Source organism: Alcaligenes sp. PF14 (assembly GCF_037150615.1).
In the GTDB taxonomy this organism is placed as follows: Bacteria; Pseudomonadota; Gammaproteobacteria; order Burkholderiales; family Burkholderiaceae_B; genus Alcaligenes; species Alcaligenes phenolicus.
The window spans coordinates 230,687-287,534 of record NZ_JBAGRS010000001.1; the positions used below are offsets into that span (position 1 = coordinate 230,687).

Annotated in this window: 53 protein-coding genes and 4 tRNA genes (2 of these 57 cut by a window edge); 44 read left to right on the forward strand and 13 right to left on the reverse strand. The window is 55.1% G+C overall.

The features are described from left to right. The 3 genes from WFM49_RS01025 to WFM49_RS01035 form a co-directional block, all read left to right on the forward strand. Positions 1-1,060: the 3' portion of a pilus assembly protein TadG-related protein gene (locus tag WFM49_RS01025; protein WP_021446901.1), read on the forward strand. Its footprint begins 1,013 nt before the window's first position; the window shows 1,060 of its 2,073 coding nt (coding positions 1,014-2,073); the start codon falls outside the window, past its left edge; the stop codon is at positions 1,058-1,060. 20 nt (positions 1,061-1,080) lie between these two features. Continuing rightward, positions 1,081-2,484, forward strand: a complete 1,404-nt coding sequence (locus tag WFM49_RS01030) for a sigma 54-interacting transcriptional regulator (protein ID WP_009456771.1) — start codon at positions 1,081-1,083, stop codon at positions 2,482-2,484. A gap of 61 nt (positions 2,485-2,545) precedes the next feature. Then, positions 2,546-3,259 carry a DUF2968 domain-containing protein gene (locus WFM49_RS01035; protein WP_031232639.1) on the forward strand — a complete coding sequence of 238 codons (714 nt, stop codon included), beginning with the start codon at positions 2,546-2,548 and terminating at the stop codon, positions 3,257-3,259. Positions 3,260-3,385: 126 nt separating this feature from the next. Here the strand turns inward: WFM49_RS01035 and WFM49_RS01040 are convergent, their stop codons facing one another. Genes WFM49_RS01040 through WFM49_RS01050 form a run of 3 tightly spaced genes read right to left on the reverse strand, consistent with a single transcriptional unit; the run spans position 3,386 to position 6,027 of the window. Next, positions 3,386-4,558, reverse strand: coding sequence for a vWA domain-containing protein (locus WFM49_RS01040; RefSeq protein WP_009456769.1), 1,173 nt, complete (start codon positions 4,556-4,558; stop codon positions 3,386-3,388). Continuing rightward, on the reverse strand, positions 4,548-5,168 hold the full coding sequence (locus tag WFM49_RS01045; protein WP_009456768.1) for a GNAT family N-acetyltransferase: 621 nt from the start codon (positions 5,166-5,168) through the stop codon (positions 4,548-4,550). The genes WFM49_RS01040 and WFM49_RS01045 overlap by 11 nt, the downstream gene beginning before the upstream one ends. A 1-nt stretch (position 5,169) precedes the next feature. Beyond that, positions 5,170-6,027, reverse strand: a complete 858-nt coding sequence (locus WFM49_RS01050) for an AAA family ATPase (protein ID WP_009456767.1) — start codon at positions 6,025-6,027, stop codon at positions 5,170-5,172. Positions 6,028-6,243: 216 nt separating this feature from the next. On the opposite strand from WFM49_RS01050, the gene WFM49_RS01055 reads away from it, so the two are divergent. Together WFM49_RS01055 and WFM49_RS01060 are read left to right on the forward strand one after the other, a co-directional pair. Continuing rightward, a complete protein-coding gene (locus WFM49_RS01055) occupies positions 6,244-6,600 on the forward strand; it encodes a c-type cytochrome (RefSeq protein WP_009456766.1) in 357 nt (118 codons plus the stop codon). A gap of 16 nt (positions 6,601-6,616) precedes the next feature. After that, positions 6,617-6,985 (forward strand): c-type cytochrome, encoded by a 369-nt coding sequence (locus tag WFM49_RS01060; protein ID WP_336971260.1) that lies wholly within the window; start codon positions 6,617-6,619, stop codon positions 6,983-6,985. Positions 6,986-6,999: 14 nt separating this feature from the next. Here WFM49_RS01060 and WFM49_RS01065 read toward each other — a convergent pair whose 3' ends face one another. Continuing rightward, positions 7,000-7,428 carry a DUF1841 family protein gene (locus tag WFM49_RS01065; protein WP_009456762.1) on the reverse strand — a complete coding sequence of 143 codons (429 nt, stop codon included), beginning with the start codon at positions 7,426-7,428 and terminating at the stop codon, positions 7,000-7,002. Positions 7,429-7,695: 267 nt separating this feature from the next. Between WFM49_RS01065 and icd the strand changes: the two genes are divergently transcribed. The 3 genes from icd (at position 7,696) to WFM49_RS01080 (ending at position 11,834) form a co-directional block, all read left to right on the forward strand. After that, positions 7,696-8,952, forward strand: a complete 1,257-nt coding sequence (icd, locus tag WFM49_RS01070) for an NADP-dependent isocitrate dehydrogenase (protein WP_026483219.1) — start codon at positions 7,696-7,698, stop codon at positions 8,950-8,952. A 308-nt stretch (positions 8,953-9,260) separates the two neighbouring features. Next, positions 9,261-10,496: an acyl-CoA dehydrogenase gene (locus WFM49_RS01075; protein ID WP_035274528.1), complete on the forward strand. Its 1,236-nt coding sequence runs from the start codon at positions 9,261-9,263 to the stop codon at positions 10,494-10,496. A gap of 3 nt (positions 10,497-10,499) precedes the next feature. After that, complete coding sequence (locus WFM49_RS01080; protein ID WP_336971263.1) at positions 10,500-11,834, forward strand: carboxylesterase family protein; 1,335 nt, start codon at positions 10,500-10,502, stop codon at positions 11,832-11,834. A 14-nt stretch (positions 11,835-11,848) separates the two neighbouring features. Here the strand turns inward: WFM49_RS01080 and WFM49_RS01085 are convergent, their stop codons facing one another. Further along, positions 11,849-12,745, reverse strand: coding sequence for a PaaX family transcriptional regulator (locus tag WFM49_RS01085; protein WP_250755934.1), 897 nt, complete (start codon positions 12,743-12,745; stop codon positions 11,849-11,851). Between the two features lie 147 nt (positions 12,746-12,892). After that, positions 12,893-13,198 carry a Dabb family protein gene (locus WFM49_RS01090; RefSeq protein ID WP_250755933.1) on the reverse strand — a complete coding sequence of 102 codons (306 nt, stop codon included), beginning with the start codon at positions 13,196-13,198 and terminating at the stop codon, positions 12,893-12,895. A gap of 291 nt (positions 13,199-13,489) precedes the next feature. Between WFM49_RS01090 and WFM49_RS01095 the strand changes: the two genes are divergently transcribed. From WFM49_RS01095 to WFM49_RS01110, 4 genes are all read left to right on the forward strand, one after another. Further along, entirely contained in the window at positions 13,490-13,987 is a 498-nt protein-coding gene (locus tag WFM49_RS01095; protein WP_009456753.1) for a flavin reductase family protein, read from the forward strand. Positions 13,988-14,046: 59 nt separating this feature from the next. Further along, entirely contained in the window at positions 14,047-15,378 is a 1,332-nt protein-coding gene (locus WFM49_RS01100; protein ID WP_336971266.1) for an MFS transporter, read from the forward strand. Positions 15,379-15,446: 68 nt separating this feature from the next. Continuing rightward, a complete protein-coding gene (locus WFM49_RS01105; protein ID WP_009456751.1) occupies positions 15,447-16,493 on the forward strand; it encodes a hypothetical protein in 1,047 nt (348 codons plus the stop codon). A gap of 215 nt (positions 16,494-16,708) precedes the next feature. After that, positions 16,709-17,035, forward strand: a complete 327-nt coding sequence (locus WFM49_RS01110) for a tetratricopeptide repeat protein (protein WP_009456744.1) — start codon at positions 16,709-16,711, stop codon at positions 17,033-17,035. A gap of 249 nt (positions 17,036-17,284) precedes the next feature. Here WFM49_RS01110 and WFM49_RS01115 read toward each other — a convergent pair whose 3' ends face one another. Next, the gene (locus WFM49_RS01115) at positions 17,285-18,052 is read right to left on the reverse strand and encodes a Smr/MutS family protein (protein ID WP_009456743.1); all 768 of its coding nucleotides are present in this window, start codon (positions 18,050-18,052) and stop codon (positions 17,285-17,287) included. Next, the gene (gene trxB, locus WFM49_RS01120; RefSeq protein ID WP_009456742.1) at positions 18,039-18,995 is read right to left on the reverse strand and encodes a thioredoxin-disulfide reductase; all 957 of its coding nucleotides are present in this window, start codon (positions 18,993-18,995) and stop codon (positions 18,039-18,041) included. The genes WFM49_RS01115 and trxB overlap by 14 nt, the downstream gene beginning before the upstream one ends. Before the next feature lie 43 nt (positions 18,996-19,038). Between trxB and WFM49_RS01125 the strand changes: the two genes are divergently transcribed. The 4 genes from WFM49_RS01125 (at position 19,039) to serS (ending at position 24,957) form a co-directional block, all read left to right on the forward strand. Then, positions 19,039-21,414 (forward strand): DNA translocase FtsK, encoded by a 2,376-nt coding sequence (locus WFM49_RS01125; RefSeq protein WP_031232634.1) that lies wholly within the window; start codon positions 19,039-19,041, stop codon positions 21,412-21,414. After that, positions 21,404-22,030, forward strand: coding sequence for an outer membrane lipoprotein chaperone LolA (gene lolA, locus WFM49_RS01130; RefSeq protein ID WP_009456740.1), 627 nt, complete (start codon positions 21,404-21,406; stop codon positions 22,028-22,030). The genes WFM49_RS01125 and lolA overlap by 11 nt, the downstream gene beginning before the upstream one ends. Positions 22,031-22,154: 124 nt before the next feature. Then, positions 22,155-23,468, forward strand: a complete 1,314-nt coding sequence (locus WFM49_RS01135; RefSeq protein ID WP_254498958.1) for a replication-associated recombination protein A — start codon at positions 22,155-22,157, stop codon at positions 23,466-23,468. 142 nt (positions 23,469-23,610) lie between these two features. Beyond that, positions 23,611-24,957: a serine--tRNA ligase gene (serS, locus tag WFM49_RS01140; protein WP_021446897.1), complete on the forward strand. Its 1,347-nt coding sequence runs from the start codon at positions 23,611-23,613 to the stop codon at positions 24,955-24,957. An 81-nt stretch (positions 24,958-25,038) separates the two neighbouring features. On the opposite strand, the gene WFM49_RS01145 is transcribed toward serS, so the two are convergent. Both WFM49_RS01145 and WFM49_RS01150 read right to left on the reverse strand, forming a co-directional pair. Continuing rightward, a complete protein-coding gene (locus tag WFM49_RS01145) occupies positions 25,039-25,347 on the reverse strand; it encodes a hypothetical protein (protein WP_026483206.1) in 309 nt (102 codons plus the stop codon). 184 nt (positions 25,348-25,531) lie between these two features. Then, positions 25,532-25,942: a hypothetical protein gene (locus tag WFM49_RS01150; RefSeq protein WP_009456725.1), complete on the reverse strand. Its 411-nt coding sequence runs from the start codon at positions 25,940-25,942 to the stop codon at positions 25,532-25,534. A 299-nt stretch (positions 25,943-26,241) separates the two neighbouring features. On the opposite strand from WFM49_RS01150, the gene WFM49_RS01155 reads away from it, so the two are divergent. The 3 genes from WFM49_RS01155 (at position 26,242) to yaaA (ending at position 28,339) form a co-directional block, all read left to right on the forward strand. Then, positions 26,242-26,331, forward strand: a tRNA-Ser gene (locus tag WFM49_RS01155). A 360-nt stretch (positions 26,332-26,691) separates the two neighbouring features. Next, positions 26,692-27,474, forward strand: coding sequence for a 3-hydroxybutyrate dehydrogenase (locus WFM49_RS01160; RefSeq protein WP_336971273.1), 783 nt, complete (start codon positions 26,692-26,694; stop codon positions 27,472-27,474). A gap of 79 nt (positions 27,475-27,553) precedes the next feature. Beyond that, positions 27,554-28,339: a peroxide stress protein YaaA gene (gene yaaA, locus WFM49_RS01165; RefSeq protein WP_257722831.1), complete on the forward strand. Its 786-nt coding sequence runs from the start codon at positions 27,554-27,556 to the stop codon at positions 28,337-28,339. A 275-nt stretch (positions 28,340-28,614) separates the two neighbouring features. On the opposite strand, the gene WFM49_RS01170 is transcribed toward yaaA, so the two are convergent. Then, entirely contained in the window at positions 28,615-30,900 is a 2,286-nt protein-coding gene (locus WFM49_RS01170) for an FUSC family protein (protein ID WP_021446894.1), read from the reverse strand. 440 nt (positions 30,901-31,340) lie between these two features. Here WFM49_RS01170 and ilvB point away from each other — a divergent pair, with 440 nt between their 5' ends. The 7 genes from ilvB (at position 31,341) to WFM49_RS01205 (ending at position 38,838) form a co-directional block, all read left to right on the forward strand. Beyond that, positions 31,341-33,062, forward strand: a complete 1,722-nt coding sequence (gene ilvB / locus WFM49_RS01175) for a biosynthetic-type acetolactate synthase large subunit (RefSeq protein ID WP_021446893.1) — start codon at positions 31,341-31,343, stop codon at positions 33,060-33,062. A gap of 10 nt (positions 33,063-33,072) precedes the next feature. Further along, complete coding sequence (ilvN, locus tag WFM49_RS01180) at positions 33,073-33,564, forward strand: acetolactate synthase small subunit (RefSeq protein ID WP_003801075.1); 492 nt, start codon at positions 33,073-33,075, stop codon at positions 33,562-33,564. A gap of 215 nt (positions 33,565-33,779) precedes the next feature. Beyond that, the gene (gene ilvC / locus WFM49_RS01185) at positions 33,780-34,796 is read left to right on the forward strand and encodes a ketol-acid reductoisomerase (RefSeq protein WP_009456705.1); all 1,017 of its coding nucleotides are present in this window, start codon (positions 33,780-33,782) and stop codon (positions 34,794-34,796) included. 407 nt (positions 34,797-35,203) lie between these two features. Further along, positions 35,204-35,971: a CDP-diacylglycerol--serine O-phosphatidyltransferase gene (pssA, locus tag WFM49_RS01190; protein WP_021446892.1), complete on the forward strand. Its 768-nt coding sequence runs from the start codon at positions 35,204-35,206 to the stop codon at positions 35,969-35,971. A 166-nt stretch (positions 35,972-36,137) separates the two neighbouring features. Continuing rightward, positions 36,138-36,407 (forward strand): 30S ribosomal protein S15, encoded by a 270-nt coding sequence (rpsO, locus tag WFM49_RS01195; RefSeq protein ID WP_003801068.1) that lies wholly within the window; start codon positions 36,138-36,140, stop codon positions 36,405-36,407. A gap of 89 nt (positions 36,408-36,496) precedes the next feature. Next, complete coding sequence (gene pnp / locus WFM49_RS01200) at positions 36,497-38,635, forward strand: polyribonucleotide nucleotidyltransferase (RefSeq protein ID WP_009456700.1); 2,139 nt, start codon at positions 36,497-36,499, stop codon at positions 38,633-38,635. Positions 38,636-38,652: 17 nt separating this feature from the next. Beyond that, complete coding sequence (locus WFM49_RS01205) at positions 38,653-38,838, forward strand: hypothetical protein (RefSeq protein WP_336971279.1); 186 nt, start codon at positions 38,653-38,655, stop codon at positions 38,836-38,838. Positions 38,839-39,202: 364 nt separating this feature from the next. Here WFM49_RS01205 and WFM49_RS01210 read toward each other — a convergent pair. Beyond that, positions 39,203-39,288 (reverse strand) — tRNA-Leu (locus WFM49_RS01210). A gap of 12 nt (positions 39,289-39,300) precedes the next feature. Beyond that, a tRNA-Ser gene (locus tag WFM49_RS01215) sits at positions 39,301-39,390 on the reverse strand. 233 nt (positions 39,391-39,623) lie between these two features. Here WFM49_RS01215 and WFM49_RS01220 point away from each other — a divergent pair. From WFM49_RS01220 to WFM49_RS01305, 18 genes are all read left to right on the forward strand, one after another. Next, entirely contained in the window at positions 39,624-40,598 is a 975-nt protein-coding gene (locus tag WFM49_RS01220) for an NAD(P)H-quinone oxidoreductase (protein WP_250755927.1), read from the forward strand. 158 nt (positions 40,599-40,756) lie between these two features. Next, positions 40,757-41,497, forward strand: a complete 741-nt coding sequence (gene tpiA, locus WFM49_RS01225; protein ID WP_254498962.1) for a triose-phosphate isomerase — start codon at positions 40,757-40,759, stop codon at positions 41,495-41,497. 18 nt (positions 41,498-41,515) lie between these two features. Then, positions 41,516-41,923 (forward strand): preprotein translocase subunit SecG, encoded by a 408-nt coding sequence (gene secG, locus WFM49_RS01230; protein WP_009456694.1) that lies wholly within the window; start codon positions 41,516-41,518, stop codon positions 41,921-41,923. Positions 41,924-42,149: 226 nt separating this feature from the next. Continuing rightward, positions 42,150-42,234 (forward strand) — tRNA-Leu (locus tag WFM49_RS01235). 621 nt (positions 42,235-42,855) lie between these two features. Further along, a complete protein-coding gene (locus WFM49_RS01240) occupies positions 42,856-44,049 on the forward strand; it encodes a porin (RefSeq protein ID WP_003801062.1) in 1,194 nt (397 codons plus the stop codon). Positions 44,050-44,655: 606 nt separating this feature from the next. Beyond that, positions 44,656-45,015, forward strand: coding sequence for an NADH-quinone oxidoreductase subunit A (locus tag WFM49_RS01245; protein ID WP_003801061.1), 360 nt, complete (start codon positions 44,656-44,658; stop codon positions 45,013-45,015). Positions 45,016-45,162: 147 nt separating this feature from the next. Beyond that, positions 45,163-45,639: a NuoB/complex I 20 kDa subunit family protein gene (locus WFM49_RS01250; RefSeq protein ID WP_003801059.1), complete on the forward strand. Its 477-nt coding sequence runs from the start codon at positions 45,163-45,165 to the stop codon at positions 45,637-45,639. 26 nt (positions 45,640-45,665) lie between these two features. Continuing rightward, on the forward strand, positions 45,666-46,277 hold the full coding sequence (locus WFM49_RS01255) for an NADH-quinone oxidoreductase subunit C (protein WP_254498963.1): 612 nt from the start codon (positions 45,666-45,668) through the stop codon (positions 46,275-46,277). 5 nt (positions 46,278-46,282) lie between these two features. Further along, positions 46,283-47,536, forward strand: coding sequence for an NADH-quinone oxidoreductase subunit D (locus tag WFM49_RS01260; protein ID WP_009456688.1), 1,254 nt, complete (start codon positions 46,283-46,285; stop codon positions 47,534-47,536). A 29-nt stretch (positions 47,537-47,565) separates the two neighbouring features. Next, positions 47,566-48,060, forward strand: coding sequence for an NADH-quinone oxidoreductase subunit NuoE (gene nuoE, locus WFM49_RS01265; protein WP_026483139.1), 495 nt, complete (start codon positions 47,566-47,568; stop codon positions 48,058-48,060). Next, positions 48,057-49,424 (forward strand): NADH-quinone oxidoreductase subunit NuoF, encoded by a 1,368-nt coding sequence (gene nuoF, locus WFM49_RS01270; RefSeq protein WP_336971286.1) that lies wholly within the window; start codon positions 48,057-48,059, stop codon positions 49,422-49,424. Before nuoE ends, nuoF begins: the two co-directional genes overlap by 4 nt. Positions 49,425-49,438: 14 nt before the next feature. After that, positions 49,439-51,769 carry an NADH-quinone oxidoreductase subunit NuoG gene (gene nuoG, locus WFM49_RS01275; protein ID WP_035272463.1) on the forward strand — a complete coding sequence of 777 codons (2,331 nt, stop codon included), beginning with the start codon at positions 49,439-49,441 and terminating at the stop codon, positions 51,767-51,769. Position 51,770: 1 nt separating this feature from the next. Further along, positions 51,771-52,844 carry an NADH-quinone oxidoreductase subunit NuoH gene (gene nuoH, locus WFM49_RS01280; protein WP_060186470.1) on the forward strand — a complete coding sequence of 358 codons (1,074 nt, stop codon included), beginning with the start codon at positions 51,771-51,773 and terminating at the stop codon, positions 52,842-52,844. A gap of 17 nt (positions 52,845-52,861) precedes the next feature. After that, a complete protein-coding gene (gene nuoI / locus WFM49_RS01285) occupies positions 52,862-53,350 on the forward strand; it encodes an NADH-quinone oxidoreductase subunit NuoI (protein ID WP_003801051.1) in 489 nt (162 codons plus the stop codon). Positions 53,351-53,368: 18 nt separating this feature from the next. Continuing rightward, on the forward strand, positions 53,369-54,010 hold the full coding sequence (locus WFM49_RS01290; protein ID WP_009456678.1) for an NADH-quinone oxidoreductase subunit J: 642 nt from the start codon (positions 53,369-53,371) through the stop codon (positions 54,008-54,010). A 2-nt stretch (positions 54,011-54,012) separates the two neighbouring features. After that, a complete protein-coding gene (nuoK, locus tag WFM49_RS01295) occupies positions 54,013-54,321 on the forward strand; it encodes an NADH-quinone oxidoreductase subunit NuoK (RefSeq protein WP_026483136.1) in 309 nt (102 codons plus the stop codon). Between the two features lie 15 nt (positions 54,322-54,336). After that, a complete protein-coding gene (gene nuoL / locus WFM49_RS01300) occupies positions 54,337-56,340 on the forward strand; it encodes an NADH-quinone oxidoreductase subunit L (RefSeq protein ID WP_336971292.1) in 2,004 nt (667 codons plus the stop codon). A 12-nt stretch (positions 56,341-56,352) separates the two neighbouring features. Further along, positions 56,353-56,848, forward strand: the beginning of a protein-coding gene (locus WFM49_RS01305) for an NADH-quinone oxidoreductase subunit M (protein WP_026483134.1). The gene runs 992 nt beyond the window's last position; only the first 496 of its 1,488 coding nucleotides appear in the window; the start codon lies at positions 56,353-56,355; its stop codon lies beyond the right edge, outside the window.

A 56,848-nucleotide genomic window follows, 5' to 3' on the forward strand; every position in this document is an offset into this window, starting at 1 on the left:
TAACGCCCTGGATTTGCGAGTGCGGGTTGTGGAGCCGCCCAGCATCGCCATGGGCGGGATAGGCACTAAAGCGAACTCGGCAGGTGTGCGAGTCTATCTGAATCTGGATACTTCCAAGATTCCGCTGGTGGGTCTTGTTCTGAATGCGCTGGGAACGCGGGTTAGTCTGCCTGTCATTATTGAGCTATCCCAAGCCTCCGGCGAGTTGGTTAATGTCTGCCGCGCACCGATTGCCGAGAATCAGGCCACGATTGCGGTCAAATCCTCGCTGGTGAACGTGTGTCTGGGCAAGTTCCCACATTCGGATTTTTTCTCGACTAGCAATAGTTGCAAGGATGAATCGTTTGGGGGAATTCAGCGTCATCAGGTGATTAATGTGTTGGGTATCCTGCCTTTGACCGCTAAAGTCACCTTACCCTTAATTGATACAAAAAATCCGGTTCATGTAACGTTGACCGCGCCTCCGGGCGAGCCTTCAGAAGCAACTGTCAACGCCACTCAGCTGGATTTGTCTCGCAGTGTGAGTCTGCTCTCCGATGCTGTTCTGTCGGGTATCCTGGGTGATTTGCTGAACACCCCCTGGAGTGGCGCGTCCGGCAAGCGTCAGATGGCGGAAAGTCTGGTGGGCGGTGGGGCCGGCCGCTCAGTTTCTGAGGTCGTGAACGAGATGAACTGGTCCAAGGAGCGTATGGATCAACTGGCCCGCACCATGAGCCAGAATGGCTTGATCGGTGTGCTGGGCGGAACCCTGGGCTTTGTCGATAATTTGCTGACAACCCTGCTGGGTGCGCCCTTGAGTGATCTGGCCTGCGTGATTGGTGGGATTGGTGGTCAGCAAGCGATGCGCGAATGCCGGACAGGGGCGGTAGAGGTGCTGGTCTTTAAAGACTCCAACCTGGTCGGTGCCGTATTAAGTCTGGTTGTCGCGTTGTTGGATCCGGTATTGCAAGGCTTGAGTGCTCTGCTGGAGGGGCTGCTGAAGCTGCTGGGCCTGAGTCTGGTCGAGGCCGACGTGAAACTTCATGATGTGCAGTGCGGTACTGCCTATCTGGTGCAATAGCGCGGGAGGCGAATACAGCAATGAGCGTCAGCTTTATGGGTAATGAACCCGTTTTATACGTCTGGGAGGGTAGTTCCGATCTGGTGACGCGTGCCGAGCGCGCCATGGAGCCCAGTTCGGTAGCGGTCATGCGCGTAGAGCCTTCCCTGGTGCTGGACGCCGAGCGTCATCCCACGCGCCATGCGGTTGCATTGGTGTCCGTCAGTGTGATGGCCCAGGGACGTTTTGAACAGCACCAGTGGCTGGTCGAGCACGCCATTCCAGTGATCTGGGTGGCCTCGGAGGACCGAGGCTACGACCCGCGTTTTTACCCCTCGGCCTACTCCTATACCTTGCCGCTGTCTTTCAGTCAGGCCGAGCTGCGTACCCTGGTGGCCAAGCTGGCCGGGCTGACCGCACAGGTCGAGCGAGAAGGGCAAGGTGGTCCTCAACCATTAGTAGCCGTATCGCCTGTGATGCGGGCCTTGATTGCTGAAGCCGATATGTACGCCGATAGCGGGGCCAGTGTACTGATTCATGGTGAAACAGGTGTGGGCAAAGAACGTATCGCTCAATTGCTGCACGAGCGTTCTTCACGAGCGCAAGGGCCCTTTGTTCCGGTGAATTGCGGGGCGGTGCCCGAGGGCCTGTTTGAAGCCCACTTCTTCGGCCACGCAAAAGGGGCTTTTACAGGCGCGATAGGTGCTCATAAAGGCTATTTCGAGCAGGCGGATCAAGGCACCTTGTTCCTGGATGAAATCGGGGATTTGCCCCTGCATCAACAGGTCAAATTGCTGCGAGTACTGGAACAGCGCTCCGTGACGCGTCTGGGGTCAACGCAACAGATTCCGGTTGATTTTCGTATGGTGGCCGCTACGAATAAAAACCTCTTGGGACTGGTGCAACAAGGCCAGTTCCGTGCGGACTTGTATTACCGTTTGGCCGTGGTTGAGCTACTGATTCCGAATCTGGAACAGCGAGGCTCCCAGGAAAAAATCGCCATTTTCTGCGCCTTGCTGGAACAGGCCCTGGAGTGCGACGTCGAGGACATCCCTCAATGGGTTCTGGATGCGGTGGGTAGCATGCGCTTTAACGGCAATGTGCGCGAGCTGGCTAATCTGGTGGAGCGCGTTGCTGTCATGAGCAAGCAGTTTGGGGCCTGGGAGTCGGTGCAGTTGCGGCAAGTGCTGGAACGTTTCAACGCCCCCGTTATGGCCCCGGCTCTGGCTTTGCCTGAAGGTGCGCCCATTCTGGAGCGGCCCGAGCCCGTCATCAGCCTGAGCGCACAGGAGCAGGAAGAGCGTGCACGTATTATTTCGGTTCTGGATACCCAGAACTGGCGACGGCAGGATACCGCCGCCGTCTTAGGGATTTCTCGTAAAGTTTTGTGGGAAAAGATGCGCAAATTCAACATAAAGGCACAAGATGCGACAAGCCGCGTTTAGAATACGGGCTGATTCTGTGTATCAAGCTAAACACAAAAAAATTGTTTATCAAGGGATGGGTATGGTGAACCTTAGTCAGAAGACGGCGGTGTTGCTGTCCTTGGGGGGACTTCTTTTATTGTCAGCGTGTAGCTCGGTGTCTTTGGTGCAGGAGCCAGAGCGGCCCGTGGTCGCGCAAACCCAGGAACAAGAGGTTGAAGAGGTAGCCCCGGTTGCGGCTCCAGCCGCTGCTCCAGCGCCCGCAGCGGCCCCGGCTTATCAAAACACCACTGTGGCTCAGTTGCAGCAGCTGATTCAGGCCCGTGCCGTGCAAGAGCTGCGTACCGCCTATAACGGCCGCTTCGGTGCCAGTCTGTTGTTCTCTGCCGAAAGCATGACCTACTACGTGGCCCTGTTCCAGCAGCGCGAGTTCTGGCGCGTCTTCAAGACCACCGACGAATCCCTGGCCGAGCGCATGTACACCCAGTACCGTCAGGACACGGTGGACTATGCCGCCGCCGATCTGGAGCGCATCAAGCTGCAGGCTGAAGTTGCCAAGGCTGAAAAGCAATTGAATGAAAGCGCCGATCAACTGACCGTGCTGCAGAACGACTTGGCGTTGCAGCGTCAGCAAGAGGCCTTGGCCATTGCTCAGCGCGAGGAGTCCCGTCGCGAAGCCCAGGCGCTGGCCGAACAAGAGCGTGAAGCCCGAGAGCAGTTGCGTGAATTGCAGAGTCAGATCAAGGATCTGGAGCGACAGCGTGCCGGGATGTTGCAGCGTCAACGAGGTCGCTGATCGCTGCAATAGCAAAGCCTGATTGAAAGCCCGCACAGTCGCAAGACTCTGCGGGTTTTTTAATCGTAAATAAAAAAAGACCCGAAATTCGGGTCTTTTAACTTGCTGCTTGATAGAGGTCTGATGCTACCGCGACAAGTACCGCATTGCCTCCTCCAGCCCTGCGCTGGTGACGGGGTACATATGGTCGGACATCAGATTCTGAATGATGGCAATGGACTGGCGGTACGGCCAGTAAGCCTGCGGCTCGGGGTTGAGCCAGGCAATACGTGGCCAGTGGTCGTTCAGTCTTTGCAGCCAGGCTGCGCCGGTTTCCTTGTTGTAGTGCTCGACAGAACCACCTGGGGCCATGATCTCGTAAGGACTCATGGTGGCATCGCCCACGATAATGACGCGCCAGTCCTCGTTGTACTTGCGCAGCAAATCCCAGGTTTCCAGTCGTTCGCTTTGGCGGCGTGAGTTGTTCCGCCATACCGACTCATACACGCAGTTATGGAAGTAGTAGGCCTCCAGGTGTTTGAATTCGGAACGTGCGGCCGAGAACAGGGATTCAACCTGGGCGATGTGGTCATCCATGCTGCCGCCTATATCCAGCAACATCAGTACATTGACGCGGTTTTGTCGCTCGGCCTGCATTTGCAAATCCAGCATGCCCGCATTGCGAGCCGTCTCGCGTATGGTGCTGTCCAGGTCCAGCTCAGTGGGGGCGCCCTGACGTGCAAAGCGTCGCAGGCGTCGTAGCGCCATCTTGAAGTTGCGTGTGCCCAGCTCTTGCTGGTCGTCGTAGTCCACGAACTCGCGCTTTTCCCAGACCTTGATGGCGGTACGGTTCCCTGCCGAAGGGCCACCAATGCGGATACCTTCGGGATGATAGCCACCATGTCCAAACGGCGAGGAGCCGCCGGTTCCAATCCACTTGTTGCCGCCTGCATGACGCCCTTGCTGCTCTTTCAGACGTTCCTTGAACATCTCCAGCAGCTTTTCCAAGCCATGCTTTTCCAGTGCAGCTTTCTGTTCCGGAGTCAGGTTGCGCGTCAGGGTTTTGCGCAGCCAGTCCTCGGGCAGGGTTTTATCTTTGGCCAGCGCTTCCAGCTGCGGCTGATAGAACTCCCCAAAGGCCAGATCAAAGCGGTCGTAAAGCGTTTCGTCTTTGATAAGAACCAGTCTGGATAGATGATAGAAATCGTCCAGCGTGGGCGGCATGATGCCTTTGCACAAGGCGTCCAGCAGCGTCAGGTGTTCCTGAATGGAGACCGGCAGGCCGCGTTCGCGCAGGTGGTAGAAGAAATCAAGCAACATGGCTGTGCTGCCTTAGTTTGTCCAGCAAGTGGGCGCGGGTATCGGGCCACTCGCCTGCCATCAAGCTGTAGAACATGGTGTCGCGTATCGTGCCATCGCGGCGGATGGCATGGTGGCGGACACGACCATCGAAACGCGCTCCCAGCCGGGTGATGGCTTGCTGGGATTTGAAATTCAGGTGGTCGGTACGCCAGCCCACGACTCCGGCTCCCAAGGTCTCGAACGCATATTGCAGCAGGAGCAGTTTGGCCGCGGTATTGACGTGGCTGCGCTGGGCGCTGCGGGCGTACCAGGTGTAGCCGATTTCCAGGCGGGCCACTGGCGCAATAATGTCGTGATAGCGCGTAGTGCCGACAGCCCGGTCTGTTCTCAGGTCACGCACCAGAAAGGGCAGCATATGGCCTTGCTCCAGGCCGTCCAGCGCCTTTTTTACATAGTCCTGGGCCTGGCCGGGGGCGGGCACGCTGGTTACACGTACATTCCAAAGTTCGCCATCGGCAGCCGCGGCATCCAGTAACTCCACGTGCGCCAGTTGCAAAGGTTCCAGACGCACGTCCCATCCTTCCAGTGTCACGGGGGCCAATGGCTGGGAAAAAGCGCTTGTTTGCATATCAGCTCCGGCGCTGGCTGCGTTGGCTCATAGCGGCCAGACGCTGCATCAAGGACAAGTCCTGTTCGTTTTTCAGCAAGGCACCGGCCATAGGGGGCAAGCCTTCATCCAGCTCGTGCAGGGCATCGGCAGGAATGTCGTTGGCCAGCAGCAGACGCAGCCAGTCCAGGAATTCCGAGGTAGACGGCTTTTTCTTCAGGCCGGGAACATCTCGCAGGGCAAAGAAGGTATCCAGGGCGCTGGATAGAATGTCACTGCGCAGATTGGGGTAATGCACCGCCACAATCTGCTCCATGGTTTCGCGCTCGGGGAAGCGAATGTAATGGAAGAAACAGCGGCGCAGGAAGGCGTCGGGCAGATCTTTTTCATTATTGGAGGTAATGATGATCAAGGGACGATGGCGCGCCTTGACGGTCTGGCGAGTCTCATAAACATGAAACTCCATGCGGTCCAGTTCCTGCAGCAAGTCGTTGGGGAACTCGATGTCGGCCTTGTCGATTTCGTCGATCAGAACAACCGTGGGTTCCTCGGACTCAAACGCTTGCCACAATGTGCCCTGCACAATGTAGTTGCCAATGTCGCGGACTTTTTCATCGCCCAACTGGGAGTCACGCAGACGCGACACCGCATCGTATTCATACAGGCCCTGGTGGGCCTTGGTGGTGGACTTGATGTGCCATTGCAGCAGGGGGCGTCCCAGGGCACGGGCCACTTCCAGGGCCAGCAGTGTTTTGCCGGTACCGGGTTCACCTTTGATCAACAAAGGGCGTTGTAGCGTCAAAGCGGCGTTGACGGCCAGCTTCAAATCATCAGTGGCAACGTACTGATCGGTGCCTTCAAAACGGGTCGTAGTAGTCATAAATCGGCTCAAACTTGTACTTAAAATGTTGATCTGTCAAGAATAGAAACTCGGGTATAAATACTAGTATCAGTCATCCTTGGCAATTATCATACAATCGACTCAGTACTCGTCGGTCAGCATCACAGAGCCAGGTGTCGCGTTGATTCCTTTTTGCTGCAATAGACGCAGAGCCTGACCCGGACCGTTTTCAACTCCACGACAAAGCGAATAGCGATGATGAAGTTGCAAATGAAGCGGTATGTCTCTTTCTTTCTTCTGGCCTCAAGCTCCTGTCTGCCCTGGGCAGCCCAGGCGCAGGATTCCGAGCCGATCAAGGCCAATCCCGAGGCGGCGCGCGACAAGATCTCCATGTGTATAGGCTGTCATGGCTTGCCCGGTTACAAGGCCAGCTTTCCCGAGGTCTATCACGTCCCCATGATTGCCGGGCAGGGGGCTGCTTATATAGAAGCAGCGCTCAAGGAGTATGCCAGCGGCGCTCGAACCTTCCCCACCATGCAAGCCATTGCGCTGAGCTTGTCCGAACAGGACATGGCGGATATTGCCGCGTACTACGCGGGCAACAAACCTTGAGGACGGGGAGGCACCTATGAGAAAAACAGTCTTGCTGGTGGCAATCGGGCTGATGGCCGGGGTGGCCGGTCAGGCAATGGCCGCTGAGGATCTGGTCAAGGCAGGCGGGGAAGCCTGGAAGAATCTGAATTGCGCATCCTGTCATGGTGACGATGCGAAAACGCCCTTGAACCCGGAATATCCCATTCTGGCCGGTCAGCATGCCGATTATTTGCGGCAGGCCTTGATGGCTTACAAGCGTGGGCAGGCCGGGGCACCGGCAACGTCCAATATCCGCAAGAATGCCGTCATGGGGGCTATGGCCAATACCATGAGCCAGGCGGATATCGACAGTATCTCCGTGTGGCTGTCGCGTCAGCCCGGCCCCTTGAGCAATAGAAAGTAAGGCAGCCTGCGGCTTTAGTCGCGCGTGCTGTGGCGCAAAATCAATTCGATATAGCGCTCGTTGTTCAGCGGTGTGCCCAGACGTTGTGCTTCCCAGATCACCTCGCCCAGCGCTTCCATAATGATGTGCGCTGCGGCGTGCTGATCGTGCCGGGTCAATAAGCGCTGATACGCCGCCTTGATGCCTGGAGGCTGGTCAATGGACAGTTGTTCATTGATAGCCAGGTGCATGGACAGATGCAGGAAGGGATTGCTGCGTCCTTGCTCCACGGAATAGTCCTGGTTGACGGCGTCGGCGTTGCGCAAGTCGTCGTGGTATTCAGGGTGCTGTTGCACCAGGTCCACCGCCATGGTTTCCAGAGCGGTCAGCAGATGACCACTTTGGTGCTTGTCCCAAGCTTCAATGAAAAATTGGCGAACCTGCTCGCGAGAGGGGTTGAACATGGTGGAATCGAGATAAAAATAGTCAGAAAATGCGAATCTTCGGCGCGTGTTTTGCGTGAAATGGTGGGGGCGCAAGGCCGGCACAAGCTGCAATCGGGGCCGTGTAGAATGGATAAGTTGCCAAGAATGCAAGCATTTTTGGCAAGCTTTGAGTTTACAGGTGCCTGAATACGCGCGAATTAAGTTAAACTCTTATATAAGACTTCGGAAACGCGAAAGCGTTCCGTGTTTAGCTATCCCTAATATTGGAGCACAACTGGAGCATCCATGTCCTATCAGCATATCAAGATCCCCGCGTCGGGGCAGAAAATTACAGTTAACGCGGATTTTTCCCTGAATGTTCCCGATCAACCCATTATTCCTTACATCGAGGGTGATGGTACGGGCGTGGATATTTCGCCAGTCATGATCAAAGTGGTCGACGCTGCTGTTGCCAAGGCTTATGGCGGCAAGCGCAAGATCGAGTGGATGGAAGTGTTCGCCGGTGAAAAATCCACCAAGGTGTACGGTTCCGACGTCTGGCTGCCAGAAGAAACTCTGGATGCCGTTAAAGACTACGTCGTGTCCATCAAAGGCCCTCTTACCACTCCCGTTGGCGGCGGCATCCGTTCCCTGAACGTGGCCCTGCGTCAGCAACTGGACCTGTACGTCTGCCTGCGCCCAGTGCGCTACTTCAAGGGTGTTCCTTCGCCTGTGCGTGAGCCAGAAAAGACCGAAATGGTCATTTTCCGCGAGAACTCCGAAGACATTTACGCTGGTATCGAATTTGCTGCCGAGTCCGAAAGCGCCAAGAAGCTGATCGACTTCCTGCAAAACACCCTGGGCGTGAACAAGATCCGCTTCCCCAATACCTCCGGTATCGGTGTCAAGCCTGTGTCCCGCGAAGGTACCGAGCGCCTGGTGCGCAAGGCCATCCAGTACGCCATCGACAACGATCGCTCTTCCGTGACCATCGTTCACAAGGGCAACATCATGAAGTTCACCGAAGGTGGCTTCCGTGATTGGGCTTACGAACTGGCTCAAAAAGAATTTGGCGCTGAATTGATCGACGGCGGCCCATGGTGCAAATTCAAGAATCCCAAGACTGGTCGCGAGATCATCGTCAAGGATTCGATTGCTGACGCCTTCCTGCAACAGATTCTGCTGCGTCCTGCCGAGTACGACGTTATTGCCACACTGAACCTGAACGGCGACTACATCTCCGACGCTCTGGCTGCTCAAGTGGGTGGTATCGGTATCGCTCCCGGTGCCAACCTGTCCGACTCCGTGGCCATGTTTGAAGCCACCCACGGTACTGCTCCCAAGTACGCTGGCAAAGACTACGTGAACCCCGGTTCGCTGATCCTGTCTGCCGAAATGATGCTGCGTCACATGGGCTGGACCGAAGCTGCTGACCTGATCATCTCCAGCATGGAAAAATCCATCACCTCGCGTAAAGTGACTTATGACTTTGCCCGTCTGATGGAAGGCGCGACTCAAGTGTCCTGCTCCGGCTTTGGCGATGTCATGATCGAAAACATGTAATGAATACAGGCTGTTAAAGCCGGTTTTCTGCATGAGAAACCGCCGACCTTCGGGTCGGCGGTTTTTTTTCGTCTCATGCTGGCGCAGGCCATTTTCTCTCTCTTTTTTCTGCTTTGCTTATGCTTAAAATATTTTTGATCGTTACTTTTATGCAATTAAAAATAAGCTTGGTTGATGATATTTACTAGGTGAAAACCCGAATAAACTCAATAAAACAAGCGGGTTTAGCGTTTTCCATGATTATTAATATTGCGATTAACTGACGATAGCTATAAATTTGCCATATTAAATAATTCTAAGGAGCTGTTATGACTATCACAGGAGCTACATTGGTCGCCGAGCGCGAGCGGATCACCGTTACCCAGGCGCCATCCCGTCAGGAGACAGAGGAGATTTTGGAGCGTATCCACGAGATCGGCCCGCTGCTACGTGAGTTGGCCCCGCAGGCTGACCGTAATCGCATGTTGTCAGACGAGGCGGTTCAGGCTTTGGAGTCAACCGGGGCCTGGCGCATTTCGGCCTTGAAGCGCTACGGCGGTTATGAGGGTGGGGCGGAGATGCTCTTGCAATGTGCCAGCGCCGTGGGCTATTACGATCCGGCAGCAGCCTGGTGTGTGGTGATCTCTAATGGTTCGGTCATGCTGGCCAACCGCTTTAGCGATGCCATGCTCGATGAGGTGTTTGCAGACGGTCCAATCCGTGCAGCGTCCATTTTTGCCCAACCCCAAGGCACGGCAACGCCGGATGGCGATGGCTGGCGCATTACGGGCAAGTGGCCTTTTGCCTCGAACAGCAATCACTCGGACTGGGCACTGGGGATTTTGTTCATCAAGGAAAACGAGCAGGTCGAGCCCACCGTGGGCTTTGTGCTGATGCGTCGTGATGAGTTTGAAATTCAGGATACCTGGTACACCATCGGTATGCGCGGCTCGGGCTCCAACACCATGGTGGCAGAAAACCTGTGGGTGCCCAAAGAGCGCCTGATTACGTTTCAGCAACTGATGGGTGATGTGCAGGAGCAAGATCCCTTGGCTACATTTGGTCGTCGTTTGACGCCGCACCTGACCATGTCCACCTGCATTCAAGCGCCATCTTTAGGGGCCGCGCAAGCTGCCGTGGATTTCACTACTGGTGTCAGTGGCAAGCGCGGCATTACCTATACCCATTACAAGAAGCAGTCGGATTCGGGGGCATTTGTGCAGAACCTGGGAACGGCCAGTATTCAGATTGATGGTGCCCGCTTATTGCTGGAACGCGCTGCGGCTCAAATTGATGCTGCTGCCTCTGGCACCGTGCCCATGCCTTTGGAGCTACGTGCTCGTCACCGCGCCGGAATCGGCCATGCCGGACACGAACTGGTGGATGCGGTGAACAATCTGTGCTGGTTACATGGCACGGCCTCTTTTGCGGAAAATAGTTTGCTGGGCCGCATGTGGCGGGATATTAATACAGGTACTCGCCATGCTTCGATTACCGCCCCTATGGGTTATGAGCTACACGGTAACGGCATGACCGGTACGCCTTACATTTCCAACAAGCTCTAAACCATGACGGCGACATTGCTGGTCAATGCTCCCTCGCGACGTTGTCATGCCGATAGCGTAGAGGTGCAGGCCTGGTATGGCCTGCGTTACGCCCAGGGGGCGCGTCGTTTTGAAGCGGCGCAGGCGGCGACGGGGCGAGTGGCAGCGACCTCTCTGGATCAGGTGCCCGTATTCCCGCAGCGCCCCAGCCGTCTTGCGGCGGTCATGGGAGCAGGCAGTGCCAATCCTCAATCTGAAGACGCTTATTTTTTGAATGTGTGGGCACCTGCGCAAGCACAAGGTCTGCCCGTACTGTTCTTTATCCACGGTGGAGCCTGGGTGAGCGGTGGCGCTTCTTTGGATTGGTATGACGGCACCCGCCTGGCAGCGCAGGGCATGGTGGTGGTCAATGTGAATTACCGTCTGGGTGCCTTGGGGCACCTGGGCGATGCACAAGCTGACGATTTGCCTTTGCCGGCAGCCGACCTGCTCTTGGCACTGCAATGGGTGAAGGATCGTATCCATGCCTTTGGCGGAGACCCGGACAAGATTACCTTGATAGGGCAATCGGCGGGTGGCTGGTATGCGCATTTGCTCAGCGTGCTGGAGTCCACGCGAGGTTGGATTGATCGTGTGGCTTTGCTCAGCATGGGAACGCGCATGCCTTGGTCACCCGAGCAACAAAAAATAACCACAGAGCGCCTGCGACAAAGCCTGGGTGATCAGTGGCTGACGGTGAACGTGGATATCTTGATGCAGCACGGCATGATGGCCTTGGACAAAGAGCCGCCACGTTTGGCTCATGCTCCTTCGGCATTCTTGCCTGTGGCCAGCGCCGGGATGCCGCCCGACTTCTTGAATCCTGACTGGGCGGCACAAGCCTGCCATGCGCAGGCGGTGTATCTGCGTTGTACTGCCCAAGAGTCCTCGGTGTTCTTTTTTGACGTGCCTTTTCATCGGCAGGCGACGCAAGAGCAGGTCGATCAGGCTTTGGGTGTATGGCCTGTGGGAGATTTGCCAGACAGCCTGCTGCGAAATGGGGTGTATCAGGGAGCAGGATCGGGTCTGACGCCGTATCAGCAAGTGGTGGCCGCGTCGTCCTGGTTGCAGTTTCAGCGTTTTCCCACGCAGTATGCGGCTAGTCTGAAGGCAGCGGGGCGCTCGGTGGTTTGGCGTCACTTCATGGAACAAAGCCCGCTTGAAGCGGTGTTCAGCGGGCATTGTTTTGATTTGCCTTTCCAGTTTGGCAACTTCCGGGCCTGGCAGGATGCACCCATGATGCAGGGGGTGACGCCAGAGCGGTTTGAGCGCATCGCCCAGGATTTGATGGGCGACATCGCACGCTTTGCAGGGGCCTGACTAAAGGAGCAGGTTTACTCCGTGCCGCGGGCCTTCCAGTTTGGAATGGCCTGCTGCACGTGTTGCGAGCTCAAGGGACTAAGCAGTCGATGCAAGTCACCGAACAATTTGCGGGCCGTATTGCCTACCCAGTTGTCTGGCAATAGCTCGGGTGCAAGGCCTGGGTCCAGAAAGGGCAGTCTGCGCCAGCGTGTCACCATAGGCATATAGAGTCGGAAGGCTTCCAAAGGGTCGGCCGTGCCTTGGCGTAAAGCGGTTTGCCACGCTTCAACTTCGTGTTGATACGAGTTCAAGAAGGCCTGGTACTCATTGGCCAGCTTGTCCCAATTCCACCAGCGGGAGATCTTTTCCTGAATATCGCTCAGGCCACTGGGTTCGCAGGTGAACAGCTCAATATAGGGCCAGAGTTGGTGCTCGCGTATGTACTCGACAGCCTCTGCCTGCAAGCGCGCCGGACCTATATACAGCCCCGCATTTACCGTGCCAAACCCCATGCGAGCCAAGCCTGTACGAATCTTGTGACGGTTCTGGCGTTCGCTTTCAGGAACGGAGAAGGAGACCAGCAGCCAGGGGTCCCGAATATTCATGGAGGGGGAGGAAAAAATCCGCTCGTCACCGGCCTGCATATGCGGCTCCAGTTCGGCCGCCAAGGCATAGCCTTTGCCCGAGGCGGCTTGTCGGCTAACTAGTACGCCTTTTTTCTTGAGCCGGGAAATGGCAGAGCGCACGCTGGATGGTTCAGCGCCCAGGTCGGCCAGAAGTTGAACCACGCTGGCCACGGGAATGATGACGCCGGTGGGGCGGGCGAACAGACCGTAGAGCGTCAGAATGTAGTGGTGCGGGGCAAGTTGCTCGTGCTCGCCATGGTCTCGGCTAGCGATGAACTCATCAATCGCGACGCTTGCTTTCATTCTGTCTTCCGGTGGTGGGGCTGATTGCTACCCATTTTTGATAGTAGGTTTGTAGCGGGCCATTTTACCGTGCGTGCCCCGGCGGCGCTAGCGTAGCCGCACTGGGGCTGCTTGCGTCCTGTTTGCCAGGGCGCCAGCTTGAGCTTCTTAGGGCAGGCTTTTCTCCAGCACGCTGTCCAGCACGACGATGTCCTGAATGTGCGGGGCGATGGCATCCAGCATGGCCTGGTGAGCATCACTCTGTCTGTAGGCGTCCAGTGCCTCTTGAGTGCGGAATACAGACAGCAGGGCATGGCTGTAGCGCGCCGAACTGCGTGACAGGTTCGGCACCCATTCAAAGCGTTCTATGTCTGAGCATTCCTGATGTATGCGGATAAAGGCCTGGTCCAGCTTGGGTTCCAATTCCGGGCTGACAGGGGTGTGGGGTGCCATCAAAACGATATGTAGATACATGCTGTCCTTGTGGAGTCCGAGAGGTTTTAAGCTTATAGATTATTGCAAATAAATAATGACGAAACATAATACGCAATAATATTCAGATGGATTGTATAGGCCTATAGCTTTTAAAACGACGAATTTTCATAGGGTTAATACCTAAATTCAACAAAAACCATCCTCGTTTACCTATTTTGTTATTGCAAATAAATGACGATCGAAACAGAATTAAGGCCAAGCGAGTGTGTTGTCGCAGAGCTCGCCTCATTTTGGGTTTTGGGTCTTTAACGCCTGAGCAGAGTCATCGTCATGAAAGAAAACATAAGTGGGTTGGGAGCCAGGGTGGTGCGCGAAGCCTTCGGACATTTTCCATCCGGGGTAGCGGCCATTGCCGCCGTACTCGATGGCAAGCCGCAAGTCATTGTTGCGTCCAGTTTTTCCGTAGGGGTTTCGCTGGATCCGCCTTTGGCCGCCTTTTTTGTGCAGAAAAGTTCCTCGACCTGGGCGCTGCTGTCTCGCGCCTCGCGTCTGGGGGTGTCAATTTTGAGTGCTGAACATGCGGCTATTTGCCGTCAGCTGGCCGGACCGGACAAGGACAGCCGCTTCAGCGATATCGAGGTCGAGCTGACCGAGGAGGGGGCCGTCCATATACAAGGGGCATCAGTCTGGTTTGACTGCAGTGTTTTTCAAGTGCATCCCGCCGGGGACCACGATGCCGTGCAATTGCTTATCCACGATGTGCAGATCGAGCGCGAAATTTCGCCACTGATCTTTCATCGTTCTCGTTTCACGCAGTTGGTGGCCTGAGCCACCGGATCAAAAACAATAAACAAGAAGCATAACTATCACAGTGAAGGGGACATCTCTTGGACGCACATACACCATCTTTGCGCGAGCAGCCCATGACTGCCGCGCAGCGTCGACGCGTTATTTTGGGGGTTGGGGCGGGTAACGCCCTGGAGTGGTACGACTGGACGGCTTATTCGATTTTTGCCGCCTATTTTGCCAAGCAGTTTTTCCATAGTGAGGACCCGCTGGCGGCTTTGCTGGGCACACTGGCAGTATTTGCTGTGGGTTTTTTCATGCGCCCGCTGGGAGGCATCTTTTTTGGCTGGTTGGCCGATCGCAAGGGGCGGCGTTTCACCATGACCCTGTCCATGCTGGTGACAGCCTTGGGCAGTTTGGTGATTGGTATTGCTCCTACGTATGACATGGTGGGGCCGATTGCCGCCTTGTTTTTGTTGATGGGCCGTTTGTTGCAAGGGATTGGCCACGGTGGGGAGGTGGTTTCTTCCTTCACCTATGTCACCGAAATGGCACCTGCTCATAAACGTGGGCTGTGGTCTTCCTCCGTGTTTGTGTTTGTCACGATCGGGGTATTGGCGGCTGTGTTGCTCAGTGCCTGCCTGACCAGTCTGCTGGGTGAGGATGTTGTTCGGGCCTGGGCATGGCGTGTGCCTTTTGTCTTGGGTGGGGCCTTGGGGGTATATGCGCTGTATCTGCGTAGAAAGCTGGATGAAACTCCCATGTTCAAAGCCCGTCAGGCCGCAGCGCAAGCGGCAGGCAAAACGGCGCGCCCGGGCGCACGCGTGTTCTGGTCGGAGGTCTGGAAGTATCGCAGTGCCTGCTTGCGCGTATTTGCCTTGTCGGCCGGCGGCACCGTGCTGTATTACGTCTGGGCCATCATGGCGCCCACCTTTGCCATTACCTCCCTGGGCATGCCTGCCGCCAAAGTGCTGTGGGTGGGGGTGGGGGCCAATCTTTTTCTGATTCTGTGCCTGATTTTCTGGGGCGCATTTTCGGATCGGTTTGGTCGCAAGGCGAACTGGTATTTCTTCTCCATCGGTTCAATCATCAGCATCATCCCGCTGACCATGGTGCTGACTGGCGGCCAGGGCGAGATCTGGCGTCTGGTGGTGTTCATGGCGGGCGGCATGCTGTTGATCTCGGCACCCACCGCCATCATGCCGGCCTTTTTCCCCGAGCAGTTTCCGACCCGCATTCGTGCGGTTGCCATGGGCTTGCCCTATTCGGTTGCTGGTGCCCTGACGGGCGGGACCGCTCCCTATTTGCAAGCCTGGCTGCATTCCATCAATCAAAAGCAGGTTTTTGACTGGTACCTGATCGGCCTGTGCGTTCTGGCCCTGTGGGCCACCATTGCCTCGCCCGAGACCAAGGGCAAGGATTTGCACGACTGATGTGTACAGGCGCTGCCCGGCTGAAAGAGCCGCGCAGCGCCTTTTTTGAATTTTCTAGGAGTAGTGAGATGTTGCGTGAGCATATTGAAGGCAAATGGATTGCTGATTTTGTAGAAGTGTTTGGACTGTGCAAAGTACAACCCGGCGAAATGGCAGTCGTGCTGTCCGAGACGCAATCGCGCTCCGTGCTGGCCGAGCTGGCTGAGTTGGCCCTGACGCAAATGGGGGCACGGGTTTGCCATGTGAAACTGGTCTCGCCACGTCTGAAAAGCAATATTGCCCTGCGCTCGACCGGGACGTCTTTGGCGCTGGAAGGTATGGACCCGATTGTCCAGGCTTTGGCAGGCAGCCAGTTCATTGTGGACTGCACCGTAGAAGGGCTGCTGCATTCGCCCGAGCGTGCCGCACTGCTGGCCAAAGGTGCCCGCATCATGATGATCAGCGACGAGCATCCCGAGATTCTGGAACGGGTCAAACCCAGTCCTGATTTGCAAAGCAAGTGCGATATTGGCGGCAAGCTGATTACCGATGCCAGTGTCATGCACATTAGCTCCGAAGCCGGCACGGACCTGACGGTCAGCCTGGCGGGTGTGATCGGGCGCGGCAGTGCCGGGATAGCCGACAAGCCGGGCAGCTTTGGGTATTGGCCTGCTGGCCTGTGCATTTGCTACCCCAGCAATGGCAGTGTGAATGGCACGCTGGTGCTGGATAGTGGAGATGTGAACCTGACCTTCAAGCGCTATCTGGAATCGGCGGTGACCCTGCGTATCGAAAACGATTATGTCGTGGCTATTGAGGGCAAGGGCGTGGATGCCGATTTGATCCGCTCCTATTACGCCAGTTGGAATGACAAGGATGCCTATGCGGTCAGTCATGTGGGCTGGGGCATGGCACCGGCGGCTCGCTGGGACTCCATGGCCATGTATGACAAGCGCGATACCAACGGAACCGAGTTGCGCGCCTTTGCCGGTAACTTTCTTTTCTCTACGGGCGCAAATCCAGCGGCGGGTCGTTTCTCCGATTGCCACTTCGACTACCCAATGCGCAATTGCACGGTTAGCCTGGATGGCCGTGAAGTCGTCAGCAAGGGGGTGTTGCAAGGCGATCTGGCCTAAAGCGCTAGCCAGGGCGGTACCAGCAGGAGAATGGGTCTACAGAGCCCGGCCGGCTGAGGCCGCCCTTTGATATTCCGTGGTACAAAACCAAGCTCAATGGTTTATGGCTAGATGGTTCAATAGTCATCAAGCTGTGCAGGCGTGTCGTTGCTGCTATTTTGTTTTGTGTGAAGGCAGCGCGACCCAGCCTTGCTTTGTTTTCAAGGGTACGGATTATGCGCGAAGGATTGGAGAAGCTACTGGCGGCAGGCAAGGATAATGCTTTGTTGCGCTTTGGCCTGGGCAATGCATGTATGGGCGAGGGCGATTTGGAAGCGGCTCGCGAACATTTGTCCAAAGCCGTGGAAATGAATCCGCGTTACACCGCAGCCTGGAAGCTGTTGGGCCGGGTGCTGGTGAACCTGGAGCAATTCAAACAGGCCAGGGAAATTCTGGAGCAGGGCTTGGTGATTGCCCAAGAGCAGGGCGACAAGCAGGCTGAGAAAGAAATGCAGGTGTTTTTGAAGCGGGCCGTGAAGGCTTTGGACCAGGCAGCAGAATAAAGACTGCGAATGGGCGACTGATATTTTCTTATCATGCGGGTATCAGTGCATTCCCTAAGTGTGACAGCTTTATAAATGGGGCACAATACGTTCCATGCAGGTGAGGAGACATAGCCCCGCAACGCTGGGCAACAAAGACCGAAATAAAACGGTCACTATTATAAAAGCAATAGGCAGTACAACATAACAACAATAAAAAAAAGGCCAGCGAAAGCTGGCCTTTTTTACGTCTGTACCTAATGGAAAAAATCAAACACCGGGTTCGGACATGGCTTGCAGCACCAGTTTGACGGCACCTTGCCCACCTTCGTTGGGCGCGCACTCCATATAAGCCAGAACGCTGGGCAGCTGGGTTAACCAGCGACGCACGGCATGACGCAAAACGGGTTCGCCATTGCGCGAGCCGTAGCCCGTGCCGTGGACAATTCGTACACAGCGCACGCCGTGCTCCAGACAGGAGCGCAGAAAGTTGTCCAGTCGCTCGCGGGCCTGTTCCAGATCCGAGCCATGCAAATCCAGGCTGGACTCAATCGGCCAACGGTTGCGTTCCAGATCGCGCAAGACATCGGTGCCACAGCCAGCACGCAAATGTCGTAGATCGTTGCTTTCACCTTGCACGCTGACATATTGGTCAGAGGCCTGGGGCAGGGCGGGCGTACTGGTGGGCGCACCTACCGCGTGGCGACGACGTTGCTCCAACTGTTCCGGGCTAGCCGCAGGACGGCTCATGACTACGCTTTGACCACGTTTTTTCAAGGGGGCGACGTCCCGCATGGACTGGCGTAGCCAGGCCCTGTCGCTGGGGTCCAATAAGGAAACGGGGTCTTGGGCCGCTGTAGCATTACTGGCAGGAGCCAGTTTGGCTGGCTTGCCACCGGGATCCGGTGGGCGGGGGCGCTTGCGAGCCTGGGGACGGGCGGGGGCCGGGGGCGGATTGAGATCCTGGCGGACCTGACCTTGTAACTTCTTCAGGTCTGCCAGACTACGCCCTACGGCTTTGGGCTTATTTGTTTTCATCCAACCAGCGCTGTGCGTCCAGGGCGGCCATGCAACCGCTGGCTGCACTGGTAATGGCCTGACGATAGATATTGTCTTGCACATCGCCCGCGGCAAAGACGCCAGGAACGGAAGTCATGGTTGCCATGCCTTTCAGACCGCTGCGAGTCGTGATGTAGCCGTCGTGCATCTCCAGCTTGCCTTCAAAGATCCCGGTGTTGGGCTTGTGGCCGATGGCGATAAAGGCACCAGTCACAGCCAGGTCTTCAGTGGCCTGGGTCTGGTTATTGATGATGCGCACACCTGTCACGCCCGAAGCGTCACCCAGCACTTCTTGCAGTTCGCTGTGCAGTTTCAGCTGGATATTGCCATTCTGGACGCGGTCCATCAGCTTGTCGGTCAGGATGGGTTCGGAACGGAAGGTATCGCGACGGTGAATCAAGGTCACGGTCTTGCAAATATTGGACAGGTACAGGGCTTCTTCCACGGCGGTATTGCCACCACCGACTACGACCACGTCCTGGTTCTTGTAGAAGAAACCATCACATGTTGCGCAACCGGACACGCCACGGCCCATGAATTCCTGCTCGGTTGGCAGGCCCAGGTATTGGGCAGAGGCGCCTGTCGCAATAATCAGCGAATCGCAGGTGTAGACTGTGCCACTATCACCATTCAGGGTCAGGGGACGGGTGGACAGATCAACCGAGGACACCATGTCAAAGATTAATTCTGTTTCGAATCGTTCCGCATGAGCCTGGAAACGTGCCATAAGATCAGGTCCCTGGACGCCTTGGGCATCGGCTGGCCAGTTATCTACATCTGTGGTGGTCATCAGTTGGCCACCTTGCTCCATGCCGGTGACCAAGACGGGGTTGAGGTTGGCGCGGGCTGCGTAGATCGCTGCGGTATAGCCGGCCGGGCCTGAGCCCAGAATGAGTACTTTTGCGTGCTTAGTAGTCGACATCACAGAAAATCCGAAAAAGACGATCTCCAATTATAATGAGTCCATGGCAAGAATACCTGCAACATCCCCTCGTTCGTCCCGGTCATCCAAAAATGTGCGTAATGGGCCTTCAGCCCTGCAACAGCGCCTGACAGGACTGCTGCGCGAAGCACGGTGGATTATCTTCGCTGCTCTGGCAGCCTGGCTGGGCCTGGTACTGGCAACCTGGGATCCGGGCGATCCCGGCTGGTCGCATTCCGTGCACTCGGGTCTGACCCAAAACGGCGGGGGCATCTTTGGTGCCCACATCGCCGATTTCCTCTTGTTTCTGTTTGGTCTGACGGCCTGGCTTTGGGTGGTGCTGCTGGTGCAGCGCGTGGCCGTGGGCTTTTACCGTCTGACCGCTTTGCTTTTGCCCAGCACTAAAAACGAGGATGTTCTGCCTCGGGTGCGCTGGGAAATTGGCATAGGCTTTTTCTTTTTGTTTCTGGGCAGCATGGGCCTGGAATCGCTGTTTTTTAAAGATCTGGGCCAGCAATGGCAGCTCCCTGCGGGGGCTGGTGGGCAGTTAGGCCAATTATTATCGCAACTATTAGTAACTTCGATAGGCTTTGGTGGAGCCTCTCTGGTGCTGATGGGCCTGCTCGCTGGCGGAGCCAGTTTGTTCTTCGGTTTTTCCTGGCTGACGTTGGCAGAACGTCTGGGCGGCTTCATTGAGGGGACGATTCGCCGTTTGATGACTTTCTGGTCAGCCCGTCAGGATCGTCGCGTGGGCGAGGTCAAACGTGCCGAGCGCACGGAAAGCGTGGTCGCCAAGCAGGAGCAACTGGTCCACGAACAGCCTGTGCGTATCGAACCTGCTTTTGTGGCTGTGCCCAAATCCGAGCGCGTCGAGAAAGAGAAGCAGCAGACCTTGTTCAAGGCGCCTCGTCAGGCTGGCGAAGCGGGCGATTTGCCTCCGCTGTCCCTGCTGGACCCCGCCTCTGACAATGTAGAAACGGTGTCGCCGGAAACCATTGAGTTCACCTCGCGCCTGATTGAAAAGAAATTGTCGGACTTCGGTGTTGCTGTGACGGTGGTGACCGCCCAGGCGGGGCCGGTCATTACGCGCTACGAGATTGAACCTGCCACCGGCGTGAAGGGTAGCCAGATCGTGAATCTGGCCAAAGACCTGGCCCGTGCCTTGAGTCTGGTCAGCATCCGGGTGGTGGAAACTATTCCCGGGAAAAACCTGATGGGCCTGGAACTGCCCAACCCCCGCCGCCAAATGGTGCGTCTGGAGGAAATCGTAGGCTCGCAGACCTATCACAGCAGTGCTTCCTTGCTGACCATGGCTTTGGGCAAGGATATTGCCGGTAAACCCGTGGTGGCGGATCTGGCCAAGATGCCTCATTTGCTGGTGGCCGGTACAACCGGCTCCGGTAAGTCCGTGGGGATTAACGCCATGATTCTGTCGCTGCTGTACAAGGCAGACCCGGCAGACGTGCGCCTGATCCTGATCGACCCCAAGATGCTGGAAATGAGTGTCTATGAAGGCATTCCTCATTTGCTGGCTCCGGTGGTCACGGATATGCGTCTGGCGTCCAACGCCTTGAACTGGTGTGTGGCCGAAATGGAAAAACGCTACCGCTTGATGAGCAAGCTGGGCGTGCGTAATTTGGCCGGTTACAACGCCAAGATACGCGAAGCGCAAAAGCGTGAAGAGCCTATCCCCAATCCTTTCTCTTTGACGCCGGACGCTCCCGAGCCGTTGTCTGTTCTGCCCATGATTGTCGTCATTATTGACGAGTTGGCAGACTTGATGATGGTGCAGGGCAAGAAGATCGAAGAGTTGATTGCTCGTTTGGCCCAGAAAGCCCGTGCGGCTGGTATCCACCTGATCCTGGCTACTCAGCGCCCTAGCGTGGACGTGATTACAGGTCTGATCAAGGCGAACATTCCTACCCGTATTGCTTTTCAGGTGTCCTCCAAGATTGACTCGCGCACCATTCTGGATCAGATGGGGGCGGAAACCTTGCTGGGCATGGGCGATATGCTCTATCTGCCTCCCGGTACAGGCTTGCCTAAACGAGTGCACGGCGCTTTTGTCAGCGATGAGGAAGTTCACCGCGTGGTTGAACACTTGAAAGAACACGGCGAACCCGATTACATCGAAGGCCTGCTGGAAGGTGCTGTCGAAGGCGAATCGGGTGAGGGGGTCAACCCCGCTACTGGCATGGTCGATGCTGAAGCGGACCCGCTGTACGACCAGGCTGTTCAAGTCATTATCAAGAATCGTCGCGCTTCGATTTCGTCGGTGCAGCGTCATTTGCGTATTGGTTACAACCGGGCAGCCCGACTGCTGGAACAAATGGAACAAGCCGGTCTGGTATCGGCTATGCAGCCTAACGGTAACCGTGAAATTCTGGTCCCCGCAGGAGGTGCCAAAGATGAAGATTAAGACACTGCTGGTCAGCATGTTGCTGGCCACTACACCTGCCTTGACCATGGCCGCTTCGGCCAGCGAGCAATTGCGCTCTTTTGTGCAAGATGTGCGTGCTGCGAAAGGCGAGTTTTCCCAGCGTACGGTCGATAGCAACGGCCAGTCCAAAGGTGCGCCGCAATCCGGGCAATTCGTGTTTCAGCGCCCTGGCCAGTTCAAATGGCATGTGCAACGCCCTTATGAACAGTTGATCGTGTCTGACGGCAAGCTGCTTTATCAATACGACCCGGATCTGGCTCAGGTCACCGAGCGTGGTGTGGACCAGTCCATCGGCGCTTCGCCTGCTGCGATCTTGTTTGGTACTGGCAATCTGGAAGACTCCTTCCGTCTGGTTGAGCAAGATGCACGGGATGGATTGGAGTGGATCCGAGCCACACCGTTGCAAAGCGATGCCGGCTTTTCCTACGTAGACATCGGCTTCAAGGATCGTGAGCCACGTCGTCTGGAGTTGCAGGACTCGTTCGGGCAAACCACGTATATCGACTTCACCGGCTTGGAACCGAACCCTCGGATTACCTTGGGTACTTTCACGTTCAAGGCTCCTGCCGGAGTGGATGTCGTCTCCATGCCTTGATGCACATTCTGTTTTTGTGCCGCTATCGTCAGGGTCAGCACTTAGCTGGCTCTGACAAAACAAGTTTTCAATACAGACCTGGTCCGCTTGGCCAGGTCTTGCCATTTTAGGAAGGGCGATCGCCATGCGTGATTTGTTCGCTCAGGAACCCGCTGCACCCTTAGCCGAAGCACTACGCCCCAAAACTCTGGATCAGGTGGTAGGGCAGTCTCACCTGCTGGGCGAGGGCAAGCCACTACGTTTGGCTTTTCAGTCCGGCAAACCACACTCCATGATTTTCTGGGGGCCTCCCGGCGTGGGTAAAACCACGCTGGCACGTTTGACGGCCAGTGCATTCGAATGCGAGTTCATCGCCTTGTCCGCCGTCTTTTCAGGCGTGAAAGATATCCGAGCCGCCATGGAGCAGGCCCAGCAGAATCTGGCCATGGGCAAGCACACCATCCTGTTTGTGGACGAGATACACCGCTTCAACAAGTCTCAGCAAGACGCGCTTCTACCCTATGCTGAAAGCGGCTTGGTGACCTTTATTGGTGCCACCACGGAAAACCCGTCCTTCGAGGTTAATTCGGCCTTGCTGTCGCGGGCGCAAGTCTATGTGCTCAAATCCCTGACGGATGATGAGCTCAAACTCCTGCTACGCCGTGTACAGGAACAAAATACCCTGGATGGCCTGGAGTTTGAGGATCAAGCCGTCGACACCTTGATCGGTTATGCCGACGGCGATGCCCGACGCTTTTTGAACCTGCTGGAGCAGACCAATACGGCCGCCAAGACTTCCGGCACCGAGCTGGTCACGACAGACTTCCTGCAAAATGCGCTGACCCTGAACTCCCGGCGTTTTGACAAGGGGGGCGACAATTTCTACGACCAGATTTCTGCTTTGCATAAATCGGTGCGCGGCTCCAACCCGGATGCCGCCTTGTATTGGCTGACCCGGATGCTGGACGGCGGGGCTGATGCCCGCTATTTGTCGCGCCGCATCATACGCATGGCTTGGGAGGATATCGGTCTGGCCGATCCGCGCGCCATGCAAATTGCCAACGATGCAGCCTTGACCTTCGAGCGCCTGGGCAGCCCCGAGGGGGAGCTGGCGTTAGGGCAGGCCGTGATTTATCTGGCTATCGCAGCCAAGAGCAATGCCGGTTATATGGCATACAACCAGGCCCGCGCCTTTGTGAAGCAGGATAAAAGCCGCGAAGTGCCAGTGCATTTGCGCAACGCGCCCACCAAGCTGATGAAAGAGCTGGGCCACGGTCATGCGTATCGCTATGCGCATGACGAGCCCAATGCCTACGCGGCGGGTGAGACCTACTTGCCAGATGGTATTCCCGATCCGCATTGGTATCAGCCCGTGCCTCGTGGTCTGGAAATCAAGATTGCTGAAAAAATGGAGCGCCTGCGTCAGCTGGATGAGCAGGCCGGTAAAAAAGACACCTAAGACAGGACAGGCGCTTGCCTGACCTGTCACCCCCGTATTTCCCGATATCTCCGTACTGCTTGCGCTGTGCTGCGCTTGTGGTGGCTTGTGGTTAAAATCACCAGATCAATCGGGATTGAACCATCACCTATATGGCTATTAAATGTTAGATCTGAACCAATTACGCAAAGACTTGGAGCCGCTGGTACAGGGCCTGGCGAAACGTGGCGTGCAATTTGACACCGAGCGTTTCCAGCAGCTGGAAGCCCGCCGCAAAGCGGTACAGGTGGAAACCGAAACCTTGCAGGCCGAGCGCAATGCACTGGCCAAACGCATCGGCCAGCTCAAGTCCAAGGGCGAAGACGCCAGCGAAGCATTGGCTCAATCCCAGCAAATTCCGGTGCGCCTGAAGCAGCTGGAGCAGGACTTGTCCCAAGTGCAGGCCGAGCTGTCCTCCTGGTTCGCCACGATTCCTAACCTGCCGCACGAAAGCGTGCCGGTAGGCGAGTCCGAAGAAGACAACGTTGAAGTACGTCGCTGGATCCCCGGTCCTAAAGATGATCAGGGCAATCCTGCGCACATCACCTTTGAGCCGCGTGATCACGTGGATCTGGGTGAGCAGTTTGGTCTGGATTTTGAAGCCGCTCGCAAGCTGGCTGGCGCCCGTTTCATGGTTCTGCGTGGTCCTCTGGCTCGCTTGCACCGTGCTCTGGCCCAGTTCATGCTGGATACCCAAGTGGAAGAGCACGGCTATACCGAGTGCTACACCCCATACATCGTGAACGCGTCCACGCTGTATGGTACCGGCCAATTGCCCAAGTTCAAGGACGATATGTTCTGGGTCACCAAAGGTGGTCAGGACAACGAGCCAGCCGATCCGACCGAATCCAAGCCTGAAGACCTGTACCTGATCTCGACCTCCGAAATCAGCCTGACCGGTACTGTGCGTGACGAGATTCTGGCCGGTGACGATCTGCCTATCCGCCTGACTGCTCACTCGCCTTGTTTCCGTTCGGAAGCCGGTAGCGGTGGCCGAGACACCCGTGGCGTGATCCGTCAGCACCAGTTCGACAAAGTTGAAATGGTGCAGATCGTTCATCCTGAAAAATCCTATGAGGCGCTGGAGTCCATGGTCGGTCATGCCGAGCATGTTCTGCAGGCTCTTGAACTGCCATACCGTGTAGTGCAACTGTGCACTGGCGATATGGGCTTTTCTGCCGCCAAAACCTACGATCTGGAAGTGTGGTTGCCTGCCCAGGACACGTTCCGCGAGATCTCGTCGGTGTCGAACTGCGAGGCTTTCCAGGCTCGTCGTCTGCAGGCGCGTTTCCGCGCCGACAGCAAGGCACGTCCGGAGTTTGTGCATACGCTGAACGGCTCTGGCCTGGCCGTAGGCCGCGCCTTGGTGGCTGTGTTGGAAAACCACCAGCAAGAAGATGGCAGCGTGATTGTGCCCAAGGTTCTGCGTCCTTATATGGGCGGACTGGAACGTCTGGTGCCGGCTAAATAAAGTCACTGTCCGGAATGGAAAAAGGGCTGATGACCTTTGTGGTCCTCAGCCCTTTTTCATTCATGGTTCCGTAGTGATGGATTAGTCATCATCCCAGTAACGCTCCTGCTGTTTGCGCCAGCGCTTGTGAGCGCGTCGCTGCTCCTTGCGCCATTCCTTGTTGGAGCGACCATATTCCACGTAGCCGGGACGATAGACGTAACGTGGCGGGTGGTAAACCACTGGGGGTGGGGCGACATAAACCGGGCGTTCCACAACATGAGCGGGTGGGTAGTAGATCGGCCCGTAACCGATACCCGGAATACCGACATTGATATCGACATTTACACCGCCCGCAGAGGCGGCGCTGGTGCTCAAGGCCATTAAACCGGCTAATAGTAGTTTTTTCATAAGCTGCACCTCTAATGACACTAGCTGCAGCGATTGTTGCCTAAAACCTGTAGTCCAAACGTTAGGTAATCCTGGCAAAGCACTTCCAAACGCAACACGGTTCGTATGCGCTATGCCAGGGGTTTACCTTTCTTAACACATGTTTCTCCTTTTGCGGCAGGAGGGCATGAGTGCATGAGTGCATCTAGAAGGTATGGCGTTCAACCTGACGATGGCGGACAGGGCGCCGGTTGTAGTTCGCGTGCAGCTGCCGACCGTGCACAGAATCCAGTTGCTTGCTCAAGTGTGGCGCATGGCGTACGTTGCGTTGCGCAGGCTCTGCACGTGGCTTGGAGTTGACTTCCAGAAACCAGAGACAGAGTGCGGCCCAGAAGAATAACGACAGGATATTGACCAATCCGCCTCGCAAAGAAGCGTAGCCTGTCGCTTCTGAAGCCTGGATACGCAGTAGATCAGACAGAACCGGGATGGAACCCAAGGTTTCAACTACCAGGCTGCCTGGTATCCGAAAAGCCCAGCGCAGAGTCTGGAGAACCTCATTCAGGCTGTATATGCCGTCGCCGTTGGCGTCGATAATCCATTGGAAGGTTTGCATGACAATTCCTTTTATCAAGTCCAGCAAGTTGTGCCGGAATTACAAGGACTGCCTTGGAAAGGCAGGGCTGCGATGCATCAATGTGTGTTTCCAATATAGGCCTGCGGCTCAGGGTGAACAAGTGAATTAGGCCAAAATAGAGGGTAAACCCTTGATTGAAAAGAGCTCTTTGGTTTGAGTGGCTGGTCTTATCAAGAAACTCCGCTCTTTGACGCAAGTGCTATGTCTCTTTAGTGCTTGTCAAAGAGTGTTCTTTGATCTATATTTATGGGCTTGCTTGTAACCATATAAGCAATCGCGGACAGGTGGCAGAGTGGTCGAATGTACCTGACTCGAAATCAGGCGTACGTGCAAGCGTACCGTGGGTTCGAATCCCACCCTGTCCGCCATCTGAAATTTTGAAAGCCCTTGATTATTCAAGGGCTTTTTTATTTTCTGCTGGTTTGATCGTCCTGCTCTCTCAGCATGGTTTATTGGCTGTTTTGTCACATAAGAACGTTAAGGTAAAAGTGTCAGTCGCGGCCGATGTTCGGAAAACTCATCCGCAACATTGTGTATGGCCGACTTTTCCCCGCGCAGGCCGAAGTTCTAGGGGGTAATGCGCTAGTACTTGGTCCGATGGCGTTTGGCCTTGTTTTGCAAGCCTTGATGATTCCGGACAAAACGAGCCCATTGCATTTCCCGGCAATGCAGACCGCCGAGTACACTTGGGGTTTCAGTTCCCTGTTGTCCATACTCACGAGGTATCTATGCTGAAAGGTAAAAAAGCGGTCGTAACAGGATCGACCAGTGGTATCGGTCTGGCCATGGCCACCGAGTTGGCAAAAGCCGGTGCAGATGTGGTGATCAATGGTTTTGGTCAGCCTGAAGATATCGAGCGCGAGCGCAGCACGCTGGCGTCCAAGTTTGGTGTCAAAGCCTATTATCTGAATGCTGATTTGAGCGACGCACAGGCCACGCGCGATTTTGTTGCCAAGGCGGCAGAAGTCTTGGGCGGGCTGGATATTCTGGTCAATAACGCTGGTATTCAGTACACCGCGCCTATCGAAGAGTTCCCTCTCGACAAATGGAACGCCATCATTGCCTTGAACCTGTCAGCCGTCTTTCACGGCACAGCGGCTGCCTTGCCTATCATGCAAAAGCAGGGTTGGGGGCGCATTATCAATATCGCCTCGGCTCATGGTCTGGTGGCATCGGTAAATAAATCGGCTTATGTGGCTGCCAAGCATGGTGTCGTGGGTCTGACCAAAGTGACCGCACTGGAAAATGCTGGCAAGGGTATTACGTGCAACGCAATCTGCCCGGGCTGGGTACGCACTCCCTTGGTGGAAAAGCAGATCGAAGCTATCAGCCAGCAAAAAGGGATTGATATTGAAGCTGCCGCACGCGAGCTGCTGGCTGAGAAACAACCTTCCCTGCAGTTTGTGACTCCTGAACAATTGGGCGGTGCTGCTGTGTTCCTGTCGTCTGCCGCCGCAGACCAAATGACGGGTACGACGCTAAGTCTGGATGGTGGCTGGACGGCTCGCTAATTGCTGTCAAAGCGTGTTTTGTAGATGGCAGATAAAGGGCATGGCCCTTTATCTGTTTGGATAGAAAGGATATAGGCGCATGTTGTTATTGCTCTCGCCAGCGAAAAAGCTGGATTACGATTCCCCTGTACGCACGCAGCTGGAAACCCAGCCTCTGTTTGTGGAGCAGGCGCAAGGCTTGATTGATATTTTGCGCACTCAGTCCGAAGAGGATATTGCCGGCTTGATGAAGCTGAGCGACGACCTGGCGCGCTTGAATGTCCAGCGTTACCAGGAGTGGGAGCCCAAGTTTGACCGCTCCAATGCCCGTCAGGCCATTCTGGCTTTTAATGGTGATGTATATGAGGGCATGGCTGCAACGGATTTGTCGGACAAGGAGCTGAAGTGGGCCCAGGACCACATTGTGATTCTTAGCGGTTTGTACGGTGCTTTACGTCCTTTGGATTTGATGCGTCCTTACCGTCTGGAAATGGGCACTCGCTTGAAGAATCCCGAAGGTGCCAATTTGTACGCTTACTGGGGCAGCCGGATTGCCAATTATTTGAACGAGCGTCAGGAAGGCGACGCCAAGCCCATCGTCTTGAACTTGGCCTCCGAAGAGTATTTCAAGGCGGTCGATCAAAAAGCCTTGCGTGCCCGTGTAGTTCAGTGCGTTTTCCAGGACGAGAAAAACGGTGCCTGGAAGATTATCAGCTTCTACGCCAAGAAAGCCCGTGGTTTGATGGCCCGCTTTGTCATCGACAAGCGTGTGCAAACAGTGGAAGGCTTGAAGGCGTTTGATCGCGAGGGGTATGTATTCCAGCCTGAGCTCTCCAGCGAGGACAAGCTGGTGTTCCGTCGCTCCGAGCAGGATGCCAAGGCTTGATAAGTATGTAGCTTTATTGCTTGCGCCGTAGGAGTAGCTCTTTAGCTGATCTGCGGTCTTGCAGGTAAAAAAAAAGAAAGGCAAGGCCATGTATTTGCGCCTTGCCTTTTTATTCTTGGTCCTGCGAATTGAAGAGGGCTGGACACCCTATGCTCTTTTGCCTTTTGCCTTTTGCCTTTTGCCTTTTGCCTTTTGCCTTTTGCCTTTTGCCTTGAGTTCTTGTTTATTTGGTCCCGACAGCGAGCTCCACATGTATACGGGACATGGCATGGCCATCAGGCCCCTTGCTGTTTCAGTTCCTGCTTGCGCTCAGGCGGCAGTTGCGGGCCAGCGCTGTATTCCAGGCCTCTCATATCCTGACGTATCAGTTGGGCGGCCTTGACCATCTGACGGATAGGGTAGGCCAGCATGGCCAGCTCACCTTCGGTTTCGATGGAAGCAGGCGGGTCAGCATCCTGGTCGTTAATCAGCGCGCCAATGGCATCCAGGGAGTTCTGGATGCCTGGCGGAATCTGACTCAAATTAGCCAGAAGCGGGGTAGCGGCGCTGATTTGCGAGGCCAGCACGTGGTTCTGAATCAGCAGGTTGTTCAGCAGGGATACATTGGCTTGTCGGCTGACAGGCTCATCCATCATGCGATAAAAGGCCGAGGCAAAGTTGCTGAAGGCAATGTGTACGTTCTTGTTTGCCACTTGCCAGGCGGTGTCGGCTTCCATCAAGTCCAGATCCACCTGGTTTTTTTGGGCCTCTGTCATGGTGGGTTCGCCTTCCTGACCGTTTTTAAGGATCTGGTTATGCAGGCGGCTCAAGCGAGCGAATTCCAGCCCTGCACGCCAGAACTCTTTGTTGGCGGCCAAGGCTGCTCGGGCCAGGCCTGTCATGGCGCTGGACTCCCAGTTGGGCAGCAGGTAACTGGCGGCCATGGCGATGCCGCAACCAATCAGCGTATCCACCAGACGTTCTCCAATGATGAAGGAGCCGCCCGTGGACAGGAATTGGAAGGACAAAATCACAAAGATTGTGTTGAACAGGGCCGATAGCAGGAAGTTCAACTGAACCAGGCTGTTACCCAGTAGGTAGGCCAGCAACATGGCGATCAGATACAGCTCGCGGTTGTCCGTTAGCTTCAGGAGCAGGAAGGCCGCCCCGCAGCCCAGTACCGTGCCAAAAAGGCGCCAGCCATTGCGTTGGCGCGTGATGGCAAAACCCGGTTTCATAATGACCAGAATGGTCAGGATGATCCAGTAACTGTGCGCTGTCAGGGCGCTGACCAGGCCCAGTTCGCTTTGGAAATGAGCGCTGAGTGCACCCACTCCCAGGGCCACCATGGACGCAATGCTGACACGTGCCGCGTAGCGGAAGTGCGAGGACTTCAGCTTCATATTGCTGCTGAGCATGCCCAAACGCAGTTCTTCACGCGAGAGCATGCGGCTTAGCGATTTATTCAGGTATTGATCGACTGGCATATTCTGGCTGGCACGATGCGACAGGCTTGCCATGCTGTCCACAATGCGGTTCAGGTTACGCAGTCGGCGCAAGACCTGGACTAGCAGGGCGTAGGTCTCAGGGTCGGATTGAGACATGCCCTGACGTTTGTACTTCTCCAGCTCGTATTCCATGGCGCGGATTTCCGCTTTGACGCTGGAGCGACGGGTGGTGCGAGCGCTGCGCGAAACATTCATGGCAATGCGGCCGATATCCAACGAAAGCTTGTGCAAGCCATCACGCGCAAAAACCATGAAATCGCTGTCAGAAAGCTGACGGCGCAGGACGGTGTAGTCGGTATAGGTCGCGACCAGCGAGTCCAGAATGCTGACCATATTCAAGAAGATGGTCAGCAGTGCCTTGCGATGGTGATCGCCTCGTCCATAACCGCGCGGCAATTCACGCAGTACCACGTCGCGAGCAGCCTGGTGCTTTTCGGTCATATTGGATTGAAGATTGATCAGCCGTCTATAGCAGGCGTCCAGATCCGAGGTGGAGTCATAGAATTGCGAGCGCGCTTCCATGTATTCAGCCGTGGCAAACAGGGCTACCGCCAGTGTCTGGCGCTCTTCCCGATACCAGAACAAGCGTCGGAACAGGGTGCTGAACAAGTAATAGGACAGACCGCCGGCAAAGGAATACAGCGTGTGCGCCAGTACCTCGTGAGGCTGCATGGGAAAGCGCATCGTCAAGGTCATCAGCAGCAGGGCGGCAAATCCGATCAGCCCGCCGCGACGACCAAACACGGAGAACATGCTGTACAGAAAGCACAGAAACGGTACGCACAGCACCAGCAGCAGGGGAGAGCTGGAGGCCAGACCTGTCAGGCCAACGGTGACCGTGCCCAGCGCAATACCGCCCAGCATTTCATTGTTGCGATAGCGGCGTGGGCCGCCGGGCTGGTCAATGATGGCAACGCAGGTGGCACCCATGGACGCAATGACGCCAATGTCATAGTGACCAAAGAAGCGGCCCAAAATAATGACCGGCAACAGCACACCGATGGACTGGCGCAGTCCGCCGAAAAAATAGTGGCTATACAGGAATTGTTTTAATTGTGGGATGGGCGATGCCATAAAATACCCGGACAGCTCGTCATAGGTAGACAGTATATCGTTTTACGTATGCAAGCTTTAAGCCTGTTTTTTTGCACTTTACCAACAATCACAGTTGCTCGCTTTGTGCAGTCAAGGTAAAGTAACCAGGTGTTTTTGCTCCTTATCCGAGCAAATTGTAGCGAGGCACTGTTAACCGGGCCATCCGCCCGGTTTTTTGCGCCTAAAAACTTTGTTGCTGGCCGCGTCACAAGCGTGGGATGCCAGGACTTCCGTTTCAAGCTAACGCATACGTTTGTGTATGCACGCACTGGGTGTCGAAGAGTGCAGGCCGGACGGTAATGTGTCTGGGTGGTGTGGTCCTGTGGGCCATGAAGCGCCAGATCATGTTGCTGACATCGGTTCAAGCTCGGACCGTCGTGGTCAGTCGATATTGCAGAGCAAGACTGAAAGGAAAACTCATGTCTGAATTAAATGGCGCAGATATTGTTGTGCGCACGCTCGCGGACGAAGGCGTGGAACACGTTTTCGGTTATCCGGGTGGTGCCGTTCTCTATATCTACGACGCAATCTTCAAGCAGGACCGCTTCCAGCACATTCTTGTGCGTCATGAACAGGCTGCTGTTCATGCTGCGGATGCCTATTCCCGTTCGTCCCAAAAAGTTGGCGTGGCACTGGTAACCAGTGGCCCGGGCGTCACCAATGCCGTCACCGGTATTGCGACCGCTTACCTGGACTCCATTCCGATGGTCATCATCAGTGGGCAGGTCAGCACCCAGGCAATTGGTGAAGATGCTTTCCAGGAATGTGATGCCATCGGTATCACCCGTCCTTGCGTCAAGCACAACTTCCTGGTGCGCGATGTTCGTGATTTGGCCGATACCATTCGCAAGGCATTTTTTATTGCCACGACAGGCCGTCCTGGTCCTGTGCTGATTGATATCCCCAAAGATATTACGACTGCAACGTGCAAATACACGCCCAAGCGTGGCGAGGTCAAGATGCGTTCCTACGCACCTGTGATCAAAGGCCATCAGGGGCAGATCAAGAAAGCTGTCCAGATTCTCAATAGCGCCGAGCGCCCGCTGATTTACGTTGGTGGTGGTGTGGTGCTGGGTAATGCTGACAGCGAACTCAATGAGCTGGTCAAGTTAAGCGGTGCTCCTTGCACGACTACCTTGATGGGTCTGGGTGCCTATCCAGGTACGGCGGATCAGTACATCGGCATGCCCGGCATGCATGGTACTTACGAAGCCAATATGACCATGCAGCATTGCGACGTTCTGATCGCAGTGGGTGCACGGTTTGATGATCGAGTGATTGGTAATACCCGCCACTTCGGTCAGAACCCACGCAAGATCATTCATATTGATATTGATCCTTCGGTAATTTCCAAGCGCGTGAAAGTTGATGTGCCTATCGTGGGCTGTGTCAAAGACGTGCTGACAGAGTTCAATGAGCTGTATGCGCAAAGCCGTCAGGAATCGCAGAACCAGCCCTCCCTGAATGATTGGTGGAAACAGATCAATGTCTGGCGTGGCAAGAACTCCTTGGCCTACGCCAAGTCGGACGAGCTGATCAAGCCGCAATACGTGGTGGAATCCCTGTGGGAAGTGACGGGCGGCAACGCTTTCGTGACTTCTGATGTGGGTCAGCACCAGATGTGGGCGGCTCAGTACTACAAATTCAATAAGCCTCGTCGCTGGATCAATTCCGGTGGCCTGGGCACGATGGGCGTGGGCTTGCCTTACGCAATGGGTGTGCAAATGGCCAACCCTGGCCAGGATGTTGCCGTCATCACTGGTGAGGGCTCCATTCAGATGAACATCCAGGAACTGTCTACGTGTAAACAGTACCGCTTGAGCCCCAAGGTTCTTTGCCTGAACAATCGTTATTTGGGCATGGTGCGCCAGTGGCAGCAAATCGACTACGGCTCGCGCTATTCCGAGTCTTACGTGGATGCACTGCCTGACTTTGTCAAACTGGTGGAAAGCTATGGTCACGTGGGTCTGGAGATCGACAAGCCAGCCGATGTGGTCCCCGCTATTCGCGAAGCCTTCACCACGCACAAAGACCGCCTGGTATTTCTGAACTTCATCACGGACCAAACCGAAAACGTGTTCCCGATGGTGAAAGCAGGCCGCGGCCTGACAGAAATGCTCTTGGGCCCGGACGATCTGTAAGGAGAGAATCATGAAACACGTCATTTCTATCCTTCTGGAAAACGAGCCCGGCGCACTGTCCCGTGTGGTCGGCCTGTTTTCGGCCCGTGGCTATAACATCGAGACCTTGACGGTTGCTCCAACCGAGGACGACACCCTGTCTCGCATGACTATCGTTACCCGAGGGGCGGACGACGTCATCGAGCAGATCACCAAACACTTGAACCGTCTGGTTGACGTGGTCAAGGTGGTGGATCTGTCCGAAGGCCCACACATCGAGCGTGAACTCATGCTGATCAAAGTGCGGGCGGTGGGCAAGGAACGTGAAGAGATGAAGCGCATGGCGGATATTTTCCGCGGTCGCATCATTGATGTTACGGACAAGACATACACCATCGAATTGACCGGTGTTCAAGACAAAATTGCTGCTTTCATCAATGCGCTGGATCGTACGGCCATTCTTGAAACAGTGCGCACCGGGGTCTCTGGTGTCAGCCGTGGCGAACGAGTCTTAAAGCTGTAAGCCAAGGCTTTTTCAGGACATAATTACCGCTTTTATTCAAGGAGCTGCTTTTCAAGGCAGCTCCTTATAAAGGGTAAACACGGCCTGACGCTGTGTAGACCGCGGTGGCCCTGTTCTGAAAGTAATGAGTCAAGGTCCTTTTTGTGCCGCTGCTGCATGAGCGGCCATTCTCGAATTGCTGTTTAAGCGAAATTATTAAATTTGGAGCACCTGAAATGAAAGTTTTCTACGACAAGGATTGTGATCTTTCCCTGATCAAAGGCAAGACCGTTGCCATCATCGGTTACGGCTCGCAAGGCCACGCTCACGCCCTGAATCTGCACGAGTCCGGCGTTAACGTGGTTGTTGGTCTGCGCAAAGGCGGCGCTTCCTGGAGCAAAGCCGAGAACGCTGGCCTGAAAGTTCAGGAAGTGGCTGAAGCCGTCAAGAGCGCTGATGTCGTCATGATCTTGTTGCCTGACGAAAACATTGCTGAGGTTTACCGCAACCAGGTTGCTGAAAACATCAAGCCCGGCGCCGCTCTGGCATTTGCTCACGGCTTTAACGTTCACTACGGCCAAGTTGTGCCACGTGACGATATCGACGTCATCATGATTGCTCCCAAGGCTCCTGGTCACACTGTGCGTGGCACCTACAGCCAAGGCGGCGGCGTTCCTCACCTGATCGCTGTTTACCAGGACAAGACCGGCGCTGCTCGCGACGTGGCTCTGTCTTACGCATCGGCTAACGGCGGTGGCCGTGCCGGTATCATCGAAACTAACTTCCGCGAAGAAACCGAAACCGACTTGTTCGGTGAACAGGCTGTTCTGTGCGGTGGTGCGGTTGAGCTGATCAAGGCTGGTTTCGACACGCTGGTTGAGGCTGGTTACGCTCCTGAAATGGCTTACTTCGAGTGCTTGCACGAACTGAAGTTGATCGTGGACCTGATCTACGAAGGCGGTATCGCCAACATGAACTACTCGATCTCCAACAACGCCGAATACGGCGAATACGAGACCGGTCCGAAGATTGTTACCGACGAAACCCGCAAAGCCATGCGCCAGTGCCTGGAAGACATCCAGACCGGCGTGTACGCCAAGAACTTCATCCTGGAAAACGCCGCAGGCGCTCCTACCCTGATCTCGCGTCGTCGTATCAACGCCGAATCGCAGATCGAGCAAGTGGGTAGCAAGCTGCGCTCCATGATGCCTTGGATCGCCGCTAACAAGCTGGTCGACAAGTCCAAGAACTAAGTTTGATATCGGGGCAACCTCATAAGCTGCCCTGGTCTTGAGCCTGAACCGGCTGACGTCTTGCGGCGTTAGCCGGTTTTTTTATTGCTGCAAGAATTTGGCTTTCAGCGGCGCCTCTGCTGGGGCTAAAAAAAGGATGGAAGCGCCTTGTTTTCGTCTTATAGCCGTATCGGTGAGGGCGCGATAAAATGCAGTGCTTGGTTTGACCATCGTGCCCCTGTTGGGGTGGTGCGCAAGCGAGTTCGATAAAATCTACTGTTTATCCATGAACTCCCTGGCCGCAGGCCTCTTGGTCATTTCTGTTCGCTCTGGCTTATATATGCTGGAATTATTTGCACTCTGTAGCCTTGGGGACAATGCTACATTCGAGTGTTCAGTCCTTAGCAACAACTCTTAAAGCATAAATTATGCCCAATTTGCTCAATGATGAAACCCGTCGTCGGCGTAGCATCTATCTTCTGCCCAACGCATTTACGACCGCCAATCTGTTCGCGGGTTTTTATGCCGTTGTGCAGGCCATGAATGGCCGCTTTGAGGCGGCAGCCATCGCCATTTTCCTGGCGCTGGTGTTTGATGGTATGGACGGGCGGGTTGCTCGTTTGACCAATACTCAGTCCGCCTTTGGCGAGCAGTACGACTCCATGGCCGACATGATCTCCTTTGGTGCAGCGCCCGCGCTGGTCATGTACGTCTGGGCCATGCAGGGATTGGGCCGCTGGGGCTGGTTGGCTTCCTTTATTTACGTAGCTGGTGGTGCGCTGCGCCTGGCCCGCTTCAATACCAATATTGAAGTGGTCGACAAGCGCTTTTTCCAAGGCTTGCCCAGCCCGGCAGCCGCTGCGCTGGTCGCTGGCTTTGTCTGGCTGGCGGTGGACAACAAGCTGTCTCTGCAAGTGAATGTGATTCCCTGGGTTGCCTTTGGTTTGACCATTTATGCCGGCCTGGCCATGGTCTCCAACGCGCCGTTCTACAGCGGCAAGTCCTTTGCGATCAGACGTAGCGTGCCATTTTGGGTCATGCTGCTTTTTGTGCTGGTCTTCGTGTTTGTCTCTACGGATCCGCCGGTCTTCCTGTTTGGCCTGTTCTGCCTGTATGGCTTGTCGGGCTGGTTTGTGATGGCCTGGCGCTGGCGTCGAGCCCGTGCTTTGGCACGACTTCGGCGTGGAAACAACTAAAATCCCCGGCTTTGGCAGGCGAGCAGGCCGAAATGCTTAACGCCTTGTCCGGTTTTTCGTTATAATCGTTTGCTTGCACTTGGCCTGATGGGCCCGGTGCACTCAATCTCATTTTCAACACGTTAGGGCACCTCGGTCCTAACGCAAGTCTTAGAGGCTAAATAAAATGGCAGTTGCAGATATCAAAAAAGTCGATATCGTTTCCGAGTTTCAGCGTAAACAAGGCGATACAGGCTCCCCAGAAGTGCAAGTGGCTTTGCTGACCGCTCGCATCAACGAATTGACCGGCCACTTCAAGGCTCACAACAAAGATCACCACTCCCGTCGTGGTCTGTTGCGCATGGTTAGCCGTCGTCGCAAATTGCTGGATTACCTGAAAGGTCGTAATCCAGACGCTTACCGTGCTTTGATCGAAAAACTCGGTCTGCGTAAGTGATACCGGGGCTGGCTCCCCGCTAAACAACCGTGCATTCGGCGAACTGGTTTCGCTGTGTGCACGGTTTTTTTATTGTAAGGATTCTCCTAATGTTCAATAAAGTCACCAAGTCTTTCCAGTACGGCGAACATACCGTCGTTCTGGAAACCGGCGAAATCGCACGTCAGGCGTCAGGTGCCGTGCTGGTTTCGATTGAAGACACTGTTGTGTTGGCCACTGTTGTTGGCAAAAGCGAAGCGAAAGCAGGTCAGGACTTCTTCCCGCTGACCGTTGATTACGTCGAAAAAACCTACTCCGCTGGCAAGATCCCTGGTGGTTTCTTCAAGCGTGAAGGCCGCCAATCCGAGCGCGAGATCCTGATCTCCCGCCTGATCGACCGTCCACTGCGTCCTCTGTTTCCTGAAGGCTTCTACAACGAAGTTCAGGTCATCATTCACACGGTATCGGTCAACCCTGAAATTGATCCTGATATCGCTGCCATGATCGGCGCCTCGGCTGCCCTGGCTATTTCCGGCATTCCTTTCAACGGTCCTGTGGGCGCTGCCCGTGTGGGTTACATTGATGGTCAGTACGTGCTGAACCCATCCGCTACTCAGCTGAAATCTTCGGCTCTGGATCTGGTTGTGGCTGGTACCGAGCAGGCTGTGCTGATGGTTGAGTCTGAAGCCAAGCAATTGTCCGAAGAAGTCATGCTGGGTGGTGTGGTGTTTGCTCACGAGCAAATGCAAGCAGCCATCAACTGCATTCATGAACTGGTTGAAGAAGCTGGCAAGCCGGAGTGGGATTGGCAGCCTGCTGCTGTTAATGAAAGCCTGTTGGCTGCGGTAACCGCTGCTGCCGAAGAGGGTCTGACACAGGCCTACCAGACTCGCGAAAAACAAGCTCGTACCGAGCAAGTGCGCGCTGTTTACGCTCAGGTTAAAGAAACGGTCAAGGCTCAGGCTGAAGCCGCCGGTCAGGATCAGCCTGATATGGTTGCCGTCGAAAACATGATGTTCGACCTGGAAAGCAAGATCGTGCGTTCGCGTATCTTGAGCGGCGAGTCCCGTATTGATGGTCGTGACACCCGTACCGTTCGTCCTATCAGCATCCGTCTGGGCGTTCTGCCCCGTGCTCACGGTAGCGCCTTGTTCACGCGTGGCGAAACTCAGGCATTGGTGGTCACCACTCTGGGTACCAAGCAAGACGAGCAGATCATTGATTCGATTATGGGCGAGTACCGCGATCGCTTCATGATGCACTACAACATGCCTCCATTCGCCACTGGTGAAGCTGGCCGTTTCGGCGCTCCCAAGCGTCGTGAAATCGGTCACGGTCGTCTGGCCAAGCGTGCTTTGACTCCCTTGCTGCCAGCCGCTGAAGATTTCCAGTACTCCATCCGCGTGGTGTCCGAGATTACTGAATCCAACGGTTCCTCCTCCATGGCATCGGTGTGTGGTGGCTCCCTGTCCATGATGGACGCTGGTGTGCCTGTGCAGGATCACGTGGCTGGTGTGGCCATGGGTCTGATCAAGGAAGGCAACAAGTTTGCTGTGCTGACCGACATTCTGGGTGACGAAGATCACCTGGGCGATATGGATTTCAAGGTTGCCGGTACCGAGAAAGGTATTACTGCTTTGCAGATGGACATCAAGATCCAGGGCATCACCAAGGAAATCATGCAGGTTGCATTGGCTCAGGCTCACGAAGGCCGTATGCACATCCTGGGCAAGATGAAAGAGTCCATCGACGGTTCCCGTACCGAGATGTCCGAATTCGCGCCTCGCATGCTGACCGTGAAGATCAATCCCGAGAAGATTCGTGACGTGATTGGTAAGGGTGGTGCAACCATCCGTGCCCTGACCGAAGAAACCGGTACACAGATCGATATTTCGGATGACGGCACCATCACGATCGCCAGCGCCGATCTGGACAAGGCCCGCGAAGCCGAGCGCCGTATTAAAGAGCTGACCGCTGAAGTGGAAGTGGGTCAGGAATACGAAGGTCCTGTGATGCGTTTGCTGGACTTTGGCGCGATTGTGCAAGTGCTGCCAGGCCGTGACGGCTTGCTGCATATCTCCGAGATTGCCAACTACCGTATCGCCAACATCAATGACGTGCTGAAAGTGGGTCAGGTTGTTAAGGTCAAGGTCATCGAGGCTGACGAGAAAGGTCGTCTGCGTCTGTCGATCAAGGCTATTGGCGGTATCGAGGCTCAAGGCGGTCCAGCTGCTCCTGCTGCTTCCTGATAGCGTTTGCAGTCTGCTTGAAGAAAAACCCGCCGAAAGGCGGGTTTTTTGCGTTCGGCTGCTTTTTGGGAGCGTGGCTGCGTATCGGCTTGTGCCAAGAGCTGGAGGATAATCTGTTGGTGCTGTACCTGTACCTGTACCTGTACCTGTACCTGTACCTGTACCTGTACCTGTGCTTGTTATGCCTGTGGTTTCAGCCGTAGCCTTAGTTGTAGTTGTAGTTGTAGTTGTAGTTGTAGTTGTAGTTGTAGTTGTAGTTATGGCTGTGACTGTGAATGTAACTGTGACTTTGCTTGTTGTTGGTTCGCTATTTTTGATCTGTTTGCTTCTTGGGAGCAGTTTCGGTCCTGGAGGAGCTGGAGAGGCTTTACTTACGGAGCGGGGGGTAAACAGTCGGTCAGGTTCAGGTGGTGCTTGCGGGGTGATGGCTTGGATTGGGTTTTCAGGCAGGACGCAAAAAAGCCCGCTTTGAAGCGAGCTTTCTTGATTGGTACTTATTTGTCACGAGCGAATAAAAACCGAGGTTTTTATGGTGGGCAAAGAGATCTGCCTGCTATCGTGAATATTTGGTGCATCCAGCCGGAATCGAACCGGCACGATCAAAGATCGAGGGATTTTAAGTCCCTTGCGTCTACCAATTCCGCCATGGATGCAGCGGGAGATGATGGCGGAAGCGGTGAGATTCGAACTCACGGATGGGTTACCCCATCGCCGGTTTTCAAGACCGGTCCATTCAACCGCTCTGGCACGCTTCCTGTCTGTTGGGCTTTTCTTCCTGATAAGTCACATGCACAAAAAAGCACGGAGGCCAGGAAAGCCTTAAAGTGTAACGTATAAATTTGCTAGCGTCATCGAAATAATCTGTTTTCATGGCTGGAATAGGGCGTTGATGCCAGTGCCTGTGATAGATTGCAGCAGGTAAGGCGGCTGCTTATGGTTTGTGCTTGCAGCCGCGCTGGAAAAATAGTCTAGATATCAGGGAGTAGGTATGCGAGCTGTTGAAATTACCGAGTTTGGAAAGCCGGAAGTGTTGCGAGTGGGCGAGCGCCCCATGCCACAAACAGGTCCTGGTGAAGTGCTGGTCAAGGTGCTGGCGGCGGGCGTGAACCGTCCGGATGTCTTGCAACGAGCAGGCGCTTACCCGCCACCGGCTGGTGCCTCTGATATTCCCGGCCTGGAACTGGCCGGTGAAATCGTATCGGGCGATGTGCAGGGCAGTGGGTTCAAGATTGGGGATCAGGTCTGTGCGTTGGTCACTGGTGGTGGCTATGCCGAATATTGTGTGGTGCCAGTACAGCAGTGCTTGCCTATTCCTGCGGGTTTCAGCTTGCTGGAGGCGGCGGGGCTGCCAGAAACTTTCTTCACTGTCTGGAGCAATGTGTTCGACCGTGGTCAGTTGAGCAAGGGTGAAACCCTGCTGGTTCATGGCGGTGCAAGCGGAATTGGAACAACAGCTATCCAGTTGGCGGTGGCTTTGGGGCATACGGTATATGCCACGGCAGGCAGTGATGAACGCGTGGAGGCCATTAATCGCTTGGGCGGGATCGGCATCAACTATAAAACCGAAGTTTACGAAGACGTCATCAAAAGCAAAACAGGCGGCCGTGGTGTTGATGTGATTCTGGATATGGTCTCTGGCGACTACATCAACCGGGATTTGACGTGTCTGGCCGATGACGGCCGTATCGTCATTATTGCTTTGCTAGGTGGGGTGAAGGCCACGATTAATTGTGGGGAGATTCTGCGTCGTCGCCTGACTATTACCGGCTCAACCTTGCGGTCCCGCTCTGTCGAGTTCAAGGCGCAACTGGCGCAGGCTCTGAAAGAGCGTGTCTGGCCTTTGCTGGAAGCAGGGCAGGTACGTCCCTTGATTCATGCCACTTTCCCCTTGGAAAAGGCGAGCGAAGCGCATGCCATGATGGAGGCGGGTGAGCAGGTGGGCAAGATCATTCTTGTTCCATAAAAGCAGCAAGGGTGGCATAGCCACCCTTTTTCTTGCCGTTCTGAAACGAATTTTCTGTCAAATATGCGCGAAATGGATTAGCACGCGCTACAATAGCCGGTTAGCTGCGCCTTGATTGTGGGCGTTGGTGTAACTTTTTGACTGGCATCAAGGGAGCAATGAGCGTACATTCTTCGCGTAAACGACTGGTTGCGGGTAATTGGAAATTAAATGGCTCGCTTGATGGCAACAGCCGTCTGCTGCAAGAACTGCTCGTTCAGCCTGGTGTGCAGGCAGATTGTGATGTGCTTGTATGCGTTCCTTATGTGTATTTGCCTCAGGTGGCAGGTGTCTTGAAAGATTCGACCATAGCGGTCGGTGCTCAAGATGTCAGTGTCCACGCCAAGGGTGCATACACTGGGGAAATCTCGGCGGCAATGCTGGCTGATATCGGCTGTCGCTGGGTGATTGTCGGGCATTCCGAACGCCGTCAGTATCACCAGGAAAGTAGCGCTCAGGTTGCCGCCAAAGTTGTTGCGGCACTGGATGCGGGCTTGACGCCTATTGTCTGTATTGGCGAGCAGTTGGCCGATCGTGAGGCGGGGCAGGAAACCTGTGTGGTGCAAGATCAGCTTGAACCCATTAAGGCTCTTGGGGCTGAAGTGGTATCCAAACTGGTCCTGGCGTATGAGCCGGTCTGGGCTATTGGTACGGGCCTGACTGCAACGCCGGAGCAAGCGCAGCAAATGCATCAACAGATTCGTGCCTATATGGAGTCGGATCAGTTGCGTATTTTGTACGGTGGCAGCGTGAAGGCGGATAATGCCGCCGAGCTGTTCGCCATGCCGGATATTGATGGTGCCTTGGTGGGTGGTGCATCTTTGGATGCGCAAGAATTTTTACGTATTGTGGCCGCTTAAAGGGTCTGGAGTCTTTAAATGCAAGATTGGATGTCTTCCGTTCTGATGGCGGTGCAGGTTATCTCCTCGCTGTTGATTATTGGTCTGGTTCTGCTGCAGCAAGGCAAGGGCGCTGATATGGGCTCGGCCTTTGGTGGCGGCTCGGCAGGGAGTGTGTTTGGTGCGGCAGGTGCGGCGAACTTTTTGTCGCGCATGACCAAATGGGCGGCAATCGTCTTTTTTGTGTCCACCGGTGGTTTGGCTTGGGTTGCTCATCATCCTGCGCAGAAAGTAGATGCGGGGGTGATGCAAGGTTACGAATCGTCTGTTCCTGGCGCAGCTCCATCGGGTGCAGCTTCGGTTCCGGCCCCTGACGCTTCTGTGCCAGCTGCAGTTCCTTCGGCAACTCCTGAGCAAAGCGCTCCTGCGGTTCCTGCTGCTGAGTAAGTTCGATCTGTTTGGGAGTTCAATGCTGCTCTATATATAGAAGGCGGTAAAGATCACAAGCAGGATCGGAAAATACGATATCAAAGCCCGCCTCTAATGGCGGGCTTTGTCTATTTGGCGTTGTTTGTGTGGAATATGCCTGTGTACGTGCTTTTTTAGGTGTTTTGGGCTGTTTTGTACTGACAGCTTTACTTTCGTCATGCTAATATCGCTGTCTTGATTGCTTGCCGACGTGGTGGAATTGGTAGACACGCTATCTTGAGGGGGTAGTGGCGAAAGCTGTACGAGTTCGAGTCTCGTCGTCGGCACCAAACAAAAAGTTGAAAAGTTCTGCGATTGCGGAGCCTGGAAATAAAACCTGATCCTGACAAAGGGCAGGTTTTTTTTTGCCATTTTTTGGGCGTTTTACCGTCTTGTGTAAATTGCTTGTGTTGTGATTTTCAAGACTTGGTCTTGATTGTCTGAAAAGTGATTGAACCGGGTCAGTGAATGCTGAATCCCATGTTGCTGTGAATTCCCATAATGTGGGAATTTATCAAATGGATTGAGTGGCCGGCTTTGGCTCTCGATAGGCTGGGGTCGGCGATCTTGTCTTTTTCGGTGCTGATTTCATTTTTTGCCTTATTTGCAGAAAACCAGCATTAGCAACCGATTGCTCGGATCACTTAAAGCAAGTTCTTAAGAAGATTCCGGCTTTAGCCTGCTAATTGTCGTGCTTGTTCAAGGCGGCATGGAAAGCGGCTTCAAGTGGGTTTTTGTTGTGTATAGCCAACAAGCTGTGCACAAAGATTCACGTTTCCGAAGGGTTTCGTAGTCAAGCGACGGGAATTTTGATGCAATAGCGTTAACTTCCCATCGCGGAGTTAGAAAGAGCAGCAGCACTGTTGTAGTTGGGCTGCTCTGATTTACTCAAATCTACGGAGATTTCTTACATGAAAAAGACTCTGCTCGCTGCTGCTCTGATGGCCGGCTTCGCTGGCGTCGCACACGCAGAAACGTCTGTCACCCTGTACGGTATTCTGGACGGTGGTATCGGTTACCAAAAATTCAAAGCTACTGAGGACTACACCTCCAACGGTAACGGTGGTTCTTACGAACAGAAGAAAACCGGTATGATCAACGGCATCCAGTCGGGCAACCGCTGGGGTCTGAAAGGTTCCGAAGATCTGGGCGATGGCCTGCGCGCTGTATTCCAACTGGAAAGCGGCTTTGACCTGTCCACCGGTAAATCCGCTCAAGGTGGCCGTCTGTTCGGTCGTCACGCCACTCTGGGTCTGGCTGGTGACAGCTGGGGTCAATTGGACTTCGGTCGTCAAACTAATATCGCCTCCAAGTACTTGCCAGGCGTAGCCGATCCTTTCGGCGGTGGTTTCGACCAAGCTAACATTGGTGGTGCTTTCACAGCCGCTAACACCACTCGTTACGACAACATGGTCATGTACCAAACCCCTAACTTCTCCGGCTTCCAGTTCGGCGTTGGTTACTCTTTCAACACTGATGGCTCTCAAGTCGCTAAGATTAACGAAGTTAACAACATTAATGATGGTCTGGAGCGCAACCAGCGCGCCGTGACCACCGGTCTGCGTTACGTTAACGGTCCTATCGGTGTTGCTCTGACATACGATCAGTACAAAACTGCTGAAAGCCGTGCTGTTGTGAATGGTCCAGTGAGCGGTGGTGACACTGTTAAGTCCTGGAACATCGGTGGTAGCTACGACTTTGAAGTTGTGAAGGCTTACTTGGCTTTCGGTCAAACCCGTGACGGTTTGTTCGCTGCTCAGTCCTACAGCGGTTTTGGCTTGGGTGATGTGCTGGATGCTTACAACAATCCTAGCCTGGACGGCTTGAAAGTTAACTCCTACTTGGTCGGTTTGTCCGCTCCAGTGGGTGCCGGTACTGTGATGGGTTCCTGGACAATGGCTGATCCTCGTTCGGCTCCAGATGTTTTGGCTAATTCCAACCTGTCGTGGGAAATGAAGAAACAGCACACGTTCAGCCTGGGTTACAGCCACCCACTGAGCAAGCGCACGAACGTGTACGCCATCGGCTCCTACGCCAAGAACGTGTACTTCCTGCCTGATGCTAAGTCGACTCTGATCGGCGTCGGTCTGCGTCACCAGTTCTAATCGTTTCGCGTAGCTTGTCTACGCGTTGCGAAGGGCAAATCTCCGGACTTGCCTGAACTGTAGAAGTATAAAAAGCCATCCTTCGGGATGGCTTTTTTATTGTCTACTGCTTTTTTGAGGCCTCTGCTTAAGTCCGTTTGGGCTATAGAGGCTTTATTGGGTTTTGTCGCTCGTGTTTATGGGTTCGTTGGTATGTGTTGGCTATTGGTGTAAGGTCCGTGAGTTTCCTGGGGTGGTGCTCTGTTGTTGTGGTGTGGGGTCTGGGGCCGGAGCTGGGGTGCGTGCTAAACCCTTCTAACGACCATTGCGACTACTTGGTCTTGTTTGGCTTGCTTACAAAATAAGCAGGAAAAATCATTTTCTTCTGTTTGGTGGCTGACATTTACCTTACAAAAACGAGTAAGATATTTGATTGAGGTCTACAATCACAACCCTTAATAGAATAAATAATCAATAGTTGAAGGGTTTTTGGTCAGGTAGCTGACAGTTTTTGCGGCATGGGTGCAACACCCTTGCATAGATGTAATGGTTTGGGGTTATCCCCCAAAACTGTGCTCTCAAAATGCTACAATCCAAGAGTTTATTTACTGCGATTGGATGCTTTGCATGAACCTGCAAGAGTACTTTCCCGTTTTGCTATTTATCATCGTCGCCACTGGGATTGGCCTGGCTCTACTTTTAGTCGGTCGAGTGCTCGGTCCAAACCGGCCCGATGCTGAAAAGCTCTCTCCTTACGAATGCGGTTTTGAAGCATTCGGTGATTCGCGCATGAAGGTGGACATTCGTTACTACCTGATCGCGATTCTGTTCATCATGTTCGATCTGGAAATCGCTTTTCTGTTTCCCTGGGCCATGGCCAATGGAACAGTAGGCCTGGTCGGTTTCTGGACCGTTATGGCGTTCCTGGCCGTTTTGACGGTCGGTTTTATCTACGAATGGAAAAAAGGCGCTCTGGACTGGGAGTAAACCCATCCATAGAGAACCCTGCTAGGGGTTTTCGCGTCTGCTGCTGGGCATAAGGGGCACGAGGATGCGTCTTGATGACAGCGGGTTTGGTCAGCAACAGGATAGGCCGGGGCTTCCCAGGGTCTGATCCGGCAAAAGGCAACTACTATGGCTATCGACGGCATTCTCAAAGAAGGTTTTGTGACGACCAGTGCAGACAAGTTTCTGAACTGGGCAAAAACAGGGTCCATGTGGCCCATGACATTTGGTCTGGCCTGTTGTGCAGTGGAAATGATGCACGCTGGTGCAGCTCGTTATGATCTGGACCAATTCGGCATTATTTTCCGTCCCAGCCCACGTCAATCTGACTTGATGATTGTGGCGGGCACCCTGTGCAACAAGATGGCACCCGCCTTGCGTAAGGTGTACGACCAGATGGCCGAGCCACGCTGGGTCGTTTCCATGGGCTCCTGTGCCAACGGTGGCGGTTACTACCACTACTCCTACTCGGTCGTTCGCGGCTGTGATCGCATCGTGCCGGTAGATGTGTATGTGCCAGGCTGCCCTCCGACTGCTGAGGCTTTGGTTTACGGCTTGCTGCAGATGCAGAACAAGATCCGTTTGACCAATACCATCGCACGCTGAACGGTTAGAACAGGCTAAACAAGACTATGACACGGCTAGAAACTTTAAAAACCAACTTGCTCTCTATCCTTGGCGAGCAGGCTGCGTTGACGCAAGCGCGCAATGAACTCACTTTGGAAGTGCCCGCTGATGCATGGGTCGACACTTGCACATTGCTTCGCGACCACGCTGATCTGCGCTTTGAGACCTGTATCGACTTGTGCGGGATTGATTATTCCGCCTGGAAAGCGCCTACCTATCAGGCTGCATCGGCTCAGTTTCCCCATCGCTTTGCCGTCGTACTGCACCTGATGTCCTTGAAGCACAACTGGCGCCTGCGTGTGCGCTGCTTTGTGCCCAACGACGATTTCCCCACTTTGCCAACCCTGTTCGAGGTCTGGCCGTCGGTGAACTGGTTCGAGCGCGAGGCGTTTGACCTGTACGGCATTATTTTCGAGAACCACCCTGATCTGCGTCGCATCCTGACCGACTATGGTTTTATCGGTCATCCGTTCCGCAAAGACTTCCCCATCTCCGGCTACGTCGAAATGCGCTATGACACCGAGCAGAAGCGGGTCATTTACCAGCCCGTCACCATCGAGCCGCGTGAAATCACGCCACGAGTGGTGCGCGAGGACGATTACGGAATTGGGCGATAAGCATCATGGCAGAAATTCAAAACTACACCCTGAACTTTGGTCCTCAGCACCCAGCCGCACACGGTGTGTTGCGTTTGGTGCTTGAGCTGGACGGCGAAGTCATTCAGCGTGCTGACCCCCATATTGGTCTGTTGCATCGTGCCACCGAAAAGCTGGCTGAGCACCGCACTTTCCTGCAAACCCTGCCATACATGGATCGTCTGGACTATGTGTCCATGATGGTCAACGAGCACGCTTACTGTATGGCCGTGGAGCGTCTGGTCGGTGTTGAGGTGCCGTTGCGTGCTCAATACATCCGCGTCATGTTTGACGAGATTACCCGCATCCTGAACCACCTGATGTCGGTCGGTTCGCATGCGCTGGACGTGGGTGCCATGGCTGTGTTCCTGTACGCCTTCCGTGAACGTGAAGACCTGATGGACTGCTACGAAGCGGTCTCCGGCGCCCGTTTGCACGCGGCCTACTACCGTCCAGGTGGCGTTTACCGCGATCTGCCCGGCACCATGCCACAGTACAAGGCCAACAAATACCGCTCCGACAAAGAACTGAAAGCCATGAACGAAGCGCGTTCGGGTTCTTTGCTGGATTTCATCGAAGACTTCACCAACCGTTTCCCCACTTGTGTTGACGAATACGAAACCCTGCTGACCGATAACCGTATCTGGAAGCAGCGTCTGGTGGGCGTGGGCGTCGTGGATCCTGATCGCGCCAAGGCGCTGGGCTTTACCGGCCCCATGCTGCGTGGTTCGGGCGTTGAGTGGGATCTGCGCAAGATGCAGCCCTACGAAGTCTATGATCGCGTCGAATTTGATATTCCTGTGGGTCGCAACGGTGACTCTTACGACCGTTACCTTGTTCGTATCGCGGAAATGCGCGAGAGCAACCGCATCATCCGTCAGTGTGTACAGTGGCTGCGCAACAACCCCGGTCCTGTCATCACGGATAACCACAAAGTGGCGCCGCCATCGCGCGAACGCATGAAAACCGGGATGGAGGACTTGATCCACCATTTCAAACTGTTCTCCGAAGGTATGCACGTGCCTACTGGCGAAGTGTATGCCGGTGTGGAGCATCCCAAGGGCGAGTTTGGCATTTATCTGGTATCTGACGGCGGTAACAAGCCTTACCGCATGAAGATCCGTGCTCCGGGCTTCGTCCACTTGCAGGCCCTCGATGAAATGAGCCGCGGTCACATGATTGCCGACGCGGTAACGATCATCGGCACGCAGGACATTGTGTTTGGCGAGATCGACCGCTAAGGTCGCGCCTGGAAAAACGGAACCGAATTATGTTGCTTTCCGAAAAAGCCTACCAACAGATAGATAAGGAACTGAGCAAGTTCCCGGCAGATCAACGTCGCTCTGCCATCATGGCCTCCCTGGCCATTGCCCAGCAGGAAAAAGGCTGGGTATCGCCAGAAATTATCGAGGATGTGGCTCAATATATTGGCGTGGAGCCTATCGCTGTGCAGGAGGTTGCGACCTTCTACAACATGTTCCACACCAAGCCCGTTGGCCGCGTCACCATTTCCGTTTGCACCAACTTGCCCTGTGCGCTGCGTGATGGCGTCAAGGCAGGCGAGTACCTGAAAGAGAAACTGGGTATCGAATACGGTGAAACCACGGCGGACGGCCAGTTCTCCCTGATCATGGGAGAGTGCATGGGTTCATGTGGTGATTCGCCCGTCATGCTGCTGAACAATCAGCATATGTGCGTGCGCATGGAAGCCGAGCGCATTGATGCCATGCTCGAAGAATTGAAGACACACGGAGAATCGGCATGATTGCACCGGACATTCTGCGCAAGTTCGCACAGGGATTGGAACCTAACCCTGGTGGCGACCTGTCGCGCAGCATGATTTTTCATGATCGTCATATTCAGCCACAGATTCTGGCTGGTTTGAACGGCGACAACTGGGGCCTGGAAGAGTACGTCAAGCGTGGTGGCTATGAAGCTCTGCGTAAAGTACTGACTACCGGCATGAAGCCCGAAGACGTGATTGCTGAAGTCAAGACTTCGGCCTTGCGCGGTCGTGGTGGTGCAGGTTTTCCATCGGGTTTGAAGTGGAGCTTCATGCCCCGCAGCTTGCCCGGACAAAAGTACCTGGTATGTAACTCCGACGAGGGCGAACCCGGCACTTTCAAAGACCGCGATATCCTGCGTTTCAACCCGCACATCGTGATCGAAGGCATGGCCATTGCAGCCTACGCCATGGGTATTACCGTGGGCTACAACTACATCCACGGTGAAGTGTTCGAAATCTATCAGCGTTTTGAAGAAGCGCTGGAACAGGCCCGTGCGGCAGGCTTTCTGGGTGACAAGATCCTGGGTTCGGATTTCAGCTTCCAGCTGCATGCGTTCCACGGTTACGGTGCCTATATTTGCGGTGAAGAAACTGCGCTGCTGGAGTCCCTGGAAGGCAAGAAGGGCCAGCCTCGCTTCAAACCACCATTCCCGGCCAGTTTTGGTCTGTACGGCAAGCCGACGACCATCAACAACACCGAAACCTTCGCGGCTGTACCCTGGATTTTGCGCAACAGCGGTCAGGAATACCTGGAAGTGGGTATCCCCAATGCGGGCGGTACCAAGATCTTCTCCATTACTGGCGACGTAGAGCGTCCCGGTAACTACGAAGTGCCTCTGGGTACGCCGTTTGCCACCTTGCTGGAATTGGCAGGCGGCATGCGCAACGGTCGCAAACTGAAAGCTGTGATCCCTGGTGGTTCCAGCTCGCCCGTTTTGCCCGCCGACATCATCATGGCGACCAACCTGGACTATGACTCCATTGCCAAGGCTGGTTCCATGCTGGGTTCGGGCGCTGTCATCGTGATGGACGAGACTCGTTGCATGGTCAAGTCCCTGCTGCGCCTGTCCTATTTTTACTATCACGAAAGCTGCGGCCAGTGCACGCCGTGCCGGGAAGGCACAGGCTGGTTGTGGCGCATGGTGCATCGTATCGAGAACGGTCAAGGTCGCCCAGAAGATCTGGACATGCTCGATGACATCGCACAGAACATCATGGGTCGCACCATTTGCGCCCTGGGTGATGCTGCTGCCATGCCGGTGCGCAGTTTCGTTAAGCATTTCCGCGACGAGTTCGCACACCACATCGAGCATAAAGGCTGTGTGGTGCCTCAATATTTGTAGGCCAGGACAACGTAATGGTAGAACTCACCATCGATGGCATTAAAGTTGACGCCCCGGAAGGCAGCATGGTCATTCAGGCTGCCCATGACGCCGGGGTCTACGTGCCGCACTTCTGTTATCACAAAAAACTGAGTATTGCCGCCAACTGCCGCATGTGTTTGGTGGACGTGGAAAAAGCGCCCAAGCCTTTGCCTGCTTGCGCCACTCCCGTCACCAACGGCATGGTTGTGCGTACTCGTTCGGAAAAAGCCATTGCCGCTCAAAAAAGCGTCATGGAATTCCTGCTGATCAACCACCCCCTGGATTGCCCCGTGTGCGACCAGGGCGGTGAGTGTCAGCTACAGGATCTGGCCGTGGGTTACGGTGGCTCCGAGTCGCGCTACAAGGAAGAAAAGCGCGTTGTGGCCGCCAAATCCATGGGCCCACTGATCTCGACCGAAGCCATGCAGCGCTGCATTCACTGCACCCGCTGTGTGCGTACTGGCGAAGAAATCGCCGGCGTTCAAGAGGTTGGTATGCTCAACCGCGGCGAGCACGCTGAAATCACCACCTTTGTGGGTCGCGCAGTCGAGTCTGAATTGTCGGGCAACATGATTGACGTTTGCCCCGTGGGTGCCTTGCTGTCCAAACCCTTCCGCTTCAATGCCCGTACCTGGGAACTGGCCCGTCGTCGCAGCGTCAGCCCGCACGACAGCGTGGGTGCCAACCTGGTGCTGCAAGCCAAGATGGACAAGGTGCTGCGTGTTGTTCCTTTCGAGAACGACGAAGTCAACGAGTGCTGGATCAGCGACCGTGACCGTTTCTCCTACGAAGGCCTGTACACCGAAGATCGTCTGACTCGCCCCATGGTGCGCGGTGATGACGGCCAGTGGCGCGAAGCCTCCTGGAACGACGCCATGCAAACCATCGTTGCCGGCATGAATGCCGTGCGCGAGAAGTTTGGTGCAGATCAACTGGGCTGTATTGGTTCGGCTACCTCCACGACTGAAGAACTGGCTTTGCTGGCTCGTCTGGGTCGTGCTCTGGGTACCGAAAACGTGGACTTCCGTCTGCGTCAGACCGATGCCCGTCTGGATGGTGCTCTGGCCGGTGTGCCTTGGTTGGGTATGCCTCTTACCGCCTTGAACGAGCTCGATCGCGTTCTGGTCGTGGGCTCCTTCCTGCGTAAAGATCACCCCTTGATGGCCCAGCGTCTGCGTCAGGCTGTCAAACGTGGCGCTCAAGTTTCCTTTATTGATTCGGCTGCCGATAATCCATTGTTCAATGCGATTGCTGGCCGCATGACGGTGGCTCCCAGCCAGTTGGCCAACTCTCTGGCTCAAGTGCTGGTTGCCGTTGCCAAAGCCAAAGACAGCGCAGTTCCTGCGGGTCTGGAAGGCGTGCAAGTTTCTGCTGAAGCTCAGCAGATTGCTGACAGCCTGGTTTCCGGCGAACGCGTCGCTATCTTGCTGGGCAATATGGCTGTCAACTCGGATCAGGCTAGCGTAATTGCTGCCAACGCCAATGCGATTGCACAGGCTAGCGGTGCCAAGCTGGGCTTCCTGACTGCCGGTGGTAACACCGTGGGTGGTTATTTGGCTAACGCCGTACCGGGCAAGGGCGGTTTGACTGCCGAGCAAATGCTGGCTCAAACCCTGCGTGCTTACCTGGTTCTGAATGTTGAGCCAGCACTGGACAGCGATCTGGGCGAACGTGCAGTAGAAACACTGAAGTCCGCCACCTTCTCGGTCGCGCTGACTTCCTATCGTTCCGCTGCCGAGCAGTGGGCCGATGTGATGCTGCCCGTGTCTCCTTTCACTGAAACCTCCGGCACCTTCGTGAACGCCGAAGGCCGTGTACAAAGCTTCAAGGGTGCTGCTGCTCCTGTGGGCGATACACGTCCGGCCTGGAAGGTTCTGCGCGTGCTGGGCAATCTGTTCCAGCTGGATGGTTTTGACGATGAAACCTCCGAATCGGTTCGTGACTCTGTCATGGCTGCCGGTGTGGAATCGCGTCTGTCCAACCAGATCAATCTGGCTGCCAGCGTTCTGCCTGCAGCAAGCGGTCTGGAGCGTGTGGCAGATGTGCCTATCTACCGTAGCGATGCGCTGGTGCGCCGTTCGGCTCCCTTGCAGGAAACACCTGCTTCGGCAGCACCTACGGCTCGCATGGCCGCTGCCACGCTGGCCCAACTGGGTCTGGCTGACGGCGATCTGGTAAAGGTTCGTTCTTCGCAAGGCGAAGTCAGCCTGCCAGCTCAGCTGGATGACACCGTGGCATTGAACTCGGTGCGTGTTGCCACCGCTTTTTCTGAAACAGCCGCTTTGGGTAGCGCATTCGGTCAATTGACAGTGGAGCGTGCATAACATGGAATTTCTCTCTGCCATCAATAGCTACGGCACGGACCTGCTGGGTCCGACCGCATGGTATGTGGTGTGGACGCTGCTGAAGGTTGTTGCCATCGCTGTGCCCGTCATTCTGTGTGTTGCCTACCTGACTTACTGGGAACGCAAGATGATCGGCTTCATGCACGTTCGTCTGGGACCAACCCGTGTTGGTTACCGTGGCTTGCTGCAGCCTTTCGCTGACGTTTTCAAACTGCTGACCAAAGAGCTGATCGTTCCAGCCAAGTCCAACAAGGTCCTGTACCTGTTGGCTCCGGTTGTGACGCTGATGCCTGCTCTGGCTGCCTGGGCTGTGATTCCTTTCAGCCCCGATGTGGTTCTGTCCGACGTTAACGCCGGTCTGCTGTACATTCTGGCGATTACCTCGCTGGGTGTGTACGGTGTGATCGTGGCCGGTTGGGCTTCCAACTCCAAGTACGCCTTGCTGGGTGGTCTGCGTGCAGCCGCTCAGGTGCTGTCCTACGAGCTGGCCATCGGTTTCGTGCTGATTACCGTGCTGCTGGTTTCCGGCACGCTGAATCTGTCGGGCATCGTGCTTGGTCAGACTCAGGGTTACTTTGCGGACAAGGGCTTGAACTTCCTGTCCTGGAACTGGCTGCCATTGCTGCCACTGTTTGTGATCTACGTGATTTCGGCCGTTGCTGAAACCAACCGTCACCCGTTTGACGTGGTGGAAGGCGAATCGGAAATTGTGGCCGGTCCCATGGTGGAGTACTCCGGTACCGGTTTCGCTCTGTTCTTCCTGGGCGAATACGCCAACATGATTTTCCTGTCGGCTCTGGCGTCCATCATGTTCTTGGGTGGCTGGACTCCCATTGTCGAGTTCGCTCCATTTACCTGGATTCCGGGGTGGCTGTGGCTGGGTCTGAAGACCTTTGTCGTGGTCTCCATGTTCATCTGGTTCCGTGCAACGTTCCCACGTTACCGCTATGACCAGATCATGCGTTTGGGCTGGAAAGTATTTATCCCGCTGACCGGTGTTTGGCTGGTTATTGTGGCGATCTGGATGCAGACGCCCTGGAACATCTGGCATTAAGGATAAGGGGCAAGATTATGGAAGCAATCAAAGATTTCTTTGGCAGCCTGATGCTGTCCGAGATGCTCAAAGGCATGCGCCTGACGGGGAAGTATTTCTTCAAGCGCAAGGTAACCCTGCGTTATCCCGTTGAAACTACGCCCGCTTCGCCACGTTTTCGCGGCCTGCACGCTTTGCGTCGCTACGAAAACGGCGAAGAGCGTTGCATCGCGTGCAAACTGTGCGAGGCCGTATGTCCCGCCATGGCCATCTCGATCGAATCGGCAGAGCGCGAGGACGGTACCCGCCGTACTACGCGTTATGACATCGATCTGGCCAAGTGTATTTTCTGTGGTTTCTGTGAAGAAAGCTGCCCGGTCGATTCGATCGTGGAAACGCACATTCACGAGTACCACGGTGAAAAACGCGGCGATTTGTACTACACCAAGGACATGCTGCTGGCTATCGGTGACCGCTACGAAGACGAGATCGCTCGTCGTCGTGCCGCAGATGCACCTTATCGCTAAGGCCGGAGCTCTACACTCATGTTATTTACTACTGTTCTGTTTTATGTGCTGGCGCTGGTGATGGTGGTGGCCGCGTATCGCGTGATCGCTGCCAAGAATCCGGTTACAGCCGTATTGCATTTGATTCTGGTGTTCTTCACGGCCGCCATGATGTGGATCACGATGGGCGCCGAGTTCCTGGGCCTCTTGCTGGTGGTGGTCTATGTGGGCGCCGTGATGGTGATGTTCCTGTTCGTCATCATGATGCTGGACGTTCGTCAGGAATCCGCTGCCAAGAAATTCAAGGCTCACGTGCCTATGGGGCTGTTGATCGGCGCCATCATGGTTCTGGAAATGGGCTTTGTGCTGACCAAGCTGTGGTTCACAACGGCACCTGCTGCCGCGGTGGCTGCGGACTACAACAACACCCGTGTTATTGGCGAGTTGATGTACTCCCAGTACGTGCTGGCGGTGTTGCTCGGTGGCATTGTGCTGCTGGTTGGCATGATCTCGGCCATTGCACTGACTCTGCGTAAACGTGAAGGTGTCAAACGCACCGTCTCCAGCGAACAAGTCAAGGTTCGTTCGCAAGACCGTCTGCGCATGGTTTCCATTCCTTCTCAAACCGAAAAGCCGTCGGCGTCCAGTTCGGCTGACGCTGTCGTGCCAGGAGACAAATGATGATGACGCTGACGCTTGCGCACTATTTGGTCCTGGGCGCTGTGCTGTTCACGATCGGCCTGTTCGGCTTTTTCCTGAACCGTCGCAACCTGATTATCTTGCTCATGTCTGTTGAGCTGATTCTTTTGTCGGCCAACATGAACTTTGTGGCCTTCTCCACCTGGATGGGCAACGAGGCAGGTCAGGTGTTTGTCTTTTTCGTCCTGACGGTCGCTGCGGCCGAGGCGGCCATTGGTCTTGCAATTCTGGTTCTGTTGTTCCGTAACCTTAATTCGATCAATGTCCAGGATCTCGACCAGCTCAAGGGTTGATGGGATAGCACACTAATGAACTCCATAAATCTTTACTTAACGATTGCGCTTGCTCCCCTGGTGGGTTCGGCGCTAGCCGGTTTGTTCGGTACCGGCTTTCTGGGTCGATTTATCGGCAAGACAGGCGCTCACCTGATTACGATCGCGGGCGTGCTGATTTCCTTTATCGGCTCGGTCATGGTCATGTTGCAGGTTCTGGAAGGCCAGACCTTTAACGGTCCGGTCTACACCTGGATCACCATTGGCAGCATTCAGTGGGATATCGGTTTCCTGATCGACAAGCTGACTGCCCTGATGATGGTGGTGGTGACGTCCGTGTCGCTGATGGTGCATATCTACACCATTGGCTACATGAAAGATGATCCGGGCTACCAGCGCTTTTTCTCCTACATCTCGCTGTTTACCTTCTCGATGCTGATGCTGGTCATGTCCAACAACATGCTGCAACTGTTCTTCGGTTGGGAAGCGGTGGGTCTGGTGTCTTACCTGCTGATCGGTTTCTGGTACGAGCGCAAGACTGCCATTTTTGCCAACATGAAGGCCTTCCTGGTCAACCGTGTGGGTGACTTCGGTTTTGCTCTGGGTATTGGCTTGCTCTACGCCTACACCGGCTCCATGAACTACAGCGACGTGTTCGCCAAGGTTCAGGAACTGAGCACCATGACATTCCCCGGTACTGACTGGCAATTGCTGACCGTTGCTGCTCTGGCCCTGTTTGTGGGTGCCATGGGTAAATCGGCTCAGGTTCCTTTGCACAGCTGGCTGCCTGACTCCATGGAAGGTCCTACTCCTATCTCGGCGCTGATTCACGCCGCGACCATGGTGACGGCCGGTATCTTCATGGTGGCTCGTTTCTCGCCTGTGTTTGAACAGTCGACAACCGCGCTGTCCTTCATCATCGTGATCGGTGCAACAGGTGCCTTGTTCCTGGGCTTGCTGGGTATTATCCAGAACGACGTCAAACGCGTTGTGGCTTACTCCACCTTGTCCCAGCTGGGTTACATGACGGTCGCTCTGGGTGCTTCGGCTTACTCGGCTGCTGTGTTCCACCTGATGACACACGCTTTCTTCAAAGCCTTGCTGTTCCTGGGCGCTGGTTCGGTGATTATCGGTATGCACCACGATCAGGACATCCGCAATATGGGTGGTCTGCGCAAGTACATGCCTATTACCTGGCTGACTTTCCTGATCGGTACGCTGGCTCTGGTGGGTACGCCGTTCTTCTCGGGTTTCTACTCGAAAGAGCACATCATCGAAGCCGCAGGCGAAGCCGGTATCTGGGGTTCGACCTACGCTTACTACGCCACACTGATCGGTGTGTTCGTCACCTCGCTGTACTCCTTCCGTCTGTACTTCCTGGTATTCCACGGCAAAGAGCGCTTCCGTGACGTCAAGCACGACGAGTCGCATGGCCACGACGACCATCACGCTCACGGTGGCGATCCTCACGAGTCGCCTTGGGTGGTTACGCTGCCTCTGGTTCTGCTGGCCATTCCGTCGATCTTCGCCGGTATCTGGTTCGTTGATCCATTGCTGTTCGGTGGCTACTTTGAAGGCATTGTGACGGTTCTGCCCGAGCATCCTGCAATGGCAACGCTGGCCGAGCACTGGACCGACTGGATGGCTTACGCCGTACATGGTTTTGGCACGCTGCCATTCTGGCTGGTTGTGGCTGGTGCTGTGGTGGCCTGGTACATGTACCTGGTTAATCCTGCTTTGCCTGCTGCTATCAAAAAGAACTGCTCTTTTATCTACCGTATCCTGGAGAACAAGTACTACGTTGACTGGTTCAACGAGCAAGTGCTGTCTCGTGGCGTTCGCTGCCTGGGTACGGGCCTCTGGAAAGGTGCTGACCGCGGTCTGATTGACGGCCTGGTGGTCAACGGTAGTGCACGCGTAGTGGGCTGGGTGGCTGCAATCAGCCGTCATCTCCAGTCCGGCTATGTCTATCACTACGCCTTTGCCATGATCCTCGGGATCCTGGCGCTCTTATCCTTTTTTGTACTGACGGTTCGGTAAATGGCTAGCGATATGGCGTCTTCTACTCTTCCTTGGTTAACGCTGGCGATTTTCGTACCTATCGTCGCTGGCCTGTTGGTGCTGGCTCTGGGGCGTGATGATCGTCCCACCTTCACCCGCTGGCTGGCTCTGCTGGGTTCGATTGCCGGTCTTGTTGTCACTATTCCTCTGTACACGGGCTTCAATCCCGGTACGGCCGACATGCAGTTTGTCGAGCTGGCCCCCTGGATTGATGCCTTCAAGGTGAATTACCACCTTGGCGTGGACGGTATTTCCATGTGGTTTGTTCTGCTGACCGCTTTCATCACGGTGATCGTGGTGCTGGCGGGCTGGCAGGTGATCAAGAACCGCGTGGCTCAATACATGGGTGCCTTCCTGATCCTGTCGGGTCTGATGGTTGGCGTGTTTGCCGCTCTGGATGGCTTGCTGTTCTACGTGTTCTTTGAAGCCACGCTGATCCCGATGTACTTGATCATCGGTATCTGGGGTGGTCCGAACCGCGTGTATG

Bases quoted from the DNA above. Each gene is read 5' to 3' on its own strand.
- WFM49_RS01030 (WP_009456771.1), top strand. From the start codon at position 1,081: ATGAGCGTCAGCTTTATGGGTAATGAACCCGTTTTATACGTCTGGGAG.
- WFM49_RS01035 (WP_031232639.1), top strand. From the start codon at position 2,546: ATGGTGAACCTTAGTCAGAAGACGGCGGTGTTGCTGTCCTTGGGGGGA.
- WFM49_RS01040 (WP_009456769.1), bottom strand. From the start codon at position 4,558: ATGTTGCTTGATTTCTTCTACCACCTGCGCGAACGCGGCCTGCCGGTC.
- WFM49_RS01045 (WP_009456768.1), bottom strand. From the start codon at position 5,168: ATGCAAACAAGCGCTTTTTCCCAGCCATTGGCCCCCGTGACACTGGAA.
- WFM49_RS01050 (WP_009456767.1), bottom strand. From the start codon at position 6,027: ATGACTACTACGACCCGTTTTGAAGGCACCGATCAGTACGTTGCCACT.
- WFM49_RS01055 (WP_009456766.1), top strand. From the start codon at position 6,244: ATGATGAAGTTGCAAATGAAGCGGTATGTCTCTTTCTTTCTTCTGGCC.
- WFM49_RS01060 (WP_336971260.1), top strand. From the start codon at position 6,617: ATGAGAAAAACAGTCTTGCTGGTGGCAATCGGGCTGATGGCCGGGGTG.
- WFM49_RS01065 (WP_009456762.1), bottom strand. From the start codon at position 7,428: ATGTTCAACCCCTCTCGCGAGCAGGTTCGCCAATTTTTCATTGAAGCT.
- icd (WP_026483219.1), top strand. From the start codon at position 7,696: ATGTCCTATCAGCATATCAAGATCCCCGCGTCGGGGCAGAAAATTACA.
- WFM49_RS01075 (WP_035274528.1), top strand. From the start codon at position 9,261: ATGACTATCACAGGAGCTACATTGGTCGCCGAGCGCGAGCGGATCACC.
- WFM49_RS01080 (WP_336971263.1), top strand. From the start codon at position 10,500: ATGACGGCGACATTGCTGGTCAATGCTCCCTCGCGACGTTGTCATGCC.
- WFM49_RS01085 (WP_250755934.1), bottom strand. From the start codon at position 12,745: ATGAAAGCAAGCGTCGCGATTGATGAGTTCATCGCTAGCCGAGACCAT.
- WFM49_RS01090 (WP_250755933.1), bottom strand. From the start codon at position 13,198: ATGTATCTACATATCGTTTTGATGGCACCCCACACCCCTGTCAGCCCG.
- WFM49_RS01095 (WP_009456753.1), top strand. From the start codon at position 13,490: ATGAAAGAAAACATAAGTGGGTTGGGAGCCAGGGTGGTGCGCGAAGCC.
- WFM49_RS01105 (WP_009456751.1), top strand. From the start codon at position 15,447: ATGTTGCGTGAGCATATTGAAGGCAAATGGATTGCTGATTTTGTAGAA.
- WFM49_RS01110 (WP_009456744.1), top strand. From the start codon at position 16,709: ATGCGCGAAGGATTGGAGAAGCTACTGGCGGCAGGCAAGGATAATGCT.
- WFM49_RS01115 (WP_009456743.1), bottom strand. From the start codon at position 18,052: ATGAAAACAAATAAGCCCAAAGCCGTAGGGCGTAGTCTGGCAGACCTG.
- trxB (WP_009456742.1), bottom strand. From the start codon at position 18,995: ATGTCGACTACTAAGCACGCAAAAGTACTCATTCTGGGCTCAGGCCCG.
- WFM49_RS01125 (WP_031232634.1), top strand. From the start codon at position 19,039: ATGGCAAGAATACCTGCAACATCCCCTCGTTCGTCCCGGTCATCCAAA.
- lolA (WP_009456740.1), top strand. From the start codon at position 21,404: ATGAAGATTAAGACACTGCTGGTCAGCATGTTGCTGGCCACTACACCT.
- WFM49_RS01135 (WP_254498958.1), top strand. From the start codon at position 22,155: ATGCGTGATTTGTTCGCTCAGGAACCCGCTGCACCCTTAGCCGAAGCA.
- serS (WP_021446897.1), top strand. From the start codon at position 23,611: ATGTTAGATCTGAACCAATTACGCAAAGACTTGGAGCCGCTGGTACAG.
- WFM49_RS01145 (WP_026483206.1), bottom strand. From the start codon at position 25,347: ATGAAAAAACTACTATTAGCCGGTTTAATGGCCTTGAGCACCAGCGCC.
- WFM49_RS01150 (WP_009456725.1), bottom strand. From the start codon at position 25,942: ATGCAAACCTTCCAATGGATTATCGACGCCAACGGCGACGGCATATAC.
- WFM49_RS01160 (WP_336971273.1), top strand. From the start codon at position 26,692: ATGCTGAAAGGTAAAAAAGCGGTCGTAACAGGATCGACCAGTGGTATC.
- yaaA (WP_257722831.1), top strand. From the start codon at position 27,554: ATGTTGTTATTGCTCTCGCCAGCGAAAAAGCTGGATTACGATTCCCCT.
- WFM49_RS01170 (WP_021446894.1), bottom strand. From the start codon at position 30,900: ATGGCATCGCCCATCCCACAATTAAAACAATTCCTGTATAGCCACTAT.
- ilvB (WP_021446893.1), top strand. From the start codon at position 31,341: ATGTCTGAATTAAATGGCGCAGATATTGTTGTGCGCACGCTCGCGGAC.
- ilvN (WP_003801075.1), top strand. From the start codon at position 33,073: ATGAAACACGTCATTTCTATCCTTCTGGAAAACGAGCCCGGCGCACTG.
- ilvC (WP_009456705.1), top strand. From the start codon at position 33,780: ATGAAAGTTTTCTACGACAAGGATTGTGATCTTTCCCTGATCAAAGGC.
- pssA (WP_021446892.1), top strand. From the start codon at position 35,204: ATGCCCAATTTGCTCAATGATGAAACCCGTCGTCGGCGTAGCATCTAT.
- rpsO (WP_003801068.1), top strand. From the start codon at position 36,138: ATGGCAGTTGCAGATATCAAAAAAGTCGATATCGTTTCCGAGTTTCAG.
- pnp (WP_009456700.1), top strand. From the start codon at position 36,497: ATGTTCAATAAAGTCACCAAGTCTTTCCAGTACGGCGAACATACCGTC.
- WFM49_RS01220 (WP_250755927.1), top strand. From the start codon at position 39,624: ATGCGAGCTGTTGAAATTACCGAGTTTGGAAAGCCGGAAGTGTTGCGA.
- tpiA (WP_254498962.1), top strand. From the start codon at position 40,757: ATGAGCGTACATTCTTCGCGTAAACGACTGGTTGCGGGTAATTGGAAA.
- secG (WP_009456694.1), top strand. From the start codon at position 41,516: ATGCAAGATTGGATGTCTTCCGTTCTGATGGCGGTGCAGGTTATCTCC.
- WFM49_RS01240 (WP_003801062.1), top strand. From the start codon at position 42,856: ATGAAAAAGACTCTGCTCGCTGCTGCTCTGATGGCCGGCTTCGCTGGC.
- WFM49_RS01245 (WP_003801061.1), top strand. From the start codon at position 44,656: ATGAACCTGCAAGAGTACTTTCCCGTTTTGCTATTTATCATCGTCGCC.
- WFM49_RS01250 (WP_003801059.1), top strand. From the start codon at position 45,163: ATGGCTATCGACGGCATTCTCAAAGAAGGTTTTGTGACGACCAGTGCA.
- WFM49_RS01255 (WP_254498963.1), top strand. From the start codon at position 45,666: ATGACACGGCTAGAAACTTTAAAAACCAACTTGCTCTCTATCCTTGGC.
- WFM49_RS01260 (WP_009456688.1), top strand. From the start codon at position 46,283: ATGGCAGAAATTCAAAACTACACCCTGAACTTTGGTCCTCAGCACCCA.
- nuoE (WP_026483139.1), top strand. From the start codon at position 47,566: ATGTTGCTTTCCGAAAAAGCCTACCAACAGATAGATAAGGAACTGAGC.
- nuoF (WP_336971286.1), top strand. From the start codon at position 48,057: ATGATTGCACCGGACATTCTGCGCAAGTTCGCACAGGGATTGGAACCT.
- nuoG (WP_035272463.1), top strand. From the start codon at position 49,439: ATGGTAGAACTCACCATCGATGGCATTAAAGTTGACGCCCCGGAAGGC.
- nuoH (WP_060186470.1), top strand. From the start codon at position 51,771: ATGGAATTTCTCTCTGCCATCAATAGCTACGGCACGGACCTGCTGGGT.
- nuoI (WP_003801051.1), top strand. From the start codon at position 52,862: ATGGAAGCAATCAAAGATTTCTTTGGCAGCCTGATGCTGTCCGAGATG.
- WFM49_RS01290 (WP_009456678.1), top strand. From the start codon at position 53,369: ATGTTATTTACTACTGTTCTGTTTTATGTGCTGGCGCTGGTGATGGTG.
- nuoK (WP_026483136.1), top strand. From the start codon at position 54,013: ATGACGCTGACGCTTGCGCACTATTTGGTCCTGGGCGCTGTGCTGTTC.
- nuoL (WP_336971292.1), top strand. From the start codon at position 54,337: ATGAACTCCATAAATCTTTACTTAACGATTGCGCTTGCTCCCCTGGTG.